The following is a 57671-nucleotide window of genomic DNA, read 5'->3' on the forward strand; positions in this document are numbered from 1 at the left end:
TTTGCGGCGGGCGATCGAGGATGCGGCGTACGAGGAACTGGGCTGTGACTATATCGAGTTAAAGAAAGACCGGCGCACTGACAATTTCTACCGTAATTCCGGTTACGCCTCTTATGTGGATTTCTGGAAACAATATCTGGATGAAGGAACCGCAATAAGTCCGAAACTTACAAAGATAAGCCGCAATAATAAAAAACGCGCAGACCATAATTCTCCTTGTTGGGGATCTGCGGATATGGGAGAAGACTGGATCGATGCGTTAGCCGAACTGGGCGGCGATGAGGATTATGCCCGGGATTATCTCTGGCATTGGCAGTATTATCTTAAAGATTCGGCTGATGTGGTTTCCGGATTGATCGGGCTTGAATCGAAAGTCGTGGGATTGCCGGTCAGGGATATTAATACGGTTATTACCATCGAGGTTTTCTGTTATGAGCTTCACCGCTTATATCATCACCCGGGTTTATCCGTGTTAAGTGAGGAAATGCTGGATTATGCGCTTTCCCCTGTCGACGGCGTGGATATTTTTAAATATGAAGTAACGTATAAATTCAACACATCTGAGCCGGTTAATTTTCCTTTAACTTTTGGGTTGCTCCTTGCGGCAAGAACTCCCCGGGAGATGGCTTTATGGATAGGGAGGTTATCGGCACTGCGGCCGGATCTTTGCTGCCAGTGTTTGGCATATATCCCGGAGCTGGTTGAGCATCTTTCCGGAGATATAAAATGGGGGGATTTCAGTGAAGGGTTATCCGGGGATAATTTTAGTTTCCGGTTGAGGTCGTTGCAGCAAAAAGGCGAAAGAATATCCGGGAGTTGTCCTGCGGACGGCGGAAGGGTCGCCGCTAAAGTGGCAAATTGGCAGAATGTCCCGGTAAACATTAAGCTGAAAATCCTGGATTTCTTCATTTTGCCATTGTCCGAATTGAGTATGATAGAGTGTTGGTTTGACACAGACGAATCGGTAAGAATAGACCCGGTATATATGATCTATGAAGGGACAAACAAGCTGGGGATAATGTGGGAAGGAGAGGTGAAAGATACCCAAGGTATGGGCGCGCTTTTTACTGGATTTATCAGCCGGATCGGCGAGATCATAAGTAAATTCCTGCGGCATGCGGCGTTTCCGGAGATGACCGAGAAAGAAGTTGACGCGCTGGAGGCGAAAAAGCATCTCTTGCATATAAAGGCTGTTCTTGCCGGATACGCTTTGGGTAAGCACCCTTATGAGGTTCACCGGATAATTGCCGCCCAGGCCCAGAGGTTGGAGGATACCTGGGGCTTTACCTCGCGCCGGGTGATCAAAATGCCTAAATGGACTAAACACTGGGTTGAGGACAATTATGATATATCCGGTTCCCATGAATGCGTTGAGCAAGCTTATGGTCTTTTTCGCAGAGAGATCAGGCGGGAATTCCCGCAAGTAAAACTGACGTTTGGTCATACCGCATCCTGCACATTCCACACTAACTGGAAGATCAAGACGTTCGAGCCTTATGTAATGGTCCCGGTGGAACATCAAGCCGCGGTTAAAGAATTCATCGATAGTTATATCGCCGGCAAACTGTCAATAGCGGCGGTGATCTCGGAATTTAGGCATGCGGCAGGGCAGTATTGCAATCAGGATTATCTGGGCAAGGAAGGTTTAGAAATCTTTACTGGAGAGAGGCAAAAGGCCGCGCTTTTATCGGCAATAAGCTCTCTTGAAGAGCGAAGTAAAATCACGGTAACAGATGAGGCGTTACGGATAATGATATCGGAAACAGTCAAGTATGGGTTGACTGCCGAAGAGCTTAGAAGGGCTTTGGCCGATCCTAAAGTCTGTAATTATGACAATCCCGGGGATTTTTTGTCGCCTGACGGCGGGGAAGAAGAGATTTCAAGATTGATCGGCGCGTGGATGAGCGATAACAACATAAAAGACATCTCAAAGCTTATAACTTTCATCAGGGATTTTGCGGGAAAAGGGACCTTGTCTTCTTTCTACAGCGTTAATGCCGTTGAGAATATCCTGGAAACCGGCTGCGCTAATTGTCTGGATAGAAGTATTATTATGGTATTCGGAGCGATTACCCTTGGTAAAACGGCGGAAATACTGGTTTTGGAATTTTCCGACAGCAGGAGCAATAAAAATCACGCTTTGGGGATTTTATGCGATAAAGGGAAAAGCATCCCTGTAGAATTAACAGTTAAAAGTAAGGATCCGGATTTTACCGCATATACCAGATGTTCGTATGAAAGGATGCTGGGGTTGCCTCTGGCGAAGGGGTATTTGATAAAACCGGAGGCGGGATTCGTTTCGCAAATAAACCGGGTTTTGAATGGGGATGCGAGTTTTGAGCCGTGTCTTATGTTGGGATCTATTCTGGATGGCGGTAAGCGGATCCCGGTGGCGGAAGGATTAGAGGGATTAAAACTGCTGGTCGGGCAAAAATTATCGGTTAAATGCTTTGCGCCGGTAACTTTATTTTTTGACGGCAGTTCGGGTGTGGGCAAGACGTTTTTTTCCAATAGGATCGTCTGCGATGGGGATAAAGTTGTTCTTTTTCACGCAGATGATTTTATCAGCAGGGACCTGAGTTTTAATTTTCTGCGGCATGACTATGCGTTGATAGCCTGGGCGATTAATACAACGATCAAGCGGAATGAGGCAAGACTTGTGATCCTCGAAGGGTACGATATACTGAAAACCGGCATTGACGCGGATATAAAGGTCAAGATCGTTGCGGATATGGCTACGCGCGCCGACAATATAAGTAATAATTCCTCTCGCTGCGGTTCGTTGGTCAACAGGGTGATGACCTCTGACAAAAGATACGATCTTGTATTGGATAATAGTTTTGAATGCCGGTTGAGCCCTGAATTATCCGTGAATTTCCTTGATGGCGGCCGGGTAATTGACTCGGCAAATAACAATGCCGGCGGAAGTTTTGTTTTTGGCTTAGGCGTTGGGGATAATAATATTATAGTGTATAGTAGCGAATACCTGGATTATCTTATCAGGTTAGAATCGAGAAAGAAAATGTGTGCTCCGGCTATGTGTTTGTCCGAAAAAACCGCGCAGGAAGGGGTTAAACCGAGTCCGGGTTTTTATTATCGGGCGCCAGAACCGGCAAATAACGATCGGGAAATTACGGAACTGTCTTCTTTACTGGAAGGGCTTACTGTTCCGGCTGGAATGCAACAGGGGATAGCGCAGCAGGTTGCGTCTATAAACAGTTTCCCCAGCAATATATAAGAATAAACAGCAGGTCGGTCCGGAGATAAAAATATTCTTGACAAATATACCGAAATATGTTATCTTTTAACAGTAAATTAATAGTTTTGAAAACGCTTTCTTTATAGTTTCAAAAAGTATAAATTAAAGCCACGGAGCCTCAGGTCGAATCTCCATTCACCGCCTGAGAATTTCGTGGCTTTTTATTTAAGGAGAAAGAAGCGGATGGTAAAGAACTGGCAAAAAGTAGGTATGCTGTTAACAACGCAGTGCCTTATTATTTTGGGGGTAGTTTTTGCCAACCCTGTAATCCAAGGTTTCACGATCCCCAGCCAATTAGGCAGCGTCAAAGAGGTTTTTGAGGCTGAAAACTCCCACCTCGGCGCCCCGAAAACTATAATCCAGATCCAGGACGCGCATTGCAACTACGAAGCGCAGAAAAATCTGGCAGGCATCATCGATTACCTGGTCAAAGAAAAGAAACTGCGTTTAATAATGGTCGAGGGCGGATCCGGAGATGTCAGTCTTTCTTACCTGAGGGGTTATACCGATAAAAAAGCCCGGGAAGAAGTGGCGGAAAAATACCTGCGGATGGGGAAAATATCCGGAGAAGAATATCTTAATATTGTCTCCGACTATGACCTGGAACTTTATGGTATCGAGGACCAGGGGCTTTATGATGCCAACCTCAAGGCTTTTTTAGACCTGGAGGCTTACCGCAAAGACGGCTTGGCCGACCTGGAAAACATTTCCGCAGTAATAAAAACCCTCAAACCGCATATCTATAACGCAAAAATTCTTCGCTTTGAACAAACTAAAACCGATTACCAGAATAAGAATATATCCCTGACGGACTATTTGGATTTTCTTCAAGAAGCATTCTTGAAAAGTTATCCCAGTCTTAAGCATTATCCGCATATTCGGGCTTTCCTGGAGAGCAGCAGACTGGAGAAAGAATTGGATTTCAAACTTGCCGAAAACGAACGGAATATTTTTATAAAAGCTCTGGCCAAGATGCTGGATGAGAACGGGGTTAAAGAACTGATTGCCAGGACCCAGGATTTTAAGAACGGCAAGATTACCGCGCAGGATTACTATACCTACCTTAAAGATTCATCAAACAATAAAATCGATATAGCGCAGGATTATTCTCAGCTAAGCAACTATATTCTTTATATAAATACAGGAAAGGATATTGATACTGCTCAGCTTTTGAAAGAGATAGGGGAAATGGAAGAAAAGACCCTGGGAACGCTTTTTTTCAGCGATGAACAACGCAGGTTAAATCAAATCGACAAGCAAGTGAATACGCTCGCGGATTTCCTGAAATTAGACCTTACACCTGAAGAATACGCGGGTTTTGCCAGGAATAAGTCCGAATTTAGCACCTCATCCTGGATCGCTTTTTTGACCGATAGTTGCAATGATTACGGGATCGCTATGCAACCGGCAGCTTCTTCGGTCATAGACGATCATTTGGACCAGTTGGAGGAGTTTTATAGGGTGGGGATGGAACGCGAGAGCGCTTTTTTGAGGAACGTGGCCCAAAAAATGAATTCAACTGAGGATAATATCGCGGTATTGATCACCGGCGGGTTTCATACGCAGGGCGTAAGCAGACTGCTAAAGGATAACGGATATTCTTACGCTGTGGTCACCCCGGCTATAAGCAAGAAAAGCGGATCCGATATTTATTATTCTGTTTTAAGAGGGGACACCGAAGACGCTGAATATATCGAGGAAGATGAAGATTAAAAATGAGACAATCAGTAAAAAAGGGGGAAAAGATGTTCGCAAGAAACGGTAAAACAAGTGTGTTGGTAATGGTTTGTTTTGCAGTAATCGGGATATTCTTATTCGCCAGCATGGCTGCTGCCGGTATAGTCTCATCTTCGAATTTAAGGCCTAAGGCTGTCGGTAATAGCGACGAAGCTAAAGCCATTCAAAGCGACTTATTTATCAATAAAGACGGCGGTTCGCTGGTTACTGGAAAATTCATGGTCCTAAGCCGAGGCAAGGGGCTGGTTGATTATCTGGGTGAAAGAATGATCCAGCGTCTGGCTATTAATAATGGTACTGCCCACGGCAATAACTATGACGCTGACGGTAAACTTATTGAAACACAGATGAATTTGAAGATGACCGCGGCGATCGCCGAAGTTATTAAGGCGTATGGTATACAGATAGTCCAGCACGGCGTGACCGGAACGCCTATTAAAAATCTCCAGGCATTGCGTAATGTCGGGATCAGGGCCGCTCATGTCGGGACCAATTGGCAGAATATTATTTGGGAAACTTTAGTTGCCCAGGCGCAGGCGGGTAATTCGACCGCTAAGTCCATAGTAAACCGGATGATCGATGCGACTATCGCTAAGACTGCGGACGTGGAGAAGAAGTATAAAGTATCCGGCCGAAGCGCAGAAGCCAAGGATAGCGTTTATGTCCCGGGAAAAGACAAGAACCTGGACAAGCTGATCGGTAAAGAATTAAAGATGGTATTAGGTGTTTTCAACGACGAGTTGGTTGCTCTTCCTGATGACTTGATTGCCAAGATTGATGAGGCCACCGAAAAATCCGCTACCGAGCATATGCTGGGTTTCGGTTCTGACGGAACAGCCCAGATGGTAAAGGATGATTATGCGGTTCAGGGGTTGGTTTATCCTGAAGATTTCTCCTCGATCAAAGGATTATATGCCTTTAAGGCGCTCGAAGGAACGGATAAGACGATTATGTGTTGTAATATACGTTCGCCTCTAAGCATTAGGGGTATTATGCGCGCGGCCCAAAAAACAGGCAGCGTGGTTATTTTTCAGCAGGCAATGAGCGAATTCGATTATACCTGGAAAGGCGGCTATGCCCCGGAGAATGCGGCTAAGCTTGCCCGTAATATCAAAGAAGCTGCAAAAAAAGAAAATTTCCACGATTTCATGATTAAGGGCGATCATCTTACGGTTAAAGTTGATGATGCTTTCTTGAAGGATAAGGCGGCGCAGGATGCTGTTGCTGTGGTATTTGAGAAAATATTGGATGAACAGGATGTTTCCAAGCGGGAAGCATTGTTCAACGCTGCATCCAAAGACGAAGTTCTTTTAGCCAATGCCGGCGTAGCTAAAGCAATGAAAGCGGTAAATAAGGCTATGACCTTGATCAAAGAAGAAGTTGCTTCGGATTTCACTGTTTTTGCTTTAGACGCGTCATTTATGCCTACCAGGCTTAATGTCCTGGTCAGCGCTTACCTGGCGGGGTTTATTCCCCAGGATGCAGGTTTGGAAGCTGAAGTTGGCGAGATTGGCGGAAAAGAAAATTCCACGGTTGCCGACGCGTTGGAATTCATTACCGGTATCAGGTTCAAGGAAGAGGTTGTGGTCAGCCAGGGAGTGAAATATTCTCAGCTGGTCGGTCCGAGAAGGATCGGTGTTCTTACCGGCGGCGGACCTGCTTCCGGGCATAACGCGGTGATCGCGGCAATGGTCCGCGAAGCGGAGCAGCGGGGGATCGAGATCGTGGCTATCCCTGAAGGTTGGGCTGGTTTGACCAAGGATGAAGTAGCCGCGCAAGCCAAGGTTATAACTATTAAAGATGTGGAAAAGTGGGGGAAGAAAGGCGGCACAATGCTGGGGACCAGCCGCACCAATCCGTATAAGAAAGAAGGGGACGCCCAGAAGGTTTGGGATAATATCCAGAAGTTAAAGCTTGACGGTCTGGTAACTCTCGGCGGTGATGATACCAACGGGGTTACTTCCAAACTGCAAAAAGAACATCCGGATTACTTATTCATTGGTCTGCCTAAGACCATGGATAATGATATAGCGCTTCCGGAGAGTGACGCGCAGACCTATGGTTTTGACAGCTTTACCGTCAAGGCCTCTGAATCGTTCGAGGCTGGAAAGATTGACGCGCAATCTACCCATAGGATACTGATCGCTGAAGTTTTTGGAAGGGCGGCCGGATTCGTTTCTGCGCGTATCGGGGCCAATATAGGGGCTACCCGCACACTGATCCCTGAAGAATTGGTTGATCTTTCAAAGTTAGTCGAGGATCTGCGCAGCTATTATAAGAATAATAAATACGGGGTTGTTGTGGTTGCCGAAGGGGCAAGCGTCAATGTTGATGGTTTCAAACTGGATGAAAACGGGGAATTGACAGTTGTTAAGCCCGAAGACCCGGATGTAAAATTGTTGCTGGCCGCATTTAAGAGCGATCCTATGGCCAAAGCGGCTTTTATCAAGTCTATGAAAGCCGAGATGGATGATTTTGGCCACAAAAAACTGGAGAATGTCGGTCTTATTGTCGCAGCTGTGGTAAAAACCGCGTTAAAGGCGGATAAGATCGATATTAGCTTCGCCGGTAAAGCGGATTATCTTTTTCGCTCCGCCGATGTTTCCAAATTGGACGCTGAAATGACCACTATGCTGGGGAAGGCCGCTGTGGAGAAGATCGCGGATATCCAGAATGATCAGTTGCTTTACGCTTACAAGGGGCAGATTAAATCCATACCGTTTGCCCGGGAATTAGGCGGAAGGGTCCTGGATTACAAAGGCGCCCATAAAGATGAATATATGTTGGCCAACCTGGCGCTTATTGATGAAAAAACTGAAATAACGCTTTCGGATGCATCGGTTAATGAGGACTTGTTCCAGGCAGCGGTTAGAAACTTAAAAGGACTTAACCCGGGCGAATTAATGACTCTGAGTTTTTCGGAGATGAAGGTTTTGTTATGGAAGCTTAATAGCCTTGATCAAGAAACCGGGGACAATCAGGAAGTAGTTCAGTCTGTCAGAAGGATTCTGCATAGGATAGACGACAGGCAGATAGAACAGGTCAAGAAATTTGCCAATATCGGCGTGTTTGCCCGAGAAAATACTGCGTATAACCTGGAATCAGTGCTTAAGGATGACAATATCCTGGTTATCGCGGCTAACGCGCTTATTTTTCGCGCCGGAGCCTTTGCCGAATTCTATCATAATTGGGAGCCGGGAGTTAACCTCGCGGCGATCAAGTCTATGAAAGGCGGCAAAGAAGCTACTGCCGAGGAATTTGTCCGGCAGAACAGCCGTTATAACGGACCTTTTAGCCCGTATCAGTTAAAAGGTTTGCGCGTGCTTAAGGATGAACGCCGGGTGATTGATGGTGTCGCTGTTAATTTCATTTTCGTGCCCGCGGATAAGAATATCGGAAGGCCGGATATCAAGATACCATATTTCGGCCCGGAAACAACTAACCAGCAGGTGCTTGATACTATGAAGGCCTTAGGTTTAGAGTTGGATGTCATGGCCTATTACGGCCCGACCAGCGAAACGGTTCAGCCCAGGATATTCAAGGAGTTCATTGAGGCTGGATTGCCTGTTGTAGCAGCTTCTCCGGTCAACACCGACGCTGTAAAAAATATGCTCAAAGCTAAGTTTCAGCAGGAAGGTGTTGCGGATGATATGCTGGATGAAGCGGTGAGTAAGGCTTTTAAGGAAGGTTTGTATTCCGCTACCCGTAAAGAAATCGGCGCGGATGTCAAGATCGTGGATACTTTAAGCTGCACTTCCAATGCCATGATTTCGGTTATTAAAGCAATGTGGGATAAGTTCGGTATCGATCATGGTACCGGCCTGACTATTCATTCCCAGACTGATTCCAATGAGACTTTCCCGATGAAAAGCGGCAGGGCCAGGGATCCCCTGGATATCGCCCGCGGCGATTCCATCCGTGACAACATAATCCCTGCTTCAACCGGCGCAAAAAAGAACCTCTTTAAGATGATCCCGGAATTAAAAGGCAGGTTCGAGATCACCGCTGTTCGCACCGGTACTGTTTCGGCTTCGACCTGGGAGATGACCATGGACCTTAAGACTGAAGTGACCAGGGATGATGTCCTTGCGGCTTTAAAGGATTTCGCCCTGAATAAGACCGACGGGGTGGTGAAATTTCACGAAGGAGACCCGGACAGGAATCCCGGGCCTCTGGACGCCAACGCCGTGGTCGGCTGGAATAATGTTTCTATTATCGACAGTTTATTGATCAATGTTCTGGATAATAAGAAAACAGTGACTATTAAAGGTTTGTATGATAACCAATCAGCGGCGCCGAATCAAATGGTTTCTAAATGGTCGCCGTGGATGGTTGACGGTTTAAGGCTGCGCCAGATAGTCGGCGAAAAGAACAGCAAAAAGCTGAACAAAGCCGAAGCTGTAGCGTATGCCAAACTCAACGCCGGTTATGCCGGCCTGCTTAAAGCCGTAAGCGCGGTAAAAACCAGCGGAGCTCTGGTGGTCAGCGCTGACGTGGTCTTAAAGAACGCCGGGACGCTTTCATCGCTCAAAGCCTTGAAAGAATCAGGCGCTCTTATTGAGATCATTGTCCAGGCGAACAACAAGGCTGTCGCTGATAAAATGGTATCAATGGGCGTTGAACAATTCGCGAGCATTCAGTTCAAGCAGGTTAACGCGATAGTAGAAGAGTTGAATACCAAAGGTATAACTGATGAAAGAATAGTAGTGCTTAAGACCAAAGCTGAATCGAAAGAAGAAGTCAAGAATACCGTCAAGGTGGTCAATGTCGGCGAAGCTAAAGTCGCCGAATCTTCTGTTAATGCCATGTCGATAGCAGTGGCAAAGGCAGTAACCACCGTGTTGCAGGATAATACGGAGGTTGTTGATCAATATCAGCAGATGGCGAAGAATTACGCCGAAGCTAACGACGTCGAGCTAAGCAAACTGGAAGATCTGACCAGCCAGATCTCGGATATGCCGCTGGTTAAGGTGAGCGAAGAAGTGGTCAAGGCTCAGGTTACTTACGAAGAAACTGTAAACAAGATCTAACATTCTCAAGACCCGGTCTTGCATCCCAATGAGTCCTAATGGGTTGCAAGACCGGGTCTTGAACATGTCTTTATATGAATAAGATAAATCCGTTTCAATTTAAAAACCGCAACAGGCAGAAGTTGTAATTTAATTCAAATCATCAACCGGAGGGAAAAATGTTCGTAAGGTTATCCCAAAACAACCTGTTCAGGAAGATCGTCGGCATTCTTATTCTTTTACAATTTTCAGCCGGTTTTGCCGTGATTAGGGGTTATGCTGCTCCCGGAAATTTGCGGCCTGCCGCCGTCAAACAGGATGGTTCCCGGTCCGGGACTATCCAGAATTCGCTTGACGCGGCCAGCCTGGATAAGGTTATAAAAACCCCGGTCATTCATAAGGACGGCGGTATAACCGGCCAGGATGTTTTTAAGAATATCCTTGGCGAATACCGTGTTTCCTCCACGATAAACAATCTCGCTTTCGGGACGTTCGTCCAGGGGCAGATCGACCTTAGTTCGGTTCAGAACCGGGAAGCGCTGGTCAATAATTTCGGGGAGATTAAGAGCAAAGATCGTTTTTTTACCCTTGAATACGCGGGAATTCCGCTTGCCCTGGTCAAGAAGGCCGAAACCGGAGAAATTACCGTCAAGAAAGTAGTCGAAGACATTGCTTCGATCCCGCTCAACATCCTTTCCGACAATGCCGAAAAGCTCAAAACCGAAGGTGTTACTTCCTCGGATATCCTGGTCCGCGATTTTCTTATCCTTGAAAAAAGGTCGCGTATCGACATCACTCAGTGCATGACCGTAGAGTTTGGCGAGCTGCGCGACTACGTATACAATCTGGCTAAAAATGTCGGCCAGGAAAAGGCACTGGAGATGGCATCGGCGTTTGCGGGTAAGGCTACCGTTGACGAGGCTATGGCGGAAGTCGGCGAGAAAGCTAAGCAGTTAGGCCGCGACCAAGCGAAGGACACAGGTCTGGCGCTGGCCGGCGGTAAGGGTTTGAGCCTTTCGGTCATGAGCCGCGTGGTTGACGTGCCGCCTGGTTTGAACGTTACTACTACCGCGTATTTTAAGTTCGTCAAAGATAATAAACAGGTCTGGGAGAAGATCTTTAATGAGCTGCAGACCTTGGATACTATGGATGACCAGAAGCGCGACGTTGTCACTTCGGAGATCCGCGATGTCATTAAAAGCGCGCCGATACCCGAAGACATCAAGGCTGAGGTAACAGCAATGTACCACCAGCTAAGCGTTATCCGTTTTCTTGCCGGTAAACCTTCGCCCGCTCCGGTGGCTGTCCGCTCTTCCGGCACCAAAGAGGATATTCACGTTAAAACCTGGCTGCCGGTTTCCACCGGTTCCCAGGCCGGCCAGTCGGATACATTCCTTAATGTTAAGGGCGAACGGGATGTCCTGGATAAATTACGCGCCGATTGGGCGTCTTTATTTACCGATCGCGCGGTCAGCTACCGTGATGACGCCACCTTCTTGCAGTTCTCTGGAGCCATCGATTTTAACGGTAAGACTTCTCAGGATGTCTATTGGGGGATCGTGGCGAAGCTTCGGGAATACTCCAAGAAACTGGATAAGCCTGAATATAACGTGTACGCTGACTTAATGAGTAAAGTCACCAGCCCTAACCCTGGGTCGGTGAGCCTGATGAACGCCATGGAGGAGATCCTGAGACAGGAATCGAATCCGGAGATGTCCAATGCCCTTGCCGTTCTGAAGAAGAAAGCAGAGGAGGTTGTGCATCCCGAACAGATCGGTATCGACGTTGTGATCATGCAGATGGCTAAGAGTTATCTTGCCGGCGTGCTTTTTACCGTCAATCCGGCGACCAAGATGGCCGGTGTGGCCCAGTCGTTATACAAGTCATGGTATATGGGTGATGATTCGCTCGTGTACCGCGACGCGAAGACCGATATTATCCAGGGAACCAGGCCCATAGTGGTGAGCTTTGATGTGGCCTTCGGCTACGGCGAGAACGTAGTCGGCGGCAAGGTAAACCCGGACAAGTTCATTATGGGCACCTACGACGGCGAGAGCTGGTTTGTTATCGAGAAAAGCAAAGGCAATAAACTTATTCAGATGAAGGACGTGGAAGAAGTCATCGATCTCCTCAAAGACAAGATATCGGAAAAGGGCCAGCGGCAGCTCGCTATGACCGTGAAAGACGCGATCGCGTATGATGAGGTCGGCAAGCGGATCAACGGCATTATGGCGACCAAACTCTACGGTATCAAGTATCTTAAGGCGCTTGAGGGTAAAGAGGAAAGCGATAAAGACAAGAAGGCCCGCGTACAGGCTATCGCCAATGAGATTGCCGACATGGTCAAGAATAAGGTTTCCGAGGATGAAGTTGTCGCGTTCATCAAGGGTAACTTTGAGGTCGTTAACCGGAAGGGCTATAAAGGCATTCAGGAAATGGCGCTTTCGGGAGTGGTCAGGGAAGTGTTTGAGAAAGTCCAACAGGCCCAGGCTGAGACCGACCGGGGTATGTTTAAACTCTCAAAGCAGCTCGGCGATATGGGAAAGGCCGATACGCTTATCCATATGATCAAGGAGGTTTGGGAGAATAAGGAATTTACTCTTTCCGACCGCCAGGCGATTCTTGACAAACTGAACCTTACCAACCAGGAATTGCGTAATATGAGTTACCTTATCCGCGCGCTGGTGGATAATAGCTTTACTTCAAATTATGAGACTACTTTAACCCACCAGGATACCTTTACTATGACCGATGATCAGGCCCAGTATGTGGCGCGTATGGGTTGGGCGATCACCGAATATTATAAGGATGCCCGAGATATAGAGTATGCCATCGAGATAGATAAAACCGCTTCTTCCGACAAAGCGGTGAGGCTTTACGTTGTGGACGACCTGGGCAATGTCCAGGGAATGGACAATAATGGCAACCTGGTAACGGTGAAGTCCGAAAAGGATAAAGCGCGTATAAAAGAAGCGAAGCTGCGCCTGTATAACGTGCAGGCCCGTCCGTATACCGCGGAATACTTGAAGGTGGATGTAATGCGCGCCCGGACCGAAGCGGATGAAAAGTGGCTTGAGGAGAATTCTCCTAAAGCGATTGCCAGCGGGACTAAGGGAGAGAACGCGACGCAGGGTTATGTGCTGGTGTTCGATCCTAACAAAGACGTTGCCTGGCACGCGGACCAGATCCGTCGTTTGAAAGCCGGAGATTTTACTGCGGAGGAAAAAGCCCAGATCATGGCTATGGGGTTTAATCCCGAAGAGTATGGTTCAGGCAAAGAAAAGCAATTGTCGGTTATTCTTTATCTGCTTGAAGCTGACCCGAATCATGATCCGATCATGCGCCTGGTTGATTCGGTTGTTACTATCCGCGGCGGCGATACCTGCCACGCGGCTATCTTTTGCCGTGAACAAGGGATCCCTGCGGTCACCGGCGCGGGCAAGGTTATACTCAACGGCCAATTGCTTAAGACCGGTGACGCGGTTACCGTTGATGCTAATAACGGGAATATTTACGAAATGCCCGCTGATGCCGGAGCGCGCATTCCGATCAACTACGTGAAATTCAAGATTAAACCGTATGGCATCCCCGGCGACGACGACAATATGCCGTATCCGGGCATCGGCCAGATCATCGCCGCGGCAAGTGCCGCTCAGCAGAACTCGCCTATTATGCTTGCGGTTGACGCGGTCGGTAACTCGCTGACCCGCGCCGAGTTCAAAGGCGAAGAGATCGGTATCAACGTTTACGCCGGCTATGGCCATTATCTTTTACAGCAGATCAAGGCCGGAAAAATAAAGGAGCCAGTGAGGGTGCGTGTCCAGGAATTGATCCAGGGCAAGGTTCCCGGCGCAAAGAGGTTCGTGGACAATATTGAAAATGTTATGGCAGGCGCTTTTGCCAAGGATCCCGCCGCGCGTTCGGCATATCGCGACATTATGGGTAAGGATTTCAATAAGGCGGATAGCCTGCAATTGCTGGAGTTTTTCGATTTGAAGAGCGACATTGAGCTGTATGGATTGGATGCGCTTAAACTGGTAAAACAGCAGGTTGATATTCTTGATCTCGTTCCCCGGCTTCCGGAGAATATGTATCAGACGCTTGAATATCTTTATGGCGCCACTCAGCGCAGGCTCAACTATGATTATAATATTATCGCCGATCTTCAGAACCATCCGTGGATACTGAAAGAAGTCGATTCTAAACTCGCGGAAAAGGGTTACGCGACGTTCAAGGAATACATCACTAACGAATTCCTGTATTTTTACAATTTGATGGGTTTTACCATTGCGCCCGATCAGACCGCCAAGAACAGGGCTTACGATTTCGCCCAGGATAAGATCCGCGGCATGCCCGGTTCCGAGGTTTTTTCCTGGCCCGGAGTCAATCCGTTGGTCGGTTTGCGCGGTACGTCGTTGGAGATCGAGGCCTTTGACGAAGATTTCGGCGGCAATCAGCTGGTATTGGATTTTCTTTTTGATTCCGTGATCCAGGCGCACCAGAATACCGGTAACCAAGCCTGGTTTTATGTGTTTGTCCGTTCTTCCCGGGAGTTAGAGACCCTGGATAAGATCATTGAGCACAAGGCTAAGCAGACCGGGAAGCTTCCGAAAGAGATCGGGATCATGATCGAAGTTCCCAGTGCCGCTTTGGTGGCTGATGAGCTTGCTGTTAAGATGTCCGAGATGGAGAAAAAATATAAGAAGTATGGCGTTGAGCATACTTTCTTTTCCTTCGGCACTAACGACTATTCGCATCTTGCTGGTATGGGTGACCGTGAAGACCCGCGAATGAAACTCAAGATTATGGATCCCGCAGCGATCGAAGCGATCGGCGAGATGAAAGCAGCGGGGTATTATTATGATGATGCTGCTAAAGTGCTTCCGTTGATTGATGAAGGCGCTGATGTTATGCAGCAGCTTATGGAAACAGTGGTTGCTGCGGCTAATGGTTCAAGCGTGGCTACCTCGCTTTGCGGCGAGGCGATCACCGCCCTGGTTAACCGCGGGGATTATGAGACCGCAGGCAAGATAATGGCGCTTCTGGATTCTTTCGGCGTGAGCATGATGAAAGTCCGCCTCGCAGCTTCAATGACGCGCGTGGACACCATGGCGGCTACCAAAGGGATCACCATTCCGGAAGCCGGACGTTCGATCCTGTTCGATTTGTCTGCCGGCGAGGTGAAACAGAAAAAGGGCGTCATCAAGGGCGAGATAATATTCGTTGATAATGCCGATGATCTCGTCCCGAACGTCCTTAAAGGCCTTCAGGGTCCGGAGCTGACGAAAAAGAAAGAGATGTTCAAGCTCCAGAGCCTGGAAAACGCCCGTTCGACTATGCGTACCTTCAATAAGATCGTAATTATCACTAAAAACCTCGTTGCTCAGCAGGAGCCTGAGTTGGTCGCGGAGATGGGCAAAGCCGCATTCAGCAAGTTTGTCAATGACGGCCTGCTTAAAGATATCGGTAATGGGCAGTATGTCTGGACGAATCTGGGTGTAAAGACGGAGAAGTTCAACCAGGAATTGACAATTCAAGGTTTCTCTGAAAAAGAACGTAAAGCTATTGAAGGTTTGTGGCAGAAGGCCTGGGATAACAGCATTGAAGGGCTTGAGCGCCGCGGAATTGATTGGGATGATCTACAATATGCCAAGGCTATAATCGTTGATGCGGACGTTAACCTTGATGGCTGGGATGTGTTCCGCAAGGACAAGAGTATTATTCCGACCCGTATCAAGGCTACGGTCAAAGGTATAAGCTCCCGCCGTGCGGAGTTAGAAGGGCAATTGGCAACTATAGATTACGCCGCTAAGAAGGTCTACAAGGATTTTCTCAGCGTGGAAAAGATCGCTGCCGTCCTGCGCAGTCTTCCTATCCCAGCGGAAAAGCCTATGATAACTACGCAATCGGCTGTCGCGGAGAACGCCAACAGTGTATACCAGAAGATCGGGTATCATCCTAAGCTCCTTCTTGCCTATGAGCGGAATGCTGTGAATGAACTTGGAAAGATATTCGAGGAATATGTAGGCAAGCTGGTTGAAGAAGTTGAAAAAGTTACTCAGGAGACCGACGTTCAGAAACGCGTATGGCTTTTACAGAAACTGCAGAATAAAGTTGGCGGGCTTGCGGAACCGATGATCAAATCGTTTATGAGCGATGTGCTTTCCGAGGCCATGCGCACAGGTGCGGTAACGCTGCCGGATAACTGGAACAAGAAGCTTTGGGAGGCCTATCGCAGCGACCTGGAAAGCGAGATCAGTAAGATCCTTAACGGAAAGACGGTTGAGCAGTATTTTATCGCGCAGTTCAGCGAACAGATGAAGGAAGTGCTCTCCGCCAACAAAGGGGCATTGGTTGTCCATCTTTTGGGAAGCCTCAACTGTGTTGATTTCTTTAATATGAAAGGCGGTTTCCTGGTTGAACAGGTCAATCCCAACCCTGATTACGGCATTCTTGGAGCGGCGCGCGCAATAGGGGATATGTGGGAGATAAACCGCATGGAATTGTCCGCTTTTAAGGCGGTATGGGATAATCTGCCGGTTGACCAGCGCGGTAATTTTGGCCTGCAGATCACCAATCTCAAAGGCACCCAGTCCGGCGCGGTGGTGATCGGCTGGCGTAATATTCTGAAACAAACCGGTATTATCCCGGGGCAAGACGGTTTGCAGGTTGGCGTCAATATCGTCACTCCGGCGGATAGCATCGCTGCGGATAAGTATTTTGAGTACTTTAATACGCTCGGAAGCGGGTTAAGTTTTATCTCATATGATGCGTTGAAGCTTGGCGCTGCCTGGGCCGGCGTGGATATTTTTTGGAAGGAATGGAGGAGGCTGGCTAAGGAAGATGAGTTGTTGAGGTTCGGCGTCATGACCGGCTGGATGGCGGAAGCCAAGGCTCTGAGGTTCGGCGGCAAAGTCCTTTCCTTTGATATTTCTGACGAAGCCAAACAGACTGACGGCGGCGCTGAGGTTGTGCCTTACCGGGTAGTGGTGGAGAATCTCTTCCGGGGGATCATTAAGAAATATGATGCTTTGGATAACGGCCAAGCTCTTTCTCTCGAAAAAGAAGAGTTGGAGGCAATACTCTGGATCTTGAATTCTTCTCCTTTTGAGAATATGTCAAGCCCGTTTGCCGCGATCAAGAGTATGAAGAATATCAGGAATGTGATCGAAAGGCTCAGCGATGACCAAAAGAAGGCCCTAAGTGTACTTTCACAGGGCTTGGTTTTTGTCAATCACGGGCTGGATAAAAAGGTGGCGGCATTGCTCGTAGACAAGAAGTTGCTCGACACCGCATATGAATCCGACACGGCGGTATATAAAGGGTTGAACAGCGGTTTTGACAGCTTCGCCAATGCCTTGAAAGAGGTTAAGAATGCCGAGGGCGCTTTAGTGGTTAGCGCAAATGCTGTGTTGAATAACGCCGGAACGCTGAGAGTCCTGAGAGAAATAAAAGAAACCGGGCTGACCTTGGAAATAATCGTCCGGGCTGATACGGAAGATCAGGTGAATAAGCTGATTGCCCTTCGGGCAGACGAAGTCGCGACTATCCAGGCCAAGCGGCTGTCAGTTGTGCTCAGCGGCTTGAAGAACGCGGGTATAACCGATGGCAAGATAGTGGTGATTAAAGGCAAAGAAGAAGTAAAAGACGCGGTAGAAGCCGGCGTAAAGGTCGTAGAGATCTCCATGCCTAAAACAGAGGAGTCCAGTATCAACTCCATGGCCTTAGTTGCGGCAAAAGCGGTAATCATAGTGTTAAATGGTGAAGAAACGGTTGCCGCGCAATACCGGGAAATGGCGGTAAAATACGCCGCAGATAACAGCGTAACCTCTGAAGAATTGGATGATCTGCAGGACCTGACCAGCCAGATCTCGGAGATACCCATGGCCAAGGTCAGCGAAGAAGTCGCTAAGGCGCAGGCCACTTATGAGGAGACTATAAGCAAGATATAATATATTGAGGCCGGGTCTTGTAACCGATTCAAACGCAAGGGAATACAAGACCGGGTCTTGATAATTAGAGGAGGGAAAAGATGTCCAGGCCGTCTAAAAACAATAGTATCTCTAAAATAATTTCCGGCGTTGTGATCGCGCAATTTATCATGAGCAGTATAGCCCTGCGCGGTTATGCCGGCACAGACAATTTAAGGCCGGCTCCGGTCAAAGATTCCGACCGGATAAGCGTTCTGGCCGATGAATTGCAGAAAGACGGCGGCAAACTGGCTGAATGGATCCATATCTTAGCGGAAAATACAATTGTGGGCGATGCCGCTAAAGGTTCGAACGTCGGCATGGTCATACGGCTGGGAAAGCTTGTTGAAGAGAATATATCCGGGTCCATATTAGGGCATTCGGCAAACCGGAAGGCGTATATAAAGGAAGTGGGCGCTCAAATCGCTGAAGGGCTGCGTTTGACCGGAATGGAAGAAAAGGCGATCGCGGCTGCCAGCCGCAAGATAGCTTTTTCCAGATACGATAACATCATGAATCACCGGATCCAGGCGATGTTTCAAGCAGGGATCAGGGAGATCTGCCTTTGCGTAGGCAGTGATAAGGATAAGCTCACCGTTGAGGAAGAGATATCGGATGTGCTTGCGCAGTTGCAGGTGTCTTTTGCCGATGTCTCTTTGGAACAAATAAAAAAGATAATTTTCCACGTGGCTTGGGAGCCTGCGGCGAATATCGGCACCGGTACTGCTGTCGGTCCGGAAAAGATCAAGCTGGTCCATCAGGCTATCTATGAATTCTTTGCCGAGAAGTATAATACACCCTCCGGGTATATCGGCGATGTTTGGGGGAAGTCATTGAAAATACTTTACGGCGCAAGCGTTGACGGAAAGAACGTCGACGGCATAATGGCGGTGAAAGAGGATAAAGGCATGGCTTTGGTGCACGGCGTGTTATTCGCTTCTTCGGGTAAAAAGGCCGATGGCTTCCTGGCTGTGGCCGAGGGGGTTAGCCGCGCCGCGGAAAGGGATAACGCCCAGTATGTCTGTTTTGTCAACCTTAAGGAATTCGCCAGGGCTGAGAAAGATGAGGCTTTGACTTTTGTCGTCGAGATCGTCCGGGCCATTGCTTTAGGACGGATCGATCCCCGGCATACCATTCTGGCGATCGCTGACCAGGATGTACATCTAAAGGAGTGGCAGGACGCGATCGTCGGCAGAAGCGTTTCGATGTCGGACGGCGGATACGCGTATGTTGAAGGAACGAACTTTAAGGACAAGAATGTGCTTTTTCGCCCGGATTATAACACTCCGGCTTCGGTAAAGACCGATGATCAGGGTAATGTTTTGTCGATCAAAATATCCGACGCAAGCAGGATCGTTGATTCCTTCCCGGCTTTGACCAAGATCCTGAAAGATAAGCCAAAACATGTGGTTGTCGTTGTCCATTTCGAACCTAAGGTGTTGAATCCCGCGACCGGTAAGAAAGACAAGAAAAATCTGTCTACTAAAGTCACAGCGGACAAACTTAAAGAATTGCTGCCGGCGGAATATAAAGATAAGGTAATATTCCTGGCTGATTCAGTCAATGACAATGGGATTGCCGCCGAAGCAATGCGGGCTATAGAAAGTTATACTGATTCCGAGATCATCGTATTGGAAAATATCCGTTTTGCCAAAGGCGAAAAGAAAGGTGCCCCCGAGCTTAATGATCCTAAAGGTGTAGCTTTACGCAAACAGCTTTCAGGATTAGCGGACGAATATGTGGTGGATGCCTTGGGTAATATTCATCGCGCCCACGCATCAATGCTGCCTTTGCCCGGGGTGCATAAAGTCATGGGCAGTCTTGTGGAAAAAGAGATTAAAGTGTTCAACCGGATACTTAACCCGGCGCATCCTTATGCCGGGGTTAACGGCGGTAATAAGGTTGAAGATAAAGTGGATACCATGGATGTGTCTTTGTCGACGATGCAGGAAGGCGACGCGATCATCATCGGCGGGGCTATGGCCTACACTTTTTTAAAGGCGCAGGATCCAACATTGAAATTGGGCAAATCACTTGTTCAGGCGGATAAAGTTGATCTGGCTAAGACTATACTTGAGAAGGCCGCCCGGAAGAAGGTGCGGATAATCCTTCCAGTGGACCATCGCATCTCGGATAAACTCGCTCCCGGAGCAGCAGAATTGGTTACTGAGGGGCTGGAAGTGCCGGATGGGTACATGGCGGTAGATATCGGACCCAAGACTGAAAAAATAGTCGCCGAGGTCTTAAGTAATGCCCAGACCGCTTTTTGGAACGGCCCAATGGGCGCGTTCGAGGATGAGGCTGGTGGTTTTAATAAGGGGACTTATACGGTTGCCAGGGAACTGCAGAAAATGGGCAGGTCCGGACGCCTGGCCGGTATCGGCGGCGGGGAGACACGTATGGCAGCAATTAAGGCCGGGGTTACCGATGCTGACGGCGTGTTCATGTCCAGCGGCGGCGGTTCCACGCAGGAATATTTCGCCAAGAAAGGCAATCTCCCGGTGATCAAGAATCTGGAGAATGACGAAACCGCCCAGAAAAATCTCGTCCTCGCGGGGAAATTGGGGGTAGAACCCGCGGATCTGGCGCGTTTTGAAGCGGCAGACAGCAGTATTTATAATGCCTTGGGAGATAAACTTTTCAACGGCTATATATCTCAGGTCAGAAGGTTGCTTCCCAGGTTTTCGACAGGCCAGAAATTAAACGGCGCTCTGTCCAAAGCAGAGGTCTCTGCGGAGGTGATTAAAGATTCGCGCGGAAACAATACTGTCCGGGCAACTTTAAAGATCGGGGATATTGTTACTGTCGGCGAAGTCCCTGCAGGCGCTTCCAAAGGGGCAGCTGAGGCTTTTGCTTTTCCGCCGAAGGAAATAGATAGGGCGATCGCCAACGTGGCGAAGATCCAGGAGATACTTAAGAACAGCGGCCTGGATATAAGCAAACACAGCGATCTGCGCAAGACGGAACAATTGATCATTGCCGCGGCCGGTGAAAACTTCGCGACACTGGGCGCGAACGCCACAGTCCCTATTTCCTGGGCCTTGTGGAGGATGGCGGCAGCGTTGAATAATATGGAACTCTGGGAATACATCCGGATCAATGAGCCGGGAGTTGTCGGTAATGATCCGGTTTATTTCTATATGAACATATATAACGGCGGGCTGCACGCTTCCGGAGGCGACGCTTCGGTATTGGGTACAGTTTGGACCGAATTCCAGGAGATGCTGATCGTGCCCGTGGGCGCTAAAACTCACGCCGAAGGCGTGGCTATGGGAGATAAGATCGACCAGGAATTGAAGAAAATACTGAAAGGTAAATTCGCGGAAGCGGATATAATGCGTAAAGATGAAGCTGGTTTCGCGGTCAAAGGCCTGGGAAAAAGCGAAGACGCGATCGCTTATGTGGTACAGGCGATCAGGAACGCCGGCTATGAGCCCGGTAAAGACGTAAAGCTGGCTTTGGATGTCGCCGCGACCTCTTTCTACGACGAGAAAGAGAATATATACAAGTTCCAGGGCCAGAAATTGACCTCAGCCGAGATGGTCGATTTTTACGTCAAACTGGTAAAGCAATATGACGGCCTGTTCCTTTCTATAGAAGACGGCCTGGCTGAAGAAGATTGGCAGGGATGGGTAGAGCTAACCGCGGCTATGAAAGAAAAAGGCGTCCTGACTATAGGCGATGATCTGTACGTTACCCAGCACGGCCGGTTGAACAAAGGGCTGGCGATGAACGCGGCTACAGCGATCCTGATCAAGGTTAATCAAAATGGGACCCTGGGCGGAACTATCGATGTTATGAAGACCGCCAAGGCCAATGGCATTAAAGCTGTGGTATCGCACCGTTCCGGAGAAACTCTGGATGCCGGGATCGCGGATCTGGCTTACGCAACCCGGGCGTTCGGGCTTAAAACCGGGGATCCTCAACCTTTGGTTGATTTCCAGAATCCGAACGAACTGGTGCGCCGGGCTAAGTATGACAGGATGATCGAGATCCAGAAACAAGAAAACATCCAAAATGACCCGGCATTATCCAGGCCTAAAGCGCTGTTGATCAATGCGGATTTTTTCAAATCCGGCGCGGTTAAGAACGCTGTGGCGGAAATAGCGAGATTAAACGGGAATATCAATGTGGTGATCTACGGAGATAATGCCGAAAAGCTAAAGACGCTGGTAGGAAATCCCGATATTATCGCGGTGCGGAGTTTGACTGCAGCTGTCTCTGAAATAGCTAACCGCGGGGTAAAATCTTCTCAGGATGCCGTTATTTTGACGCCTATGCCGTATAGCTCGGAAACGTTTATTGTTCAAATCCGCAGCGGAGAAATAAGCACGCTGGCTTTGGCCAAGGCGGTAAAGCAGTTATTCAAGAACGACCGGATCACCGCGGCTATGGATGAATTCTATAAATCGCTGGTTGATAACAAAGTGGTTTCCGAGCAGGACTACATAAATACAAGGGAAAAAATCCTAACGGATCTGATCGACGGTGTTTACAACCTGGGTGAGATTAAGTTGACAAAACAGGTATCTGATGTTATAGAAAAGGAGCGGCTGGTAACCGAAGAGTTCGTGGGTAAAGTGTAATTACCGCAGCTGATATAAAATGTTCTTTTAGAGGCCTCTGGAGAATTCCTATAAAGGATTATATCAGAGGCCTCTGATCTTTTGGGGCCCGAATGAAATGTTAAGGCGCATCAGGACAATTAAAAAAAAGGTTAAAATCATATTCTGCGCGGCAGCCGCGGTTTGTGCGGTTGTGTGTTTTTTACCGGTAACCTGCCAGGCGGGTATGGCGGGTAGTGAACAGATAAGCGCGCTAAGCTTAAAAGGCATCCAATGGGAGAGCCTGCCGGGCGGGGGGACGCGCTTAAAGATCTTTGCTGACGGCTTAAAGGCCGGAAGGTTTGAGCCATTGATCGATCCGGAAGAGTCCGGGCGCAGGTTAATGGATTTTTTTATCCTGGGTTTGAATGTCCGGGAAGACAAATTCTGGGCCAATCTTACTCCCGGCGATCCGGATAATATCATTGACCCGGATTTGGCCGGGACGCCCTTAGGCGAGGTTATGCTCAGGGCGGACCTGAGATTGAAAAAAGATTTCTGTGAATTGACCAACCCGCAGTTTTCCCAGCCCGGCAAAAAATACTGGGCAGCCTTATCGGAAAAAGCGGCGGAACTGGGCATTAAGAAAATACCCGCGATGAACCGCGTGTGGATAGTCCCGGAAGAGGCTGCGGTTTATGAGGCCGGAAACGGGGCTTATATAACCGAAAGCCGGCTTAAGGTCTGCCTGAAAATAAATTATTCAGCCGGTCTTCTTAAGGACGGCGGCGGTAAGGCGTACGGCGAACTTTCGGAGTATGCCGGAGAATTGGTAAGGGATATTATTTTGCCTGAATTGGATAAAAGGGTTAATGAGGATTTCCTCTATGCTGACCTGAGGCAGGTAAATAGGGCATTGATACTGGCCAGATGGTATAATAACAAATTCGGCGATGGCGGGGGATTTAATTTAAAAAATACCCTGACAGCATCGAGCCGGCCTGAGATAAACGCGGGCTTGCTAAAGAAACAGATATATGATGATTACATGGATTCTTTGAGCAATGGCGAATATGTGGTCGTCGGGCCGTCAGGCTGGTCCAGCGCATTGGATTATTTAAGGCCTAAGAAACGTTATATCAGCGGAGGTGTTGATTTGCGCAAAAGTCCGGCAAGGCGCAGCCCGGCGCCTGCGGCAGCCTGGCAAGGCCGGGATCCGCAGTTTACATTTTTAGTGGAAATATCCGCGCAGGCAGTTATGTCCGCGGGAGATAAAAATAATGCGATAAATGATTTTTCCGTCATAGGAAATATCGGGGATAATAATGTAGAAGGGCTAATCCGGGATTTGCCGGGAATATCGCCTTCGCGTAATAACCGGGATGCGGAAACCGATATAAATAAAGGCGTTATAAGCGATATGGTATTATATAGTTTATAAAATATCTTTACAGCAGCGCGGTTTTTGTTATAATAAAAGCGAACGATAATAAGCCACGGCTATATCTTTTTATCTTTAAAAAAGGTTTTAAAAGTGAGAAGATATGGCCTTGTTTTTTACTATAAATGGACATAAAAGAACGCAGGCAGGCAATAAGGTGGCAAATAAACAGCCCCGGGCAAATTGTTCTGGAGGACTGCCGGGCGTTAGTTAATTGCACTATACTTGATATAAGTTACCGGGGGGTCCAGGTATTGCTGGATAAACCTCTGGAGAATACCAAGTTATTCAAGATCAGCGTCGTACTTTCCGAGGAGTGCTACCTGGACAGCATCGACCTGCGCAGCGTCTGGCACAGGAAGGTTCCGGAAGGCGAGCTTTACGGCTTGTATTTTAACCGCATAAAAGACATAGATAAAGAGAAGATCTACAAATTTGTCTTTAAGCACGCACCAAGGCAAATACATCAACAGTGGTGGCAGGAATCTGACAAGGGGGGGGGTGAATCAATGGAAGATATGGGGACCAACGACAAGAGAGTCTTTGCGCGGTTTCCGGTGCAGATGGCTTTGAAATTCATTGATCTATTATCCAACAGGGAAGGCCAGGCGCATGCTTATGATATCAGCGCCAAGGGTTTGGGATTTATGGCGACCGAGGAATTAAAACCGCTTACACCGTTGGAGATGTGGCTACAGGTCCCGGATAAAGGGGAGCCGCTTTATACCAGAGGTGAAGTAGTCTGGTCAGAGATGGTCGAACCTAATAAATACAAGGCCGGGATCAATCTGGAAAGAGCGGACCTGATGGGTGTTTCCCGGGTTTTAAGGACCCTCAATACGATATAGTCTTGAGCTCAAGATCCCCACAGTAATAAAAGCCTTGACCAGGCAATTAACCTGTGTTAAATTCGAATATTGTCTTCATTAGCCATTTCTGTAATATTCTGTTATCTCGTTCATATTTAGGAGGGGAATAATGTTCAGAAACAGGGTCAGCTTCAAATCGTGGTCGGTTTTTTTAATGATTATCTTGGGTTTTTCCTGCCTTAGCGGATGCGCGGGCGAGAGCGGACAATCCGGTAAGTCTTTATTGATCTGGCATTGGATGACCGACAGGCAGCAGGCCTTTGACGAGTTGGCCAAAAGATACGAGGCTGCTTACGGAGTGAAAGTTAATTTTGATCTCTATGCGCCTTCGGACGCGTATTCCCAGAAAGTTCGGGCAGCTGCCCAAGGGGTTAATCTCCCTGATGTGTTCGGTATTTTAGCCGAAAAACGCGACTTTGCCGCGTTTGTCGAGGCCGGCCATATCCTTGACCTCACCTATTATATGGACGAGAACGCCGGCCAATGGCGCAATGTCTTCTTTGCCAAAGCCCTTCAGATAAATGAATTCCCCGCAGGCAACATTTATAAAGTAGCTCCGGGTATTTACGGCGTTCCCATAGATACTATGACCATACAGCTGGTTTATAACAAAGATCTGTTCAGGAAGATGGGGCTTGATCCGGCAAAACCGCCGGTCACCTTCAGTGAATTCATCGGGATAGCCAAGAAAATAAAAGAAAATAACCTGCAGGGCCTGGTTTCAGGATGGGGTGAATACTGGCTGATTGATTGTTTCGCCAATAATTACGCCTTCAACCTTATGGGCCAGGACAAGGTCCTGGCTACCATAAAGGGGCAGGTCCCTTATACCGATCCCGACTGGATTAAGGTTTTGGCCTTGTTCAAAGACATGCGCGATTCCGGCCTGTTGTATAGCGGAGCGATCGCTATGGTCAATAAGGACGCTGAGCAGGCTTTTGCCAATGAAAAAGCGGTTTTTGCTTTTAACGGCTCTTGGTGCGTGAATGTCTATAAGGAAATGAATCCTAAATTGAATTACGGGGTAATGCTTCCGCCTAAAATATCTGATAAATACCCGGTGAGCATCTGGGGAGGGGCAGGTTCTTCTTTTATGGTCAACGCCCGTTCGGCGAAAAAGGACGAGGCGGTAAAGTTCCTGAAATGGCTCACTGCCAAAGAACAGCAGGTTTATTTGTCGGAAGCGACTAATAATCTGCCGGCTAATAAAGAAAGCCTGAATACTATACCCAAGATCCTTTCCGCGTTCGCCAAGAACATAGATTACACCACCCATCCCAATATCTGGGGCGTGTCGGAGTTTCCTCTGGTGGTTGAGGCCCTGGATAAAGGGATACAGTCTATAATAATCGGGGAAAAGACCCCGGAACAAGTGGCCCAGGAAGTCCAAAGGACCAAGGAAAAAGAAATAGCGAAGAAGCGTTAAGGTTTAGCCAATGAAAGTCAAAGCTACTTTAGAAAACTATCTTTTTGTCCTGCCGGCTGTGGCGATATTCAGCGTTTTCTATGTCATCCCGTTCATTTGGGTATTTCAGCTGGGGATGTATGAATGGAACGGGATATCCGTAAGCAGGGTGTTCGTCGGCTTAAGCAATTTCAAGGAAATACTTTTTGGCGATCCCGTATGGTGGCAGGCAATGCGCCAGGTCGGCTACATAACCCTGTTTGCCCTTACCTTCCAGAATGCCCTGGCTTTTATGCTGGCAATGGCCTGCGACCGCGAGATAAGGCTTAAGAATTTTTACCGGGTCCTGTTTTTCATCCCGCCGGTATTATCCGAGGTAGTTGTCGGCCTGGTCTGGAAATACATAATCCTGAACAGCGACGGCCTGGTGAACCACGGCATCGCCACTGTCGGCCTGACTAATTTCTTTAATTCCTGGTTATCCCTGCCTAATCAACCTTTTACCGGCAATTGGACATCGCATACCAATACCGCGTTGACCTGCGTGGCCATTGTGCATTCCTGGAAAGGTTTCGGCTGGGGGTTTTTGATCTTCCTGGCCGGTTTGCAGGGCATCCCGCGCGAGCTTTACGAGGCGGCCAAGGTGGACGGCGCCAATTCCTGGGATTGTTTCCGCAAGATAACCCTGCCTTTGATGGTCCCGGTGATCGTATTGGTGGCCATACTGACTATCCTGGGCACTATGCAATCTTTTGTCCTGATAATTTCCCTTATCGGCGGCGAACTTGCCGGCCACACTACCGTGCCGGTTTTAAGAATACTGGCTTCAATGCGCGGATCTTCGCGGTTCGGTTATGCCTGCGCGCAGGGCATAAGTTTCGGGGTAATATTGGTAATGATATCTTTTATCCAGTATAAGTTCTCCCAAAAGTTCAAACAGGCTTAAAAAAATGAGATCGATCGCTTATTACAAAACAAAAAAGATATTCACCAACGTAATAATCCACATATTCCTTCTGTCGGTGGCCGTCTCCTGCGTATTCCCTTTGTTATGGATGGCGTCTTCGAGCCTTAAGACCCAGGAGACCATATTCAAGGATATGTCCATTGTCCCCAAGGAATTCCATTTTGAGAACTACGTTGTTGCCTGGAAAGAAGGCGGGTTCGGAAGGTATTTCCTGAACAGCATATTTTATACCACTTCCGTGGTCGTCGGCATCATTATCATTTCGTCCCTTGCCGCTTACGCCTTTTCCCGTTTCAGTTTTCCCGGGAAGAATTTTTTGTTTTACGTGTTTATGGCCGCGATGATGATCCCTATCCCGGGCAGCTTCGTGCCTTTATACGTCCTTTTGAATAAACTGCACCTGCGCAATACCGCGGTAGGTTATATATTGTGCATGATTAATGTTGGGCTATCCACCAGCATTTTTCTTTTAAAGACATTCTTCGACAAACTGCCGCATGAATTGGAAGACGCGGCCCGGATCGACGGATGCTCTAAATTCGGGATCTGGTGGCATGTGGCCCTGCCGTTGGCCAAACCGGTAATGGCCGTGGTTGTTGTTTTTAACGCGCTGAACGTCTGGAATGAATATGTCCTGGCGTTGATCATTTTTGACAGTAAAGGACTGATGCCTTTGCAGGTGGCTTTGACCACCTTCCAGGGGGAATTCATCACCCGCTATCCGCTGTTGATGGCCGGGCTTACAATAACGGCTTTGCCGATAATATTGGTCTATCTTTTAATGCAGAAATATATAGTCAAAGGCGTAACCCAGGGGGCTCTGGTAGGATGACCTTAAGATTAAACAACCTGATTTGCTTGTCCGTTTGTGTTTTATCAGCGGTTTTTTATCCCGGCGCGGGCTTTGCTCAGAATAACCCTGAAGCTGCGGATGCCCGGATGTCTTCTGCGGATTTGATCAATAAATCCTGGGAGTCGCACGGCGCCAGGGATATAGAGGCTACATTCAAATATACGCAGGAATGCATTGATTATTATAAAGAAGACGCGGATAAACAACAAGCGGCCTTGAGAGCTTTACCTAAGGGCAAGGATGAGATAGATAATGTCCAGGCCTTGAATGACGTGGCTACCGCGTATTTTATCCAGGCCGAATCTTATATGCGCCAGGAAAAACCGGATGAGGCCAAAAAGATATTTCAGTTGATCATCGATAAATATTATTACGCCCAGGCCTGGGATCAGCGCGGCTGGTATTGGCAGATATCCGAGGCGTCCAAGCAGAGCATCCAGAAGATGGAAAAGGGGACTATAGAACTTGAAAAGAAAGTAAAGGTCAGCCAGCTTCCCACCAAAATAGACTTGTATGACCCGGGCAAAGAGGATTTCGTCAATTACGAGGAATACGGGGAGTTCGTCAATCTCGGCAAAGAAGATTATAAATACGTTATCACCGACCAGGAAGGCTTAAGCCTGGCTGTAGGGGAAGGGATCTTTCCCAATACCTCTTCCGTCAGATGGGACCCGAAGTTCAAGAAAGCGCTCAAAGATAAGAGGCTGTACGGTAATCATTGGGATTTCGTGCATTCCCCCGATCTTGAGGCGGCGTTTTTTAAATGGGCTACCGGCTCTGAGCCTGCCGGTGTAAGGCTTTTTTATACCGGGCTTATACTGGAAAAATCCGGCTTGATCAAGCACGCGCTAAAATGCTATTATGCCATATTGGTGCATTACCCCGGGAGTTACGGGTGGACGTATTTCAAGACCCCCTGGTATATAGGATACGCGGCGATATCCAAGATAAATTTCCTGCTGAGCAAAAACCCGCAGTTAGGCTATAAGCTGGTTGACGCGGATATAAAGATCAAGAACGGATTTGATAATAATGTGGCAAACGATATTGTGAGCGCAAACCCGGGGAGGTTCGTTAAGGTCACCCTGATGGATAAATTCAAGCCTAAACAATCCAAGGAGCTGTTAAGCATAAGGCGGCGCCTGGGTAAAGGCAAGGTCCATCTGCTCCAGTATGAGACAGGCGATTGGGAATTAATAGTCGACGGAAAACCGTATGTGATCAAGGGCATAACTTATGCCCCTACCAAGGTCGGCCAATCCCCCGATGACGGGACATTAGGCAATTGGATGGAAGAGGATTTTAACAACAACGGAAAAATCGACGGGCCGTACGATTCTTTCGTGGATAAGAACAGGAATAACCTCCAGGACGGCGATGAGCCGGTTGTCGGGGATTTTCATCTGTTAAAGGATATGGGGGTAAATACCATACGGCTTTATCACCATCCCAGCCCGGTGAATAAAGAGCTGCTGCGGGACCTGTATAATAAATACGGCATCAGGGTTATCCTGGGCGATTTTTTGGGTAAATATACCATAGGTTCAGGCGCGAAATGGAATCCGGGCACGGACTATAATAATGAAGAGCACCGCAAGAATATGATGGACTCGGTGCTGGGCATGGTCAGGGAATTCAAGGATGAGCCTTTTGTATTGTTCTGGCTTTTGGGTAATGAGAATGTGTACGGTTACGCCTGCAACGCCGATAAGGACCCGGATGCGTTCTTTAAATTTGCCAACGACGTAGCCCGCCAGATCAAGGCTATTGACCCCGAGCATCCCGTGGCTATCTGCAGCGGGGACGTGTTATACCTTGATAAATTCGGCCAGCACGCTCCGGATATCGACATCTTCGGGGCTAATGCCTATCGCGGAGAATATGGTTTCGGGTTTTTCTGGCGGCAGGTTAAGCAGGAAGCGGATAAAGCAGCTTTTATCACCGAATTCGGCTGTTCCGCGTATTCCGAAGGAAAAAATGAGGAAGAGTCCGAATTGCTGCAGGCGGAATATCATAACGGCAACTGGGATGACATTAAAAATAATATGGCTTTTTCCGAGGGCGCGGGAAACGCTTTGGGCGCTGTTGTCTTTGAATGGATGGATGAATGGTGGAAGGGCTATGAACCGGCCATACATGACACTAAAGGGCTGTGGATGGGGCCTTTCCCGGATGGCTATATGCATGAGGAATGGCTGGGGATGACCGGTCAGGGCGACGGCAAACTTAGCCCGTTCCTGCGTCAGCTGCGCAAGGCTTATTTCATGTATAAAAAGGAATGGAAAGAATGATGGTCTCGCGCTGAGACCTTTAGATATATGGGAGAAGAAAGGGGGTGTTTCAGGCAAATACGCTAACCTGCTTTCCGGCAAGACTTAAAAATAAGCGGAACAAAATATAATATAACAAAGGAGGAGTAAAGATGAAAAGAATTGTCATGATGGCGCTGGCTTTAGCGTTTATCCTTCCTATGGCGTACGCCCAGGAGAAGGACACCGCAGCCGCAGAGGTAAAGGAGTTTTGGGTGTATAAGGACAGGGGAGCCAGGGATAATCATTATGTCCCTTCGGGCTGGATGGGCGATTACGGCGACGTGAAACTGAACGACCAGTCGACCGATAATCCTTATTCCGGGACTACCTGCCTGCAGTTTGTTTATACCGCCAAGAAATCCCAGGCGCAAGGCTGGGCAGGCGTGTATTGGCAGAATCCCCCGAATAACTGGGGCAGCAAAAAGGGCGGATTTGATCTTACCGGAATGACCAAGCTGACTTTCTGGGCCCGCGGGGCAAAAGGCGGGGAAATACTGCAAAAGTTCGTCATTGGGGGGCTTAAAGGCACTTATGCCGACTCAACGACTATTGAATTCGGACCGGTGGAACTTACCGATACCTGGAAACAGTATACCATTAACCTGGTAGGCAAGGACTTGACTTATATCAGCGGCGGGTTCGGATGGGTGACTACCGCGGACCTGAATCCCGAAGGAGCAACGATATACATTGATGATATCAAATATGAAGTTGACACCATGATGAAGGCTGAAAGCAAAAAACAGGAAGCTATGCCTTTCTACATCTATGCGGATCGCTCTTCGGTAAACAACCATTTTGTCCCTTCGGGCTGGATGGGCGATTACGGCGACATAAAATATGACGGCGCCAACAAAGAAGACGCGTATCTGGGCGACACCTGCGTTAAGATAACCTACAGCGGCAAAGTCTCTCAGGGGGCGCGTTGGGCTGGTATGTACTGGCAGAATCCCGCTAACAACTGGGGGACCATAGACAAAGGTTTCGATCTTTCCAAGGCGACTAAAATCACCTTCTGGGCCCGCGGGGCAAAAGGCGGGGAGAGGATCGAAGAATTCAAGGTCGGCGGTATCATGGGAGAGTTCTCGGATTCCGACGCTGCCGGTATCGGCCCGGTCATCCTGAATAAGGAATGGGCCCAGTACAGCATTGATCTGAAAGGGAAAGACCTGTCATTCATCATCGGCGGATTCTGTTGGGCGACGAACATCGACGTGAATCCCGATGGAGCTATTTTCTATCTGGATGAGATCAAGTACGAATAAGCAGGAAGATAGTAACGTAAAAGGCATCAGCCACAAGCAGCAGGCTCAAAACCGCCGTTTATATCTGGCGGTGGTCGCAGGCCTGTTGCTTGTGGTTTTATTTTTCGGGTATATACTGATCGCCGTAAATAAGCCCCGGCCCAGGGTGTACATAAAAAAATACCGTAACGGCAGTTACCGGATGTTCGCCTCCGGAAAGCCTTATGTGGTCAAAGGCGTTTGTTATAACCCTATACCTGTCGGGTTGAGCCATGATTATGACTGGTGGTCTGATCCCTATAAGCCCTGGATGGTTGACGGCAAGCTGATGAAAGAAATGGGAATAAATACCATCCGGATCTACCAGACAGGGGAAAAACCCGAAAATGTCAAGCAGGTCATCCGCGAACTTTACGATAACTTCGGGATCCGCACGATCGTGGGGCATTGGCTGGGATTCTGGGAATATCCCTGTCCTTTGTACGGGGATGAGGAATTCCAGTCCCGGATCGGTAAAGAGGTTCTGGATATGGTCAATGAGTATAAAGATGAACCCGGGGTGCTCTGCTGGATCCTGGGCAATGAGAACAATTATTCCTGCCTGGGCAGCGTAAATCCCTGGTCCAGCGACGATATAGACAAAGAGCCGGATCTTCAGAAACGCAGAGTTTTGCGCAACCGTATTTATTATTCTTTTGTTAATGATCTGGCTAAAAAGATACACGCGATCGATCCCGAACATCCGGTAGGCCTGGGTAACGGCGAATTGATCGGATTGGATTCGGCCCAGGAGTACGCATCCGAAGTGGATATGGTCGCCTGCATCATTTATCGGGGCAAGACGTTCGGCAATCTTTTTAAATCGTTGAAAGCGACTTTTGACAAGCCTATACTTTTGTCCGAGTTCGGCGCGGATGCCTATGACGCGTACTTGAAGAAAGAGGACCAGAATATGCAGGCTTTCTTCCTGGAATCGCTGTGGCGGCAGATCTATGAGAACCTTGCCGATAATAAGAAAGGCGCTGGGAATTGCCTGGGCGGGGTGATGTTCGAGTGGACCGATGAGTGGTGGAAACATAATTCGGTGGATCCGGAAAGCTGGAAGGTCCATGATACCGAATCCAACTGGTCCAACGGGAGTTATTATTTTGATATAAAGGCCCCCAAGAACATGAATATGAACGAGGAATGGTTCGGGATAATCGCTTTATCCGCCGACCAGAAGGATTTCGGCCTGGATATGCGTGTTCCCCGCAAGGCCTATTACGTGATCAGGGATTTCTGGAATAATCCCAAGGTTAAAGCCAGGAAGCAGAGGGGGAAATCAAAATGAAGATAAAAAACGGAACGCAAGCGGTAATGTCGTTTTTTGCGGTATTGATTTCTATGTGTTACGCGGTTTCTGCCTTTTCCCAGCCGCAGCCGGCTTGCTGCGGGGATCTGCTTAAGCGGGCAAATTCTTCCGTGAACAGCCGGGAGCTTTTTGTTGATTTTCAGTCCTGCCAGGCCGAATACCTTAAGGATGGACGTTACAGCAACTTCGTGGATTTCTTAAAGGGCCTGGGACAGAAGAAAAAGGGCCTGGAGCCGCTCATTAATTATTTTACCGGCTTGACCCGTTATCTGCAGATGAGATTCCTGGAAGAAAAACAGGCCTGGGATGAATATTTCAGCCAGGGCAATAATTACCGCGACGAGATCTCCGCGTCCCTGGATAAAGCGGTTAAATCCACTGACGCGAATGAGGCGTTGAATATTCACGCCCGGCTGATATTGTGGCGGTTCCATTATGACCAGCAGGATGTGTTCGCGGAACAATCCCTGACGGATCTGTTTAACTCCGCGATCGAATACGCAAAGACCGGGCAGGACCTGTCTGTGGTGAAAAAGACCGCGGACACCCTGATTTCTTACGGGGAGAGGTCAAAAGCGGCCCAGTTATACAAGCTTTATATTAACACGGTGATCGCCGCCGGGACAAAAGCCGATGATATAAAAGCTTTGGCTTTAGGGTTTTTAAATGAGGGCAATATTGAATTGGCCCAAACCGCCTTTGACAGCTATATAAAGAAGGTGATCGAGACCTTCACCGCTGAAGAAAAAGCCGCGGCTTTGAGAGAGGTGGCGCTTTTATTCGCCTGGAAGGAGCCGGAGGCTAAGGACGGTTTATACGCGGAGAAGATATTCAAAGCGATGGAAGAGGGGTGCGGTAAAGACGCATTTGATGAGGAGCTTTTGTATCTAAGGGCGTATAACCTGGAGCGGGTCAAGGAATACTCGTCCGCCAAGGATGTTTATATAGAACTTTTGACCCGTTTCCCGCAGACCCAATACGCGCAAACCTGCGCTTATAAGATCGGGTTGATCGCGTTATACATCGATAGGGATGAAAGCACAGCCAGGCAGTATTTTGAAAAGGGCGTTCAGGGCGATCCTTCCGGATCATCGGGGCTTTCCAGCTTATATCAATTGGGGGTATTGACCCAGTGGGAAGATGAGCTTACCCGGGCCCAGGGTTATTATGATAAACTGATCGAAAACGCGCAAGGCAGCGGTTTTTCGGATATCGTTGCCTTGACCAAAGACAGGCAAGCCGAGATCAACAGCGAAAAACCTTTGGATAACAACATCAAGATCATGCTGGACCTGGCTTTGAAGCCGGATAATTCCAATCTGGATATGTCTAAGGTGCAGACTAAAGTTTCTCCGTCAGTGTCCGGGATAGACGGGGAATTTACCATAACCTCCAGCGCGACCTCGCCGCAAAGCGGATGTATGCAGGTGGCTTTGGACTATATATGGGCGGGTGATCTGGGAAAAATAACCCCTTCCGCCGACTCGTCCGCGTTAACCGTTGCTTATTCCGATCCCGGGACAAAGATAGTCGGTCTTGTAGTTATGTGCCCCTATGGGGTATTGGACAGGAGCATTGATATAATCGACGTTGAATAACCGCCTGCCACGGTAGGTAAAACAAAAAACCCGCTCAAAATTCCGAGCGGGTTTTTTGTTGGAAATTGCGGGGGCCAGATTTGAACTGACGGCCTTCAGGTTATGCTTGCTACTACAGCTTTAGCTGCTCCGCTATCAAGCGGATTCGTAGTCTGGACTATATCTTGACCAACTATCGTTGGCCCCTGCCGTTTAGTCTCTACACTTTTCTCCGTTGCCGGAGACTTAGCTCGGTATTACCTTGACTTGCGTCGAGGGTTTCACCGAATTTGACAGGATATCCTTCAACCGTTACCGGTTGAGGAGCCCTTCGGACAATAAACTCCATCGTTGCCTGTACAGTGCGGACATCGGTTTGCGCTGTCGTTTGCCGCTTTCGACTAAACTGATGGTGCTGCCGAATTTGGTAAAGACAGAGCAGGGGACGATGTAGAACACATTCAGGGGTTCGATTACAGCACCGCAAAATCGAAATCATCCGCGTCATATCTCGCCCGCAACATCCTTCGTCTGTTCGTCTTGGTCCGTCTGACATCGACACAATACATGTCGTTTTTCTGGTCGAACCAAGCGCTTTTGACTTGAATGCGCAGAAGTTTACCATCCAGGTCGATCGCCAGATCATAAGGGAGGCGATCCCCGAACGGTTTGAGCACCCTGAACCCTTGTTTCAGGAGTTCAGTGATGACGGCAGATTCTGCGATGTCAGATTTGAGTTTTTTATCCATTGAGCCTGACGAGCTACCGGACTGCTCCACCCCGCGAATCTATTATGAAAGAACAGGTATATTTTACTCTTATTTTAAAGAGTTCAAAGCCTTATTTAATCGCCGGTCACTATTTTAACCGGTATTTCGTTTTTGCGCACTACCCCGAGTTTTTCCCTTAATATCTTTTCCTGGTAATGCTGGTCGTTGGCCAGGCGCTTGAGTTCTGTTTGTAAAAGCGTATTTTCGGCTTTTAGCCTGCTGTTCTTCTGGGCCAGGTCCCGGTTCTTATTCTTCAGGTGTCGTATCCTGGCATAACCGGGGAAGAAGAGCGCCGCGATAAAAAATACAGCGAGGGATATCCCCGCCATTTTTTTTATTATCATTTATTCCAAATAGCCCCGGCATAAACCGCCGAGGCGCCTAATTCTTCTTCGATCCTGAGCAGTTCGTTATATTTGCAGATCCGGTCGGTCCGGGATAAAGAGCCGGTTTTGATCTGCCCGCAGCCGCAGGCTACAGCCAGATGGGCGATAGTGGTGTCTTCGGTCTCCCCTGAACGGTGTGAAATGATCGCCCGGTACTTGTTCTTCTGGGCCATTTCGATAGCCGCGAGGGTTTCCGACAGCGAACCGATCTGGTTTACCTTTACCAGTATAGCATTACCGACATTTTCTTCAATACCTTTTTTCAGGAATTTCGGATTGGTGACGAAGATGTCGTCGCCCACCAACTGCAGCTGCCCGCCGATCTTCCTGGTCATTTCTTTCCAGCCCGGCCAGTCGAATTCAGATAATCCGTCTTCAATGGAGACCAGGGGATATTGCTTAAGCCATTTCTGGTAAATGGCGATAAGGTCGTCGCTGGTCTTCTGGGAATTCTCGAACTGATATTTTCCGTCTTTGCAGAAAGAGCTGGACGCGCAGTCCAGGGCCAGATACACGTCTTTGCCCGGCTTGTAGCCCGCTTTTTCGACAGCCTGAAGGATCAAGGTCAATGCTTCTTCGTTGGCTTTAAGGTTCGGGGCGAACCCGCCTTCATCGCCCACGGAAGTGGATAATTTCTGGGATTTCAAAAGGGATTTAAGATTATGGAATATCTCGGTGGCCATGCGCAGGGCCTCGGAGAAGCTTGGAGCGCCGATAGGCATGATCATGAATTCCTGGATATCCAGGTTGTTGTCCGCGTGCATCCCGCCGTTCAGGATGTTCATCAGCGGCACAGGCAGTATATTGGCTTTTTCTCCTCCCAGGAATCTATATAAAGGCTCTTTTTTATCCAGGCTGGCTGCTTTGGCGACAGCCATTGATACGCCTAATATAGCGTTTGCACCCAGATTGCTTTTAGTTTCCGTCCCGTCCAGATCGATCAATACGCGGTCGACCTTGGCAAAATCAGGCTCCAATCCCGTTATTTTTGAGGCAATTGCGGTATTTACATTGTTCACCGCTTTTAATACGGATTTGCCCATGTATTTTGTTTTGTCGCCGTCGCGCAATTCCAAGGCTTCATTTTCGCCGGTGGAGGCGCCTGAAGGCACAGCAGCCCTGCCGATAATACCGTTATCTAAAAGTACATCCACTTCCACAGTGGGATTTCCCCGGGAATCGAGTATCTGTCTTCCTGTGACCTTTTTGATCTTTGCCATTGCCCAACCCCTCCTTAAATACAAATCCCTTTAAATGGTTATCAGATTGAAGAATTTTAACACACAAACTTTGCCCGGTCAAGACAATTAAATGGGCATACCGGCGCAGTAGTTGTTGACTTGTGGTTTCGGATATGCTATCTTTGGGGGGTAGGGAAGTCAGGAACGGCGGGTATGCCGCCCAGAAAGGTTAAATTATGAATTGGAAAAAGTTTAAATTCCTGGTTAGTTTGTATTGGGTCCGGGTGCTGGTGATCGGGGCGTGTATAGCGTTGCTGGTGTCCTTGACAGTCATTATCATCAACGGCTTAAAGGCCTGGAATGCGTCTGAATCTTATCTGCGGCAGTCGCAATTGGCCTCTGTGCCTTTACAGATGTTCACCTGGGGGATAATGGGGATCATCCAGGCGACCATATATGTTTTCATGATGTACTGGCTTTTTTATAAAAGAGGATCCAGTTCTTTTACCCAGACCAATAAAAAAGCCATTGCGGGAGAAGAGCTGAAAGTCACCTGGAATGACGTTATCGGGATGGATGAGGCAAAGCAGGAGGCTTTGGAAATCGTCAAATTGATCACCGACCGGGCGGAACTGCAGCGCATCGGCGGAAAGATATTAAGAGGAATACTGATGATGGGCCCTCCGGGCTGCGGCAAGACTTATTTAGCCAAAGCCATTGCCACCGAGGCTAAGCTTCCGTTCATTTCCATGTCCGGTTCGGAATTCGTGGAGATGTTCGTCGGCGTGGGGGCGGGCAGGATCCGCAGCCTCTTTAAAAGGGCCAGGCAGTTCGCGGAGTTGAAAGGCGGCTGCATAATCTTTATCGATGAAATAGACGCAGTCGGCGCGCAAAGATCGGTTGATCGCGGTTTCGGCGGCCAGACCGAGGCGAATACCACGGTAAATCAGCTATTGGTCGAAATGGACGGGTTAAAGGAAAAAGACACGAATATCGTGATCATCGGCGCCACTAATGCCCCGGAGCGTTTTCTGGACGCGGCGCTTTTGCGCCCGGGCAGGTTCGACCGGAAGATACACGTGGATAAGCCCAATCTTGAAGACCGGCAGAAGCTTTTTGAATATTACCTTAAGACCGTTAAATACGACCAGGCAAACGTCAAGGTGGACCGGCTGTCCAGGATCACCGTTGGCCAGAGCCCTGCGGATATCGCCAATATCGTCCGGGAAGCGGCGCTTATTACCATACGTACCAGAAAATCCCTGATAACTATGCAGGAAATAGACGAGGCCAGGGAGAGGATCGCCTTAGGTATTAAACGCAGGATAAAATTAAGGGATGAAGAAAAATTGCAGGCGGCTTATCATGAAGCAGGGCATGCCATTGTCACCTATTTAATGGTGCCTACCCAGGACGTGTTCAAGATCACTATTACCCCCCGAGGGCACACCGGCGGAGTGACCTGGATACCGCAGAGGGAAGAGATATTCATCCGCGACCAAAAGCAGCTTTTAAACACGATAAAGATATGCCTGGGCTCGTACGCCGCGGAAAAGCTGGAGTTGGGGATCACTACCGCCGGGGTAAGCGGAGACTTCAGCGAGGCGTTGTTAATCGCCCATAATATGGCCTGGAGTTGGGGCATGGGCAAATCCGGTCTGCTGGGTAATTTTGAAGCGCTGGATTCGCACGCGCATATGTCGGACGGTACAAAAATGAGATTGGATGCCGATGTGCAGGAGATACTCCAGTCCTGCCTGAAGGAAGTAGAGGAATTGTTAAAAAAAGAAGAGCCATTACTTAAGCGGCTGGCCGAAGAATTGATCGCCAAAGAAGAACTGAACTATGACGAGATCGAAGGTATTTTTAAGGAATTCGGCAAAGCTAGGCCTTAATATATGCGTCTTTATATTCGCCTGCCTGGGTTGTTCGGCATCTCTCGTTCCCACCTATTCCAAATCCGAAGTTGAAAAAGCTATCACCGGTATATTGAGCGTCGAGTATAAAGATGACGCCGTGGCGAAGCTCGCCGGTTCCACGCTGTGGGTATATCTCCCGATGGAAGATATATTCGAAAAAGCCGAAAAGCCGGAAAAAAACCTGGAGAAATTCATCATTGAAAAGAACACCGCCCGGTTCCTCGGCGACCAGGTGCACTGCGTCTATCGGATAAAAGCCATCCCGGAAAGGCAGACAAGCCAGGAATATGTCTTCAGCAAGAAGGCTCGGGAAAAGATGAGCAACGCTATCCAGGTATTGCGCCGGGTTATCTTAAGCATCGACCGCGGCGAGCGCAATGAGATAAAATTCTTCATCCTGGCCGCCTCAGACATAAATAACGGGATGGAGCTCACAGAGACAATATACGCCCCGGACCTGCTAAAGGTCAGTTATGGGGCGATCTCTCCGGGGGAATACCAGCACAGAATAAGCATTAACTACGGGGTTAACCCCGGGGCGGTAGGCGATAAGGATGGCAGGCACTTGGAATATAAGGACCTGACTTTAAGGGAGTTTATTTCACGCCAGATAATCCAGCGGATCGCCTTGAAATTCCAAAAACCCGAGGTGGAGCAGAGCGCGGATGTGGATAAGGAGGTCGCCAGGATCATCGGCGATACATTGAGGATCTACCGGGTAAGGAATGTTTCCCGCGCATGGCTGGATAATCTGTTCACCAAAAGCAGGGTTGAATTGACGCATTCCCAGATCTACAATAAGAGGGATTGATCAGAGGATTTTTACTTTCCTGCCGTTGACCTTTAATCTCCGCGACAAGAATAATTTTATCGCCTGAGGATAAAGTTTGTGCTCGGCCCGGTGTATCCTGGCTTCCAGGTTTTTCAGGGTGTCTTGTCTGTTTATCCCCACCGCGGATTGCAGGATGATCGGGCCATGGTCCGTTTCTTCATCGACGAAATGCACGGTCACGCCGGTGAATCTTACCCCGTAGTCAAAAGCGTCTTTTATCCCGTGTTCCCCCTTAAACGCGGGAAGCAGAGAGGGATGGATATTGATTATCCGGTTGGGGTAAGCGCGGATAAAAGACGGCGATAATATGCGCATGAACCCTGCCAGGACTATCAGGTCTATTTTGGAGTTTTTGAGATGTTTTATGATCCCGGCTTCAAACGCCTCTTTTGAGGGGAAATCCTTTCTTGGGGCCAACAGGATATTTATTCCCGCTTTCTTCGCTTTCCCCAATACCGGGGCTTTTGGGGTATCGCATACAAGCAGTTTAAGCGAAGATCCCTTAAGAACGCCTTTTTTGACCGCCTGGGCTATCGCCGAAAAATTACTTCCTTTTCCTGAAGCGAATACCGCGATATTCTTTTTCATTTGGAAACCGCCTGTGTTATAAATCGTTTATTTTACGATCGTGATCGTTTTTGCCGGGCATACCTTTACGCACTCCCCGCACGAGGTGCATTTATTATGGTCTATTACCGCCAGGTAATCTATTACGTGGATCGCGTCGTATTTACAGGCCTTTTCGCATATCTTGCAGGCGATGCATCCTACCGGGCAGACTGTTTTAGTATCTTTCCCCGGTTCATGCAAAGAACAGGCCGCAATGACTTTATTGTTAATGGGTACCAGGCTGAACAGTTTTTTAGGGCATACCTGCGCGCATTTATTGCAGGCCTTGCATTTTTGGATATCCACTACCGGAAGCCCTTCTTCCGACATCGTAATCGCTGAGAAAGGGCAGGCTTTGGCGCAGGTCCCGAATCCCAAACATCCCTCAAGACATTGTTTCTGGCCGCCTAAGTGCAGTTTAGCGGATAAACAGTCTTTTACCCCTTTATAGATGAATCTGTCTTTTACTTTTTTCCCGCCGTTGCAGCGCAGTCGGGCCACTTTCTTGATCTTTTTCTCGAGCTTTTGCCCCAGCAATACCGCGATAGCCTCTTTAACCTTGTCATCCGCCACCTTGCATCCGTCAGCCAGGACTTTTTCTTCAAGTAAAGCCTCGGCAAAACCGGCGCATCCTGCCTGGCCGCAGGCGCCGCAGTTCACGCCCGGCAATATCCCCTGGATCTTTTCCAAGCGGGGGTCGACCTTGACCTCGAATTTTTTCGAGGCAAAAGCCAGGCCTATGCCGAATAAAAGGCCCAGTAGTCCCAGAGACATTACAGGTAATAGTATATCCATAATTAGAATTTAAACCCGTTGAATCCCATAAAGCTTAAGCTCATGATCCCGGCGATGATAAAACCAAGCGGAAAATCCTTCAAGGCCTTGGGGACGTCGCAAAGTTCCAGCCTTTCCCTGATCCCGGACATTAGAAGCATGGCCAAGGTGAAGCCCAGGCCTGCGCAGACCGCTTGAAAAACAGAATAAAGGAAGCTTGCTGGGACAGCTTTGCCTTGAGCAAAGAACATATCCGAATTCAAAACAGCCACGCCCAGTACCGCGCAATTTACCGTGATCAACGGAAGGTATATCCCGAAAAAGCGGTAAAGCGCCGGAGCGAATTTCCTTATCATCATTTCCACCAATTGAACGAACGCGGCAATTACCAGGATGAAAGAGATCGTCCGCAGATAGGTGATGTTGAAAGGTATAAGAAGAAAACGGTAAATGAACCAGGTGATGATCGAAGACATCGTGATAACGAACATTACCGCGAAACTCATTGCCAGCGCCGGTTTGGTTTGTTTGGAGATAGCGATAAAAGAGCACAAGCCCAGGAACCGCGAAAGGATCACATTGTTGATGAATACCGCGGAGATAAATATGGTCAGGAATACGGCTATACTCATTTATCCCTTCTTTTTATGACATTGAACAATCCCAAAAGCAATCCGATCACCAGAAGCGCGCCTGACGGCATCGCAATGACAGCCGCCGGTTCAAATCCCTTGACAATATTCAGGCCGAAGATCTTGCCGGCTCCCGCTAATTCCCGGATCCCGGAGATAAGCAAAAGAGCCAGGGTAAAGCCTATGCCCATTCCGATGCCGTCGAACAGGGAATGCCAGATATTGTTCTTGGAGGCGAATGCCTCTGCCCGCCCGAGGACCATGCAATTGACCACTATCAAGGGCACGTATATCCCCAGCGCCCGGTTCAGGGCCGGGCTGTAAGCCTTCATCAGCAGTTCGGTAATGGTGACGAAGGTGGCTATCACCACTATGAAACAGGGTATGCGGATCTTATTCGGGACGAAACCCTTGATCATCGATATGATGATATTGGAAAATACCAGGACAAAGGTCGCGGCGGCCCCCATCCCCAGGCCGTTGATCATGGATATGGAAACCGCCAGGGTAGGACAGAGGCCCAGCGCCAGGACAAAGGTGGGGTTTTCTTTGATTATGCCTTTAACGCATTCTTGGAAGATATTTTTCACTTTACTCCGTAGACCCTGTTCTTGGTGAAACGGTCGATCAATGGCGCGGCGGCGTTCATCATCAGTATGGCGTAAGAAACGCCTTCAGGGTATCCGCCCCAGACCCGGATGACCGCGGTCAGCAGGCCGCAACCGACGCCGAAAATAATATGGCCTTTGCGCGTCAAAGGCGATGTGACATAATCCGTGGCCATGAAAAAAGCACCCAGGACCAGCCCTCCGGAGAGGATATGAAAAACCCAGTCCCCGGTGAATAGGTTTTTCCCGGCGAATAAATAGGTGAATATGCCGGTAGTGGCGATAAAACTTAAAGGTATATGCCAGGAGATATAGCCTCTTAAGAGAAGAAAGGCTGCGCCTAAGATGAGCGCCAGTATGCTTACTTCTCCTATACAGCCGCTGTGATTGCCCAGAAAAAGGTTGAAATAATTGATATGCTCGATGGCTTTGCCTTCTTTAAGCAGGGCCAGAGGGGTAGCCTGGGTCACAGTGTCATAGGTTAAAGGCTGAATGAACGTGGTCATATATTTTGGCCAGGAGGCCAGCAGGAATACCCTGCCAACCAGAGCCGGGTTGAAGATATTCTGTCCCAGTCCTCCAAAAACCATTTTTCCTAAAGCGATGGCTACGAAAGAGCCGACTATCGGTATCCAGAAAGGAACGCTCGGGCCGAGGTTATAGGCTAAAAGCAGCCCGGTCAGGAACGCGCTGCCGTCTAAAACAGAGACTTTGCGTTTGGTGATCAGCTGAATGCCGGTTTCGGTGATCAGCGCGGAGGCTATAGCCAGAAGGATAATCCAGAGCGCCTGGTTGCCGAAAATCCATATGCCTGAAAGCCCTGCCGGGGCCAGGCTTAGGGCCACCAGCCACATTATCCGGCTCGTTGATTCCCGGGTGTGCATATGCGGAGAGCCGCTGACTATAAGCTTAGTTCCCATTTAACAGCCTTTTTATCTCCTGGGTTTTTTCTTTTACGGAATCGATCACTGCCTGTGAAGAAATAGTGGCTCCGGTTATCGCCTGGATCCCGGAAAGGCCGCGTATATCCTTGCCGGAGAACTGTTCGCCAAACCAGGGTTTTTCGGCGGTGTCCTGTTTTTTGCCTTTAATGAAATCAAATATGGTGGTGTCGTCTTTTATTTCAGTTATGCGCGAGCCCAAGCCCGGGGTTTCATTCTGGGCCAATACTTTTATGGCGTTTATCGTGCCGTCTTTTTTCATTCCGACCATAGTCTCGATCACGCTGGAATAGCCTTTGCCCGAGGCTTTGAAGGCGGCGCCGATAACCCCGCCTGTTCCGTTCAAAGCGCGGTAATAAATGATCCCGTTATTTTGCCTCACCGGCTCAAAGCTGGCTGCTTCCGGCAGCACTTCTTTTAAACTTTTTTCTGTTTCCCGGTTAAGCTGAATGGTGATCTGGGGCAGGGTCAGCCGGTTAACTATTGCCAATAGGCCGGTGGCTACCAGGCAGATAAGTCCCAGGATCAATCCGTAACGCAGCAGTGCCCTCATCTTGATAATTCCATTTTCGCTAATTTCACCGTTTGGGTTAGCCTGCGGTTAGACGGGCAGATAAAGTTGCATAAGCCGCATTCAATACAATCCAAAACCCCGTATCCTTTTGCTTCTTGCCACAGCCCTTTTGCCGCGGACAGGTTGATCAGGCAGGGCATAAGTCCCATCGGACAGTTCCGGACGCAGGCTGCGCAGCGGATACAAGGCTGCTCTTCCAGCATTTTAGCTTCTTGGGCGTCAAGCAGGATAACGCCGGTGGTGGATTTTATTACCGGGACCTGGTCGGTGTACTGGGCTATGCCCATCATCGGCCCGCCTATTATCATTTTTGCCGGTTCGGTTCTCAGCGGACCGCAGAATGCGATCAATTCCTTTACAGGCGTGCCGATCCGGGCAAGTATATTTTTGGGGTTTTCGAGAAGGCTGCCGGTCACGGTCACTACCCGTTCGTAAAGCGGCTTGGACCTGTAAACACTTTCGTAAACGGCAAAGACCGTGGATACATTCTGCACGTTCACGCCCAGGTCAAAGGGGAGTTTGCCGGGAGGCAGCTCTTTGTTCAATATCTGTTTTATCAGTTGTTTTTCCCCGCCCTGCGGGTAAAGTGATCTCAATACCCTCAATTGATAAGGGGTGGCTTTGAGTTCTTTCTCCAGTATCTTTATCGCGGATTCTTTATTGTCTTCTATGGCGACGTAAATCTTGCCGCAGTTAAGGCAGTTTTTTATCAGGGTTATGCCGTTTATTATCTCCTGAGTTTTTTCAAGCACTAATTGTGAGTCGCCGGTCAGGTATGGTTCGCATTCGGCGATATTGATGATCAGCGAATCTATTGGTTTGGGCGGATTAAGCTTGATGTGAGTGGGAAAAGCCGCTCCGCCCATGCCGACTATGCCGGCGCTGAAAACAGCTCCACGGATTTGCTCGGGGGTCGACCTTTCGGCTTCTTCTTTAGTTTTGTCTGCCTGGGCGCTGAAGGGCAGGTCCTTGCCGTCGTTCTCGATGATTATCGTCCGGCACATCCCGCGGCTGGGGTGCGGCCAGTTTCGGATGGCGGTTACTTTGCCGGATATCGAGCTGTGGACAGGGGAATAAACCTTGGCTTCGGACTGCGCGATAAGCTGTCCGCGCAAAACAGCATCCCCGGGTTTTACCAGGATATTGTCGCAAGGGGCTCCGATATGCTGGCTTATGGGTATATACGCGTTCGCGGGTAATGGCGCGTTCTCTATCGGTTTGTCCTGGGTGTGGAATTTATTCTCTTCTAATCTAACCATGATATTTTATGATGGACGATCAGGTTGATGATTCCCAATAGCGCGATTATGCAGCCTACTGCCACAAGGATATAGGTATGGGATAATTTGTCCGCCAGCTTGCTGCTGATGAACATGAATGTGAGGAATCCCAGATGCATTACGATTTCCAGAGAGCTGAAAACTTTGCCCATCATATGATTCGCGCTCACATTGTGAACTATAGTGTTGGAGGCGATCATAATCGGCGAAATAGACATGCCTAGGCACAGAGATAATACGGCCGCGACTATGAAAACAGGATAGCGGGATATGCCTAAAGCGAAGGCAACAAGCATTATACCGCTTAAGATCAATGATGTAAAGATGGTTTTGTAGTGTGAGAGTTTGTGCCCGCAGTGGCCGTATATCAGCGAGCCGGTGAACAGGCCCAGGCCCAAGAACATGATCAATAACCCCAGGTCTTTAGTGGCGGAATGCAGGGTTTTTTGGATGAAAACTATCGCGACTACGTATACCGAGCCCAGCGCCGCGAAAAGGGCGAACATCACCCCTGCGGTGAAGCGTATCTCTTTGTTTTTCCAGACATAAAAAATGCTTTCTTTTATGTCGCTGCCGATGGTTTTTTTGATCGCGCCGACTATTTCCTGGCTGGTCTTTTTTATATCAATCCGGGCAAAGCGGTTCTTTTTACTGATAAAGAAGAGCAATCCCGCGGATACGATAAAGCTTAAGCCGTCAAGGTAGAATCCGGCTTTGGCGCCTAATTTTTCAACGATCAGGCCGCTTATTCCGAAACCCAATACCGCGGCGATCATCCCTGTAGTATTGACCAGGGAGTTGGCGGCTACAAGGTCTTCTGCCGCTACCAGTTCCGGGACTATCGCCAGTTTTGCCGGGATAAAAAAGCGACCTAATGAGAAGACAACAAAAATAACAATGTATATACCGATGAACTTATTATAAAGGAACAGGAGTGGGATGGTCAGGACCAGGCATGCCCTTAATGAATCGCAAATGAACATAGTTTTTCGCCGGTCCCAGCGGTCAACATAGGCCCCGGCGATCGGGCCGATCAAAAATACCGGGATCAGGGTAAATGAGAGTATTTTGGCGATCTGCCAGGTTGATCCGGGGACCAGGCCTATCAGGGCCATCTGGCTGAGGCGGTCTCCTAATTGGGAGATGATCTGGCTTAGCCAGAGCAGGGAGAAGTCGCGATTACGTAAAACCTTGGTAAACCTGGACATTGGTTTTAATTAGAATACGGTTTTTTATTAATAAAATACGATGGTTTTCCGCAGCAAGCCATTTTGGGGCCTGCGGAAGGATATATGGCGAAATACAAGCCGGCGGAGGGAATCGAACCCACGACCCACGATTTACGAAACCGTTGCTCTACCAACTGAGCTACGCCGGCATAAATTTTAAAATAAAACTTTTCTAATCATTATATCAACTTTTAAGCAATAGTCAAATTATACCGGTTCAAAACATAAACATTCCGGTATCTTTAATTATTAAAAATACTTGACTTATGTATAGCTACGTAGTATAAATAAAAAAACACCTGAAGATTTTTTCTTAATGCCGAGAAAGGTTGCGTAAATGCCGCACGCGAATTTCCAGAATGACGATCTCTCCGAGAAAGAACGACGCAATATAGACATACTTGAACTCCTGCGAAAACGCGGCCCGATAAGCCGTCCCGATATCTCCAAAGAAATAGGGATCAATGTGGTCACTATCTCGAATTACATCGACGATTTCATAAAGCATAATCTGGTTTATGAAAAGGAGCTTGATGTTTCCGAGGGCGGCAGGAGGCCTGTGCTTTTGGATTTGAATTCCCAGGGCGGTTATATAGTCGGTGTGGGGCTGAACCTGATGAATATGGTGGGGCTGCTGGTGGATTTAAAAGGCAATATCATCACTAAGACGCAGATCGCCCGGCCGCAGAAACTGTCGGTAAAGGATATCACCGAATGCCTCCTGGAGATCATCCGCGAGATATTCCGCAGGTCTAAGGATTACTCCGCTAACATAAAGGGCATCGGCGTAGGCATAGCCGGCCTGGTCAGCAAGCAGGATGGTTCTATACACTGGCCGCAAAAAATGGACCATTACTATACTTACGCCTCGGTAGACCTGCCGCTCAAGAACCTCATCGAACGCGAATTCAATTTGCCTACCTTGATTGAGAATGACGCTACCAGCGCCTGTTTCGGTGAATATTGGCTGGGCCTGGAGACCGGTATAAAAAACATGATCTATATGTTTTCCGGCGTAGGCTGCGGCTTGTTGATGAACGGCCAGATATACCGGGGGACCCAGGGGTACGCCGGAGAGGTCGCGGTTTATAATTACAAAGAACAGGACCTCTTCAATTGCCAGGCGGGAAATGATTGTTTTCTAAAGCGCTGGGAAATGGACCTGGGAATAGTAGAAGACGTCAAAGCCGCGCTGGCTAAAGACCCGGAAGCCGCTTCCCGTTTTTTTAAATTGACTTCCGCTAATATCGATAATATAGACCTGAAAAGCGTTTTTATCGGCGCCCGGACCAATGATCCGATCATCCTCGCGGCTTTAGAGAAAGCAGCTAAGCGCCTGGGAATAAAGATAGCTTCCCTGGTTAATTTCCTGAACCCCGAAATGGTGGTTCTTGGGGGCGGGCTGGAAGAAGCGGGGGACGCTTTCTTGAATAAAGTTTCCTCGACTGTAAGGGAGTGGGCTTTCAGGGAAGTCACTTCGGACCTTAAGATCGTTTACTCGCAGCTGCGCGAAAACGCCGTTTCGTTGGGCGCTGCGAGTTTAGTGATGCAGCGGCTTTTCGCCCAGGTATGGTAAAAAGGAGTTATTGATGACAGATAGGAAAGTAATAGTCATTATCGGCCTCTTAATTATAATCGCGGTGATCGCGATGTTCGCTTACGGTAAGGTCAATCAGGTGAGCGTGCTGCAGAGCGATAAGGCCGGCCTGGAAGAGGAAAAAAAGACCCTGGGCGTGAAACTGGAAAGCCTTACCCAGGAGAACCGGGCCTTTAAAGATAAGATCATTTCTTTCAACGAGCGCCTGGAAAAACTGGGCACGGAAAAAGGCGAGATACATAAAAGATTTGAATTGGCGGTAAAAGAGAAAGAAGAGCTGAAGAATGAGATACGGAAACTGAATAGGGATATCGCCGCGGAGAAAGAAAGATCGGCGATAATCAAATCCGCTCCCCGCAGCTCGGATGCGGCTTCTGAAAAGGGGCCGGGCGAATTGGAGGGCGATACCTACTGGGCGGGGATATTGAAGAATAAGGCTGAATTGGAATTAGAGATAGAGACCCTGCGTGACGATCTGGATGCCTTAAAAGAAACTAACGCGAAATTAACGCGGGCTAAGAATGATCTTATCCTGGAGTTGAAGAGCCAAAACCGCGGCACACTCGATTCCGAGCGCCAGCTTATGTATAATAATAAGGTAATAGACAGCCTGACCCAGGAGCTTTTCCGCGAGAAATCCGATAAATTGATCATTCAGGCTAACCTTAATTCGCTGGAAGCGGATAACGCTTTGCTGAAAGACCAGTTGAATGGCCTGGATGCACGTAAAGCCGAACTGGAAAATAAATTCGCGGAATTGCAGGCAAAAAATAAGCTTATGGAGAATGATCTTACCCGGATGGAGGTGTTCATCCGCCAGAAGGTAATGCAGATGGATAATCTTAAAGAGGAATTGGGCAATTTGCATCAGCCGAAGATTGTTCCGTTTGTAAGCCCGGAACCGGCACGGGCAGTTTCATCGCAAAAAGCGGCCGCGGAATCGAGGAAAGAGGCTGTGCAGCTTCAGCCTATAGTAGTGCGCCCCCAGGACGCGGGTAAAGGCAGATCAGCGCCGGTTGCGGTCCAGGCCAATAAGGCCGAGGTATTGGCGGTAAACCCGGAAAACAACTTTGTGATCATTAATACCGGTGAGGCCGCCGGGGTAAAGGTAGGGGATAGATTCCGTGTTCATAATAAGAAAAGGCAAACTATAAGCGATATTGAGGTCATCCAGGTCCGTAAGAATATCGCGGCCTGCGATATAAAGAACCAGAATTATACTATTGAAGTAGGCGACGAGGTCAAATAGCTTTATAGGCCGGCAGTCGACCTGTTATCCGGAATAATAAATAGTGCGCACAAAGAAAACATCCTCTAAAACTATTTCCATCAAGGACGTTGCCAGGCTGGCTAAGGTTTCTATCAGCACTGTTTCCCGGGTCATAAATAAGAGCCCTTCGGTCAAGGCAGCCAGTAAGGCCCGGGTCATCCAAGTGGTAAAAGATCTGCATTTCCAGCCCTCTGTTTCCGCACAGCGCCTGGCTACCGGTAAAAGCAACGTGGTCGCTCTGGTCATTCCCCGGTACGAAGGCATATTTTATTCTTTCTACGCGCTGGAATTGATCCGGGGCATAGGCACATTGGCCTCGGCATTGAAGCTGGACCTGCTTCTGCATCTTACTGAAAGCAATTCAACGCTGAACCTTAAAGGCGTCGGCGGAGTGATCTTTGCGGATATTATCGCCAACCGCCTGCAGTTGGAGGATGCTTTGAGTTGCGGCATCCCCGCGGTATTGATCAATAATTACGCCGAAGACCTGAACGTCACCTGCCTGGCTATCGATAATAAGAAAGGCGCGGAGGAAGCGGTGAATTACCTTATCGGGCTCGGCCATAAAAAGATCGCCCATATTACCGGCGATATCGTTACCCAGGCCGCCAGCCATCGTTTGCTCGGATATAAGGCGGCGATGGATGAGAACAAGATCGCCTTCAGGCCGGATTATGTGATCAATACGGATTATTCCCGCGGCCAGGCCAGGGGCGCCGCTGAAAAACTGCTTGATCTGCCGGATCGGCCTACCGCCGTATTTGTGGCTTCCGACTCTATGGCGCTGGAGGTTATTGCGGTGGCCAGGGAGCGCGGGATCCGGATCCCCCAGGATCTGTCGGTGGTCGGTTTTGACGATAACCCTTCCGGGCTTTACGGCCCGGTGGCGTTGACCACGGTAAGGCAGCCTTTGGTAAAAATGGCGCAGGATTCGGTAAAAGAATTGAATATCCTGATGGCGGACAAGAACGCCGGCAAGAAAACTCAGGCTAAAAAGATCTTCCTCCCCGCTGAATTAGTGATCAGGGAGTCTTGCCAGCAGATATAGCCAGTCGCAGTTCGATCTTTCGTAATGGCCGGAAGGAATAAAATACAACAAGTTGTATTGTTGTAGATTAAAAATACAATATGTTGTATTTTTTTATTGACATGTTATTTTGGCGGTGATATACTCACAAGATGTCAGCGGTATTTTTGTCAGATCAGGTTCAACGGTTTTATTATAGGAGGAGAAAATGTCGTTAGCGCTTTCCCAGAATGCCCTCAGGGTGCTGGAGAGAAGGTACCTTAAGAGGGACAAGTCCGGCAAGGTCATTGAGACCCCGGAGGAGATGTTTCACCGGGTCGCCAGGGCTATCGCCGAAGCCGAGCTGAAGTATAACAAAACGGAAAAAGATGTGGCCCGGATGGAAGATGAATTTTACCGGGTGATGACCTCGTTGGAATTTGTCCCTAATTCCCCCTGCCTGATGAACGCCGGACGGGACCTGGGGCAGTTAAGCGCCTGTTTTACCCTGCCGATAGAAGATTCCATGGATTCGATATTCGAAACGCTAAAAGCGACCGCGATGATCCATAAGTCGGGTGGCGGCACCGGTTTTTCTTTCTCACGCCTGCGTTCCAAGAATTCCGTGGTCAAGACCACCGGCGGCGTAGCTTCCGGCCCGGTTTCTTTTATGCGGGTCTATGACGCGGCCACAGAGGCGGTAAAACAGGGCGGGACCCGGCGCGGCGCGAATATGGGCATCCTGGGAGTGGATCATCCCGACATCCTGGAATTCATCACCTGCAAGGAAAACAACAAGGAGATAGTCAATTTCAATATCTCGGTAGCTATTACCGACGAATTTATGGAGAAATTGAAGACCGGCCAGAAGTATAATCTTATAGACCCTCATACCAAGCAGGTCTATAAGGAGATCAATCCCAAAGAGGTGTTCGACCTGGTGGTGAAACAGGCGCACAAGAACGGCGAGCCGGGGATTATTTACATTGACAAAATAAACATCGAAAATCCTACTCCGCACTTAGGCAAGATGGAGAGCACTAATCCGTGCGGGGAGCAGCCGCTTCTGCCTTATGAAAGCTGCGACCTGGGCTCGATAAACCTGGCGGTGTTATATAAACAGTCGGGTTCCCGCTGTGTAGTCGATTGGGACGAGATCAAAAAAGTGGTCAGGTTGGGCGTGCATTTTCTGGATAATCTGATCGACGTTAATAAGTTCCCTTTGCCGGAGATTGAGAAAGCGACTACCTCTACCCGCAAGATCGGGCTGGGCGTGATGGGTTGGGCAAGCCTCCTGATAAAACTGGGCATACCTTATAACAGCCAGGAAGCGGTGGATCTGGCGGAAAAGGTAATGTCGTTCATATTAGACGAAGGCTTGAAGAAATCGCAGGAGCTGGCGAGGGAAAAAGGGACTTTTCCGACTTACAAGGGTTCGACCTGGGATAAGAAGAATATCCTTATGCGCAACGCCACCCTGACTACGATAGCCCCTACCGGCACGATCAGCATTATCGCCGGTCCGTGTTCTTCGGGCATAGAGCCGTTATTCGCGATAGTATATTACCGCAATGTAATGGATAACGATAAGTTGGTGGAAGTTGACCCGTTGTTCGAGAAGATCGCCAAGGAGCGCGGATTCTACAGCCGGGAATTAATGGAGAAGATCGCCGAAAGCAGTTCATTGAAGGATATCGAGGGTATTCCGGAGGACGTAAAGAGGATTTTTGTCACTGCCCATGATATCTCTCCGGAGTGGCACGTGAAGATGCAGGCGGCTTTCCAGAAATACGTGCACAACGCGGTTTCCAAGACGATAAACTTTCCGCATGAGGCTATTTCCGAAGATGTGCGCAAGGCGTACCTCCTGGCGTATGAGTTGGGGTGCAAAGGCATAACGGTTTACCGCGACCGCAGCCGCGAAGAGCAGGTGTTGAATATAAACCATAAGACAGAGGCTCCGCAGTCGCAGGAGTCGAAAAGCGAACCGGGAAAGATCACGCCCAGGCCAAGGCCTGAGGTTATCTTTGGGACCACTACCAAGGTCTCGACCGGCTGCGGCAACCTTTACGTCACTATTAATATCGACGAAGAAGGCAAGCCTTTTGAACTTTTTACCCAGATGGGAAAGGCCGGCGGATGCGCCGGCAGCCAGCTTGAGGCATTGGGCCGCATGGTATCTCTGGGCTTCCGCGCGGGGGTGGAAGTTAAATCTATTATGGAGCAACTGCGCAATATACGCTGCCCTTCCCCTTCCTGGGAAAAAGGCCAGAGGATATTCTCTTGCGCTGACGCGATCGCCCGGGTCATAGAAAAAAGGCTTGTAAGTACCCAGGCGCATAAGTCCGCGCTGGAGACAGCTCCGATAGCCATGAAACATTCTCATCATGACGACAACGGGCTGGAAGATAACGCTCAGGGAGAGATCGTGGGGATGTGCCCTGACTGCGGCGGCACGCTGCGGCATGAAGAAGGCTGTATAAAATGCCATAGCTGCGGTTTTTCCAAGTGCTAAACTGATTTAACAAATACATAGTCCCTTGTCCGGCTTCTGCCGGGCAAGGGACTGCTTATTTTATACCCTAAAAGTATTGTTCACCCGGGTATTAATTTACGATAAACACCGGCTTTTAGGCCGGGGCGGGATAAATCTATGCGGAATATAATTTACATGATATTGGACGGATTGGCGGACCTGCCGGTCAAAGAGCTCGGGCAGAAAACCCCTTTAGAGGCGGCGTATACGCCTAATCTGGACCGATTGGCCCAGATGGGCGTCACCGGATCGGTTGATCCGGTTAAGGAAGGGATATTCCCGGAATCCGATCTGGCGGTAATAAGCCTTTTAGGCTACGATGTCGGTAAATATTACACCGGACGCGGTCCTCTGGAGGCGTTTGCCTGCGGCATAAGCATCGAAGACGGCAATCTCGCTTTGAGGGTTAATTTCGCCAGCGCGGATGATGATGGACGGATTATAATGGACCGGCGCTGCGCCAAAAGCCTTTCATTTGAAGAGGCGTCGTTTTTGGCCGGCCAGATCAATTCCCGGGTGACTTTATCCGGCGCGACGTTTGAATTCAAGAATACTGTCGGCCACCGCGGGGTGCTGGTCATCCGGGGGATACGCTCTAAATTATCCGGATGGATAACTAACACTGACCCGGCATATGACCGCAGGGGGATATTGGGCGCTCCTTGCAAGGAATTTTCCAATAAGCTTTTGGATTGCCAGCCGATGCCCGGCTACGAGGATATGCCTCAGGCGGTCGAGGCCGCGAACCTGGTGAATGAATTCACCCGGAAATCCCATCAGGTGCTTAATGAATGCGGCGTTAACAAGAAGAGGCTGAGCGAGAACAAACTTCCGGCTAACCTGATCTTATCGCGTTATGCCGGGGACAGGCTGCCGGGTTTTGCGCCGATCGGCGAGCTTTATAAAGATATTAAATTCGGTTGTTTCGTGGAAATGCCGGTGGAAAGAGGGATCGCGCTTTTGACCGGAATGGATATTATAGCCGTGCCTTCATCGAGCGGGCATATGGACGTGGATTATCCGGTATGGGCCAAGGTGGCTTTAGACGCAATGAACGGTTATAACGGGGTATATATACATATCAAAGGCCCTGATGAGGCCGGCCACGATAAAGACCATTTAAAGAAAAAAGCGGTTATCGAGGCGATAGATAAATTTCTTTTCGGCAATATTATCCCTAACATCGATCTTAAAAAGACGATAGTTTGTGTCACCTCGGACCATATCACTGATTCTGTCCTGGGCCGGCATTCTTTTGGATGCGTTCCTCTGCTTATTTCCGGAGGCAAGATCAAGCCTGACGGGACATTGAGCTTCTCTGAAAAGGCGGCTAAGCTTGGCTCGTTGGGGTTGCTCAAGGGTCAGGATATTCTTGCCTTGCTTGTGAAAACCGCTCAAGGGTAGTATAATACTCGCATTATAAATCAAATAGGTATAGATGGAGTTAAAGGCACGGGGAACAGGTTCTTTATTCCTATGTCTTTAATTATGCCTCAAAATCCGGCAAGCATGAATAATTACGATGTCATAGTGATCGGCGCAGGGCACGCGGGCATAGAAGCCGCGTTAGCCGGCGCCAGGCTTGGTTGTAAGACGCTGATGGTCACTTTACGCGCTGATACCATCGGGCATATGAGCTGTAACCCGGCAATAGGCGGGGTGGGGAAAGGACAGTTGGTCAAAGAGATCGACGCCTTGGGCGGGGAAATGGGACTGGCCGCTGATGCCTGCGCCATGCAATTGCGTATCCTTAACGCCTCTAAAGGGGCGGCAGTCCAGTCATCCCGCGCCCAGATAGACCGTAAGCTTTATAAAGAATATATGATCCGGGCGGTCAGCGGTCAGGACGGCCTTTTTATTAAGGAGACTGAGGTATCCGGGTTAATCATCGAGGGCGGCATGGTAAAAGGGGTGATCACGGATAAAGACGAGCGGATAAGCGCGGAATGCGTGGTTATCGCCTCAGGGACGTTCCTCGACGGATTGATTCACGTAGGGCTTAACCATTATCCCGGTGGCAGGATAAATGAGCCTGCCTCAGTCAAGCTCTCCGCCCGCCTTAAAGCAGAAGGCCTCAAACTTTTGCGTTTCAAGACCGGGACCTGCCCCCGGTTGGATAAAAAGAGCATTGATTATTCCAGGCTGATCGTGCAGGAAGGCGATAAGCCGCCCAAGCCGTTTTCTTTCTCTACCCCGCGAATAAGACAGGAACAAGTCCCCTGCCATATCACTTATACCAATCCCGGGACGCATCAGATCATCCGGGATAATCTGGATAAATCCCCGCTTTACGCCGGGATAATAAAGTCCACCGGCGTGCGCTATTGCCCGTCTATTGAGGATAAAATAGTCAAGTTCAGCGATAGACAAAGACACCAGGTATTCCTTGAGCCGGAAGGTTATGATACTGATCAGGTCTATCCTAATGGCCTGTCTACCAGTCTTCCGGAAGATATTCAGCTTAAAATGGTGCGTTCGATCGAAGGGTTAGAACAGGCGCGTATACTTCAGTTTGGCTATGGGATAGAGCATACGGTAGTTGAACCTACCCAGCTTTTTCCGACATTGGAAACTAAAGCTCTCGGCAATCTTTACCTGGCCGGGCAGATAAACGGGACCACCGGTTATGAAGAGGCCGCTGCCCAGGGGTTGGTCGCCGGGATCAACGCCGCTTTACGCTGCCAGAAAAGGGACCCTTTTGTACTTGACCGCGCCTCCAGTTATATAGGCGTGTTGATCGACGATCTTACTACAAAAGGGACTAATGAGCCGTACCGGATGTTCACTTCCCGGGTAGAATACCGGTTGATCCTGCGCGAGGACAACGCGGACCTTAGGCTGACTCTTTTAGGCTATGATATCGGGCTGGTAAAACATGATAAAGCCGCCCAGGTGAAGAAAAAACAGGAATTGATCGCGCAAGGCTTCGCCTATCTGAAAAAGACATCCTTAAAACCGTCGGCGAAACTTGATCTTCAACTGTCCGGAATGGATACTGCGGGATTAAAGAAAAAGACTGCTCTTGAGGATATCCTTAAGCGTCCGCAGATAGATTTTGCGAAATTGCGTTCGTTGGACGGGGTGAATATACAGCTCCCAGAATTAGTTTCCCAACAACTGGAAATCGAGGTAAAATATAAAGGATTTATCCAGCGTCAATGCAATGAAGTGGAACGTTTCCGCAATCTGGAGAAGATAAGAATACCGGCGGGTATGGATTTCTCGCAGGTTAAAAGCCTTTCCCGGGAGATAAGGGAGAAGCTTGCCAAATTCATGCCGATCAACCTGGGGCAGGCGGCGCGGATATCCGGGATCACGCCGGCGGCGATCTCAATGCTAATGGTTTTTTTAAGGAAAAATAATGCCGAGCACAGCAGAGATAAATTATCGCAGGCTTAAAAAGTTATGCCTGGATTCCGGGGCAGGCCTGTTCGGCGTAGCGGACATATCCGGGATAAAAAAAGATTTCCTTCTTTCCCCGGGAATACTTCCTAAATGCGCCAGCGCGGTCGTTTTAGGCGCCGGGCTTTGCCGCGGGGTATTGGAAGATATAAACGGCGCTCCTACCAGGCTTTATTTCCACCATTATAAAATAGTTAATTCGTTTCTGGACATGACCGCTTTTAAGCTCGCCGGTTTTATCCAGAAGCAGGGTTATTTCAGTCTTCCCATACCCGCCACTCAAATCGTCGACTGGAAAAAACAATCGGCGCATTTGTCGCATAAGAAAATCGGATACCTCGCCGGTATAGGTTGGATCGGCAGGAATAACCTGCTGGTAAATAAAGAGCTCGGGGCCGCGTTCAGGCTTACCTGCGTGCTTACCGATATGCCCGTCAAAAGAGATAAACCTTCAAAAGAAAACTGCGCGTCATGCCGGAGCTGCGTTAATGTCTGCCCGGGCAAGGCCATCGGAGAAAGACCCGAGGATTTCGACCATATGAAATGTTTTGAACAGATGAAGATATTCCAGGGCCCGCGTCAGGTCGAGCAGTATGTTTGCGGGGTCTGTATAAAGGTCTGCGGGAGAAAAAATGAGGGGTAAGTTTTTTGCGTTTGTTTTTTTAACCTTCTTCACGCTCATAACATTTGGGGCGTATGCCGCTGATGACGAAATTCTGATAGAGGGGCCGGAGAAGATGGCGAAGTTCGCCGAGCCCTGGGTGGAAAAATTCCGGCAGGATGAGCCCGGGGTTGCCATACGCTTCGCTGTGTGTACGGCGAGAGAAGGTTTTACTGACCTGTCCCTCGGGGAATGCGATATTGTTATAAACGTGTCCCGGCCCCAAGATATCTTTAGATGGGAAGAGAGTAAGGTAAATAAAACCGTGGTGGCCGCGGAAGGGGTTGTTTTTGTGGTAAATCCGCAGAATCCGGTTGATAAGCTTACTATGAGCGAACTCGCAGATATCCTGTCAGGGGAGACGATAAATTGGGAGGATGTGGGCGGAGCATTCGGAGAGATAACCGTGTATGGGCCTCCGGCTAATTCCTGGGTAAATGATTTTGTTGAAGAAAGCATTTTGAGCGTTTTTTCGCCTTCCGGCAAGAAAAATATCGCTTACCGGGTGAATGATTTTCTTTCGAATGCCGAGATACGCCAACAGGTGGCCGTACAGCCGTTAGCCTTGGGTTATTATCCCGGGACCTATGTCCCCGCCGGACTGAAGATGTTATCCGTAGCGAGCCCCACTTCCGGAGAATACTTTACCCCGGTCAAAGATAAGATGCTTGATGCGCGTTATCCTGTTCAGCGCCCTGTTTTTTTCTGGACCAGCGGGTCAAATCCCGCGGTCAGGATGTTCATCGAACGCGTTCTTTCCAGGGATTATCAGGAGATGCTTTCTGCCTATGGGTTTTATCCGGCGGCGGCGAATGACAAAAGCGAGTGATCCATTAAAACAGAGGGGTTAATATGATCAATGAAAGCCTTAAGAATTTGTTTTCAAACATCGAAAAGGTGATCATCGGAAAATCCGAGACCAT

At 48.8% G+C, this 57671-nt stretch carries 36 protein-coding genes and 1 tRNA gene (1 of these 37 running past the window's edge); 25 read left to right on the top strand and 12 right to left on the bottom strand.

Going from position 1 to position 57671, the window contains the following annotated elements:
• From M0R35_01030 to M0R35_01095, 14 genes are all read left to right on the top strand, one after another.
• Positions 1 to 3238: hypothetical protein (locus M0R35_01030; protein MCK9594244.1), on the top strand; the 3238-nt coding region annotated here is incomplete at its 5' end.
• Positions 3239 to 3442: 204 nt separating this feature from the next.
• A complete protein-coding gene (locus M0R35_01035; protein MCK9594245.1) occupies positions 3443 to 4972 on the top strand; it encodes a hypothetical protein in 1530 nt (509 codons plus the stop codon).
• 32 nt (positions 4973 to 5004) lie between these two features.
• Positions 5005 to 10026, top strand: coding sequence for a 6-phosphofructokinase (locus tag M0R35_01040; protein MCK9594246.1), 5022 nt, complete (start codon positions 5005 to 5007; stop codon positions 10024 to 10026).
• A gap of 158 nt (positions 10027 to 10184) precedes the next feature.
• A complete protein-coding gene (locus M0R35_01045; GenBank protein ID MCK9594247.1) occupies positions 10185 to 17957 on the top strand; it encodes a PEP-utilizing enzyme in 7773 nt (2590 codons plus the stop codon).
• Between the two features lie 80 nt (positions 17958 to 18037).
• Positions 18038 to 22561: a phosphoglycerate kinase gene (pgk, locus tag M0R35_01050; protein ID MCK9594248.1), complete on the top strand. Its 4524-nt coding sequence runs from the start codon at positions 18038 to 18040 to the stop codon at positions 22559 to 22561.
• A gap of 97 nt (positions 22562 to 22658) precedes the next feature.
• The gene (locus tag M0R35_01055; protein ID MCK9594249.1) at positions 22659 to 23960 is read left to right on the top strand and encodes a hypothetical protein; all 1302 of its coding nucleotides are present in this window, start codon (positions 22659 to 22661) and stop codon (positions 23958 to 23960) included.
• A gap of 125 nt (positions 23961 to 24085) precedes the next feature.
• Positions 24086 to 24808, top strand: a complete 723-nt coding sequence (locus M0R35_01060; GenBank protein ID MCK9594250.1) for a PilZ domain-containing protein — start codon at positions 24086 to 24088, stop codon at positions 24806 to 24808.
• A 130-nt stretch (positions 24809 to 24938) separates the two neighbouring features.
• The gene (locus tag M0R35_01065) at positions 24939 to 26255 is read left to right on the top strand and encodes an extracellular solute-binding protein (protein ID MCK9594251.1); all 1317 of its coding nucleotides are present in this window, start codon (positions 24939 to 24941) and stop codon (positions 26253 to 26255) included.
• A gap of 10 nt (positions 26256 to 26265) precedes the next feature.
• The gene (locus M0R35_01070) at positions 26266 to 27180 is read left to right on the top strand and encodes a sugar ABC transporter permease (protein ID MCK9594252.1); all 915 of its coding nucleotides are present in this window, start codon (positions 26266 to 26268) and stop codon (positions 27178 to 27180) included.
• Positions 27181 to 27184: 4 nt separating this feature from the next.
• Positions 27185 to 28033: a carbohydrate ABC transporter permease gene (locus tag M0R35_01075; protein MCK9594253.1), complete on the top strand. Its 849-nt coding sequence runs from the start codon at positions 27185 to 27187 to the stop codon at positions 28031 to 28033.
• On the top strand, positions 28030 to 30345 hold the full coding sequence (locus M0R35_01080; GenBank protein ID MCK9594254.1) for a hypothetical protein: 2316 nt from the start codon (positions 28030 to 28032) through the stop codon (positions 30343 to 30345). Before M0R35_01075 ends, M0R35_01080 begins: the two co-directional genes overlap by 4 nt.
• 131 nt (positions 30346 to 30476) lie before the next feature.
• Positions 30477 to 31631, top strand: a complete 1155-nt coding sequence (locus M0R35_01085; protein ID MCK9594255.1) for a hypothetical protein — start codon at positions 30477 to 30479, stop codon at positions 31629 to 31631.
• Positions 31612 to 32943, top strand: a complete 1332-nt coding sequence (locus M0R35_01090; GenBank protein MCK9594256.1) for a hypothetical protein — start codon at positions 31612 to 31614, stop codon at positions 32941 to 32943. Before M0R35_01085 ends, M0R35_01090 begins: the two co-directional genes overlap by 20 nt.
• The gene (locus M0R35_01095) at positions 32940 to 34562 is read left to right on the top strand and encodes a hypothetical protein (protein ID MCK9594257.1); all 1623 of its coding nucleotides are present in this window, start codon (positions 32940 to 32942) and stop codon (positions 34560 to 34562) included. The genes M0R35_01090 and M0R35_01095 overlap by 4 nt, the downstream gene beginning before the upstream one ends.
• A 452-nt stretch (positions 34563 to 35014) precedes the next feature.
• Here the strand turns inward: M0R35_01095 and M0R35_01100 are convergent, their stop codons facing one another.
• The 3 genes from M0R35_01100 to eno all read right to left on the bottom strand — a co-directional run bounded on the left by M0R35_01100 (position 35015) and on the right by eno (position 36917).
• Complete coding sequence (locus tag M0R35_01100; protein ID MCK9594258.1) at positions 35015 to 35320, bottom strand: group I intron-associated PD-(D/E)XK endonuclease; 306 nt, start codon at positions 35318 to 35320, stop codon at positions 35015 to 35017.
• A 65-nt stretch (positions 35321 to 35385) separates the two neighbouring features.
• Positions 35386 to 35655 (bottom strand): septum formation initiator family protein, encoded by a 270-nt coding sequence (locus M0R35_01105; protein MCK9594259.1) that lies wholly within the window; start codon positions 35653 to 35655, stop codon positions 35386 to 35388.
• Positions 35652 to 36917: a phosphopyruvate hydratase gene (eno, locus tag M0R35_01110; protein ID MCK9594260.1), complete on the bottom strand. Its 1266-nt coding sequence runs from the start codon at positions 36915 to 36917 to the stop codon at positions 35652 to 35654. The genes M0R35_01105 and eno overlap by 4 nt, the downstream gene beginning before the upstream one ends.
• 197 nt (positions 36918 to 37114) lie before the next feature.
• Here eno and M0R35_01115 point away from each other — a divergent pair, with 197 nt between their 5' ends.
• Positions 37115 to 38773: an AAA family ATPase gene (locus tag M0R35_01115; GenBank protein ID MCK9594261.1), complete on the top strand. Its 1659-nt coding sequence runs from the start codon at positions 37115 to 37117 to the stop codon at positions 38771 to 38773.
• Positions 38724 to 39608, top strand: coding sequence for a hypothetical protein (locus M0R35_01120; GenBank protein ID MCK9594262.1), 885 nt, complete (start codon positions 38724 to 38726; stop codon positions 39606 to 39608). The genes M0R35_01115 and M0R35_01120 overlap by 50 nt, the downstream gene beginning before the upstream one ends.
• On the opposite strand, the gene purN is transcribed toward M0R35_01120, so the two are convergent.
• The 9 genes from purN to M0R35_01165 all read right to left on the bottom strand — a co-directional run bounded on the left by purN (position 39609) and on the right by M0R35_01165 (position 46425).
• Entirely contained in the window at positions 39609 to 40217 is a 609-nt protein-coding gene (purN, locus tag M0R35_01125; GenBank protein MCK9594263.1) for a phosphoribosylglycinamide formyltransferase, read from the bottom strand. It abuts the gene before it with no gap.
• Positions 40218 to 40244: 27 nt separating this feature from the next.
• Positions 40245 to 41033: an RnfABCDGE type electron transport complex subunit B gene (locus M0R35_01130; protein MCK9594264.1), complete on the bottom strand. Its 789-nt coding sequence runs from the start codon at positions 41031 to 41033 to the stop codon at positions 40245 to 40247.
• Between the two features lie 2 nt (positions 41034 to 41035).
• Positions 41036 to 41644, bottom strand: coding sequence for an RnfABCDGE type electron transport complex subunit A (locus M0R35_01135; protein MCK9594265.1), 609 nt, complete (start codon positions 41642 to 41644; stop codon positions 41036 to 41038).
• The gene (locus M0R35_01140; GenBank protein ID MCK9594266.1) at positions 41641 to 42234 is read right to left on the bottom strand and encodes an electron transport complex subunit E; all 594 of its coding nucleotides are present in this window, start codon (positions 42232 to 42234) and stop codon (positions 41641 to 41643) included. Before M0R35_01140 ends, M0R35_01135 begins: the two co-directional genes overlap by 4 nt.
• Positions 42231 to 43172: an RnfABCDGE type electron transport complex subunit D gene (locus M0R35_01145; protein ID MCK9594267.1), complete on the bottom strand. Its 942-nt coding sequence runs from the start codon at positions 43170 to 43172 to the stop codon at positions 42231 to 42233. The genes M0R35_01140 and M0R35_01145 overlap by 4 nt, the downstream gene beginning before the upstream one ends.
• On the bottom strand, positions 43162 to 43746 hold the full coding sequence (locus tag M0R35_01150; protein MCK9594268.1) for an RnfABCDGE type electron transport complex subunit G: 585 nt from the start codon (positions 43744 to 43746) through the stop codon (positions 43162 to 43164). Before M0R35_01150 ends, M0R35_01145 begins: the two co-directional genes overlap by 11 nt.
• Positions 43743 to 45026, bottom strand: a complete 1284-nt coding sequence (rsxC, locus tag M0R35_01155; protein MCK9594269.1) for an electron transport complex subunit RsxC — start codon at positions 45024 to 45026, stop codon at positions 43743 to 43745. The genes M0R35_01150 and rsxC overlap by 4 nt, the downstream gene beginning before the upstream one ends.
• Positions 45014 to 46255, bottom strand: a complete 1242-nt coding sequence (locus M0R35_01160) for an MFS transporter (GenBank protein MCK9594270.1) — start codon at positions 46253 to 46255, stop codon at positions 45014 to 45016. The genes rsxC and M0R35_01160 overlap by 13 nt, the downstream gene beginning before the upstream one ends.
• Before the next feature lie 97 nt (positions 46256 to 46352).
• A tRNA-Thr gene (locus M0R35_01165) sits at positions 46353 to 46425 on the bottom strand.
• A 188-nt stretch (positions 46426 to 46613) separates the two neighbouring features.
• Between M0R35_01165 and M0R35_01170 the strand changes: the two genes are divergently transcribed.
• From M0R35_01170 to M0R35_01210, 9 genes are all read left to right on the top strand, one after another.
• Entirely contained in the window at positions 46614 to 47852 is a 1239-nt protein-coding gene (locus tag M0R35_01170) for an ROK family protein (GenBank protein MCK9594271.1), read from the top strand.
• A gap of 13 nt (positions 47853 to 47865) precedes the next feature.
• Positions 47866 to 49122, top strand: a complete 1257-nt coding sequence (locus M0R35_01175; protein MCK9594272.1) for a hypothetical protein — start codon at positions 47866 to 47868, stop codon at positions 49120 to 49122.
• A gap of 43 nt (positions 49123 to 49165) precedes the next feature.
• On the top strand, positions 49166 to 50191 hold the full coding sequence (locus M0R35_01180) for a LacI family transcriptional regulator (GenBank protein MCK9594273.1): 1026 nt from the start codon (positions 49166 to 49168) through the stop codon (positions 50189 to 50191).
• 187 nt (positions 50192 to 50378) lie between these two features.
• Entirely contained in the window at positions 50379 to 52664 is a 2286-nt protein-coding gene (locus M0R35_01185) for a vitamin B12-dependent ribonucleotide reductase (protein MCK9594274.1), read from the top strand.
• 138 nt (positions 52665 to 52802) lie between these two features.
• The gene (locus M0R35_01190) at positions 52803 to 54089 is read left to right on the top strand and encodes an alkaline phosphatase family protein (protein ID MCK9594275.1); all 1287 of its coding nucleotides are present in this window, start codon (positions 52803 to 52805) and stop codon (positions 54087 to 54089) included.
• Between the two features lie 105 nt (positions 54090 to 54194).
• On the top strand, positions 54195 to 56084 hold the full coding sequence (gene mnmG, locus M0R35_01195) for a tRNA uridine-5-carboxymethylaminomethyl(34) synthesis enzyme MnmG (GenBank protein ID MCK9594276.1): 1890 nt from the start codon (positions 54195 to 54197) through the stop codon (positions 56082 to 56084).
• Positions 56047 to 56730 (top strand): hypothetical protein, encoded by a 684-nt coding sequence (locus M0R35_01200; GenBank protein ID MCK9594277.1) that lies wholly within the window; start codon positions 56047 to 56049, stop codon positions 56728 to 56730. The genes mnmG and M0R35_01200 overlap by 38 nt, the downstream gene beginning before the upstream one ends.
• Positions 56731 to 56824: 94 nt before the next feature.
• Positions 56825 to 57577, top strand: coding sequence for a substrate-binding domain-containing protein (locus M0R35_01205; protein MCK9594278.1), 753 nt, complete (start codon positions 56825 to 56827; stop codon positions 57575 to 57577).
• Positions 57578 to 57600: 23 nt separating this feature from the next.
• Positions 57601 to 57671, top strand: partial view of a MoxR family ATPase gene (locus tag M0R35_01210; protein ID MCK9594279.1) — the 5' end (the start) only. Its footprint extends 856 nt past the window's final position; only the first 71 of its 927 coding nucleotides appear in the window; it begins with the start codon at positions 57601 to 57603; its stop codon lies off the right edge, out of view.

The sequence above is a fragment of the Candidatus Omnitrophota bacterium genome, from assembly GCA_023227985.1.
Lineage (GTDB): Bacteria > Omnitrophota > Gorgyraeia > Gygaellales > Profunditerraquicolaceae > JALOCB01.

Bases quoted from the DNA above. Each gene is read 5' to 3' on its own strand.
- eno (MCK9594260.1), bottom strand. From the start codon at position 36,917: ATGGCAAAGATCAAAAAGGTCACAGGAAGACAGATACTCGATTCCCGG.
- M0R35_01055 (MCK9594249.1), top strand. From the start codon at position 22,659: ATGTTAAGGCGCATCAGGACAATTAAAAAAAAGGTTAAAATCATATTC.
- M0R35_01175 (MCK9594272.1), top strand. From the start codon at position 47,866: ATGACAGATAGGAAAGTAATAGTCATTATCGGCCTCTTAATTATAATC.
- M0R35_01185 (MCK9594274.1), top strand. From the start codon at position 50,379: ATGTCGTTAGCGCTTTCCCAGAATGCCCTCAGGGTGCTGGAGAGAAGG.
- M0R35_01085 (MCK9594255.1), top strand. From the start codon at position 30,477: ATGAAAAGAATTGTCATGATGGCGCTGGCTTTAGCGTTTATCCTTCCT.
- pgk (MCK9594248.1), top strand. From the start codon at position 18,038: ATGTCCAGGCCGTCTAAAAACAATAGTATCTCTAAAATAATTTCCGGC.
- M0R35_01065 (MCK9594251.1), top strand. From the start codon at position 24,939: ATGTTCAGAAACAGGGTCAGCTTCAAATCGTGGTCGGTTTTTTTAATG.
- M0R35_01035 (MCK9594245.1), top strand. From the start codon at position 3,443: ATGGTAAAGAACTGGCAAAAAGTAGGTATGCTGTTAACAACGCAGTGC.
- M0R35_01080 (MCK9594254.1), top strand. From the start codon at position 28,030: ATGACCTTAAGATTAAACAACCTGATTTGCTTGTCCGTTTGTGTTTTA.
- M0R35_01130 (MCK9594264.1), bottom strand. From the start codon at position 41,033: ATGGATATACTATTACCTGTAATGTCTCTGGGACTACTGGGCCTTTTA.
- M0R35_01105 (MCK9594259.1), bottom strand. From the start codon at position 35,655: ATGATAATAAAAAAAATGGCGGGGATATCCCTCGCTGTATTTTTTATC.
- M0R35_01120 (MCK9594262.1), top strand. From the start codon at position 38,724: ATGACGAGATCGAAGGTATTTTTAAGGAATTCGGCAAAGCTAGGCCTT.
- M0R35_01075 (MCK9594253.1), top strand. From the start codon at position 27,185: ATGAGATCGATCGCTTATTACAAAACAAAAAAGATATTCACCAACGTA.
- rsxC (MCK9594269.1), bottom strand. From the start codon at position 45,026: ATGGTTAGATTAGAAGAGAATAAATTCCACACCCAGGACAAACCGATA.
- purN (MCK9594263.1), bottom strand. From the start codon at position 40,217: ATGAAAAAGAATATCGCGGTATTCGCTTCAGGAAAAGGAAGTAATTTT.
- M0R35_01090 (MCK9594256.1), top strand. From the start codon at position 31,612: ATGAGATCAAGTACGAATAAGCAGGAAGATAGTAACGTAAAAGGCATC.
- M0R35_01045 (MCK9594247.1), top strand. From the start codon at position 10,185: ATGTTCGTAAGGTTATCCCAAAACAACCTGTTCAGGAAGATCGTCGGC.
- M0R35_01095 (MCK9594257.1), top strand. From the start codon at position 32,940: ATGAAGATAAAAAACGGAACGCAAGCGGTAATGTCGTTTTTTGCGGTA.
- M0R35_01190 (MCK9594275.1), top strand. From the start codon at position 52,803: ATGCGGAATATAATTTACATGATATTGGACGGATTGGCGGACCTGCCG.
- M0R35_01145 (MCK9594267.1), bottom strand. From the start codon at position 43,172: ATGGGAACTAAGCTTATAGTCAGCGGCTCTCCGCATATGCACACCCGG.
- M0R35_01150 (MCK9594268.1), bottom strand. From the start codon at position 43,746: ATGAGGGCACTGCTGCGTTACGGATTGATCCTGGGACTTATCTGCCTG.
- M0R35_01135 (MCK9594265.1), bottom strand. From the start codon at position 41,644: ATGAGTATAGCCGTATTCCTGACCATATTTATCTCCGCGGTATTCATC.
- M0R35_01060 (MCK9594250.1), top strand. From the start codon at position 24,086: ATGGACATAAAAGAACGCAGGCAGGCAATAAGGTGGCAAATAAACAGC.
- M0R35_01040 (MCK9594246.1), top strand. From the start codon at position 5,005: ATGTTCGCAAGAAACGGTAAAACAAGTGTGTTGGTAATGGTTTGTTTT.
- M0R35_01170 (MCK9594271.1), top strand. From the start codon at position 46,614: ATGCCGCACGCGAATTTCCAGAATGACGATCTCTCCGAGAAAGAACGA.
- M0R35_01070 (MCK9594252.1), top strand. From the start codon at position 26,266: ATGAAAGTCAAAGCTACTTTAGAAAACTATCTTTTTGTCCTGCCGGCT.
- M0R35_01205 (MCK9594278.1), top strand. From the start codon at position 56,825: ATGGCGAAGTTCGCCGAGCCCTGGGTGGAAAAATTCCGGCAGGATGAG.
- M0R35_01160 (MCK9594270.1), bottom strand. From the start codon at position 46,255: ATGTCCAGGTTTACCAAGGTTTTACGTAATCGCGACTTCTCCCTGCTC.
- M0R35_01115 (MCK9594261.1), top strand. From the start codon at position 37,115: ATGAATTGGAAAAAGTTTAAATTCCTGGTTAGTTTGTATTGGGTCCGG.
- M0R35_01200 (MCK9594277.1), top strand. From the start codon at position 56,047: ATGCCGAGCACAGCAGAGATAAATTATCGCAGGCTTAAAAAGTTATGC.
- mnmG (MCK9594276.1), top strand. From the start codon at position 54,195: ATGAATAATTACGATGTCATAGTGATCGGCGCAGGGCACGCGGGCATA.